Source organism: Flavonifractor sp. An92 (assembly GCF_002159175.1).
Lineage (GTDB): Bacteria > Bacillota > Clostridia > Oscillospirales > Oscillospiraceae > Pseudoflavonifractor_A.
The window spans coordinates 1-42041 of record NZ_NFGZ01000026.1; the positions used below are offsets into that span (position 1 = coordinate 1).

At 64.7% G+C, this 42041-nt stretch carries 37 protein-coding genes, 1 tRNA gene and 1 riboswitch; of the genes, 25 read left to right on the plus strand and 13 right to left on the minus strand.

Annotated elements, in window-relative coordinates; genetic code table 11:
- Positions 1-316: 316 nt before the first annotated feature.
- The 3 genes from B5G43_RS13700 to B5G43_RS13710 are packed head-to-tail and all read right to left on the minus strand — an operon-like array spanning position 317 to position 2201.
- The gene (locus B5G43_RS13700; protein ID WP_087262329.1) at positions 317-961 is read right to left on the minus strand and encodes an ABC-2 transporter permease; all 645 of its coding nucleotides are present in this window, start codon (positions 959-961) and stop codon (positions 317-319) included.
- Positions 958-1824, minus strand: coding sequence for an ABC transporter ATP-binding protein (locus B5G43_RS13705; RefSeq protein WP_087262331.1), 867 nt, complete (start codon positions 1822-1824; stop codon positions 958-960). Before B5G43_RS13705 ends, B5G43_RS13700 begins: the two co-directional genes overlap by 4 nt.
- On the minus strand, positions 1821-2201 hold the full coding sequence (locus B5G43_RS13710; protein WP_087262334.1) for a GntR family transcriptional regulator: 381 nt from the start codon (positions 2199-2201) through the stop codon (positions 1821-1823). Before B5G43_RS13710 ends, B5G43_RS13705 begins: the two co-directional genes overlap by 4 nt.
- A gap of 189 nt (positions 2202-2390) precedes the next feature.
- Between B5G43_RS13710 and B5G43_RS13715 the strand changes: the two genes are divergently transcribed.
- The 13 genes from B5G43_RS13715 (at position 2391) to B5G43_RS13775 (ending at position 18096) form a co-directional block, all read left to right on the plus strand.
- Complete coding sequence (locus B5G43_RS13715) at positions 2391-3134, plus strand: response regulator (protein WP_087262336.1); 744 nt, start codon at positions 2391-2393, stop codon at positions 3132-3134.
- A gap of 98 nt (positions 3135-3232) precedes the next feature.
- Positions 3233-5869 carry a calcium-translocating P-type ATPase, PMCA-type gene (locus tag B5G43_RS13720; RefSeq protein ID WP_087262338.1) on the plus strand — a complete coding sequence of 879 codons (2637 nt, stop codon included), beginning with the start codon at positions 3233-3235 and terminating at the stop codon, positions 5867-5869.
- Positions 5870-6408: 539 nt separating this feature from the next.
- Positions 6409-7767, plus strand: a complete 1359-nt coding sequence (trkA, locus tag B5G43_RS13725) for a Trk system potassium transporter TrkA (protein WP_087262340.1) — start codon at positions 6409-6411, stop codon at positions 7765-7767.
- Positions 7768-7819: 52 nt separating this feature from the next.
- Complete coding sequence (locus B5G43_RS13730; protein WP_087262342.1) at positions 7820-9262, plus strand: TrkH family potassium uptake protein; 1443 nt, start codon at positions 7820-7822, stop codon at positions 9260-9262.
- A 35-nt stretch (positions 9263-9297) separates the two neighbouring features.
- Positions 9298-9747, plus strand: coding sequence for a DUF3842 family protein (locus tag B5G43_RS13735; RefSeq protein WP_343214425.1), 450 nt, complete (start codon positions 9298-9300; stop codon positions 9745-9747).
- Positions 9748-9894: 147 nt separating this feature from the next.
- The gene (gene larE, locus B5G43_RS13740) at positions 9895-10647 is read left to right on the plus strand and encodes an ATP-dependent sacrificial sulfur transferase LarE (RefSeq protein ID WP_087262344.1); all 753 of its coding nucleotides are present in this window, start codon (positions 9895-9897) and stop codon (positions 10645-10647) included.
- A gap of 3 nt (positions 10648-10650) precedes the next feature.
- Positions 10651-11427 carry a nickel pincer cofactor biosynthesis protein LarB gene (larB, locus tag B5G43_RS13745; protein ID WP_087262346.1) on the plus strand — a complete coding sequence of 259 codons (777 nt, stop codon included), beginning with the start codon at positions 10651-10653 and terminating at the stop codon, positions 11425-11427.
- Complete coding sequence (larC, locus tag B5G43_RS13750; protein ID WP_087262348.1) at positions 11424-12734, plus strand: nickel pincer cofactor biosynthesis protein LarC; 1311 nt, start codon at positions 11424-11426, stop codon at positions 12732-12734. Before larB ends, larC begins: the two co-directional genes overlap by 4 nt.
- Entirely contained in the window at positions 12731-14290 is a 1560-nt protein-coding gene (locus tag B5G43_RS13755; RefSeq protein WP_087262350.1) for an ABC transporter substrate-binding protein, read from the plus strand. The genes larC and B5G43_RS13755 overlap by 4 nt, the downstream gene beginning before the upstream one ends.
- A 440-nt stretch (positions 14291-14730) precedes the next feature.
- The gene (locus B5G43_RS13760; RefSeq protein WP_204244488.1) at positions 14731-15723 is read left to right on the plus strand and encodes an ABC transporter permease; all 993 of its coding nucleotides are present in this window, start codon (positions 14731-14733) and stop codon (positions 15721-15723) included.
- Positions 15720-16541 carry an ABC transporter permease gene (locus B5G43_RS13765; RefSeq protein WP_087262352.1) on the plus strand — a complete coding sequence of 274 codons (822 nt, stop codon included), beginning with the start codon at positions 15720-15722 and terminating at the stop codon, positions 16539-16541. Before B5G43_RS13760 ends, B5G43_RS13765 begins: the two co-directional genes overlap by 4 nt.
- A 14-nt stretch (positions 16542-16555) precedes the next feature.
- A complete protein-coding gene (locus tag B5G43_RS13770) occupies positions 16556-17494 on the plus strand; it encodes an ABC transporter ATP-binding protein (protein WP_087262354.1) in 939 nt (312 codons plus the stop codon).
- Positions 17491-18096, plus strand: a complete 606-nt coding sequence (locus B5G43_RS13775; RefSeq protein ID WP_087262356.1) for an ATP-binding cassette domain-containing protein — start codon at positions 17491-17493, stop codon at positions 18094-18096. Before B5G43_RS13770 ends, B5G43_RS13775 begins: the two co-directional genes overlap by 4 nt.
- Before the next feature lie 438 nt (positions 18097-18534).
- Here the strand turns inward: B5G43_RS13775 and B5G43_RS13780 are convergent.
- The 3 genes from B5G43_RS13780 to selA all read right to left on the minus strand — a co-directional run bounded on the left by B5G43_RS13780 (position 18535) and on the right by selA (position 22042).
- A tRNA-Sec gene (locus B5G43_RS13780) sits at positions 18535-18630 on the minus strand.
- Positions 18631-18727: 97 nt separating this feature from the next.
- Entirely contained in the window at positions 18728-20632 is a 1905-nt protein-coding gene (gene selB, locus B5G43_RS13785) for a selenocysteine-specific translation elongation factor (protein WP_087262358.1), read from the minus strand.
- Positions 20633-20647: 15 nt separating this feature from the next.
- Complete coding sequence (selA, locus tag B5G43_RS13790; RefSeq protein WP_087262360.1) at positions 20648-22042, minus strand: L-seryl-tRNA(Sec) selenium transferase; 1395 nt, start codon at positions 22040-22042, stop codon at positions 20648-20650.
- Positions 22043-22234: 192 nt separating this feature from the next.
- Here selA and B5G43_RS13795 point away from each other — a divergent pair, with 192 nt between their 5' ends.
- Positions 22235-23251, plus strand: a complete 1017-nt coding sequence (locus B5G43_RS13795; protein ID WP_087262362.1) for a transglutaminase domain-containing protein — start codon at positions 22235-22237, stop codon at positions 23249-23251.
- Positions 23252-23622: 371 nt separating this feature from the next.
- On the opposite strand, the gene B5G43_RS13800 is transcribed toward B5G43_RS13795, so the two are convergent.
- The 7 genes from B5G43_RS13800 to ulaG form a co-directional block, all read right to left on the minus strand.
- Positions 23623-25881: a 5'-nucleotidase C-terminal domain-containing protein gene (locus B5G43_RS13800; protein WP_087262363.1), complete on the minus strand. Its 2259-nt coding sequence runs from the start codon at positions 25879-25881 to the stop codon at positions 23623-23625.
- A gap of 180 nt (positions 25882-26061) precedes the next feature.
- Positions 26062-27714, minus strand: a complete 1653-nt coding sequence (ptsP, locus tag B5G43_RS13805; RefSeq protein WP_087262365.1) for a phosphoenolpyruvate--protein phosphotransferase — start codon at positions 27712-27714, stop codon at positions 26062-26064.
- A 90-nt stretch (positions 27715-27804) separates the two neighbouring features.
- A complete protein-coding gene (locus tag B5G43_RS13810) occupies positions 27805-28065 on the minus strand; it encodes an HPr family phosphocarrier protein (RefSeq protein ID WP_087262367.1) in 261 nt (86 codons plus the stop codon).
- A gap of 28 nt (positions 28066-28093) precedes the next feature.
- Entirely contained in the window at positions 28094-28399 is a 306-nt protein-coding gene (locus tag B5G43_RS13815; protein ID WP_087262370.1) for a PTS sugar transporter subunit IIB, read from the minus strand.
- A 115-nt stretch (positions 28400-28514) separates the two neighbouring features.
- Entirely contained in the window at positions 28515-30023 is a 1509-nt protein-coding gene (locus B5G43_RS13820) for a PTS ascorbate transporter subunit IIC (protein WP_087262399.1), read from the minus strand.
- A 75-nt stretch (positions 30024-30098) separates the two neighbouring features.
- A complete protein-coding gene (locus tag B5G43_RS13825) occupies positions 30099-30581 on the minus strand; it encodes a PTS sugar transporter subunit IIA (protein WP_087262372.1) in 483 nt (160 codons plus the stop codon).
- Between the two features lie 100 nt (positions 30582-30681).
- On the minus strand, positions 30682-31785 hold the full coding sequence (ulaG, locus tag B5G43_RS13830; RefSeq protein WP_087262374.1) for an L-ascorbate 6-phosphate lactonase: 1104 nt from the start codon (positions 31783-31785) through the stop codon (positions 30682-30684).
- A gap of 450 nt (positions 31786-32235) precedes the next feature.
- On the opposite strand from ulaG, the gene B5G43_RS13835 reads away from it, so the two are divergent.
- The 11 genes from B5G43_RS13835 (at position 32236) to B5G43_RS13885 (ending at position 42008) form a co-directional block, all read left to right on the plus strand.
- On the plus strand, positions 32236-33078 hold the full coding sequence (locus tag B5G43_RS13835; protein ID WP_087262376.1) for an L-ribulose-5-phosphate 3-epimerase: 843 nt from the start codon (positions 32236-32238) through the stop codon (positions 33076-33078).
- 17 nt (positions 33079-33095) lie between these two features.
- Entirely contained in the window at positions 33096-34160 is a 1065-nt protein-coding gene (locus tag B5G43_RS13840) for a hypothetical protein (protein WP_087262377.1), read from the plus strand.
- 23 nt (positions 34161-34183) lie between these two features.
- Positions 34184-35023 (plus strand): Cof-type HAD-IIB family hydrolase, encoded by an 840-nt coding sequence (locus tag B5G43_RS13845; RefSeq protein ID WP_087262379.1) that lies wholly within the window; start codon positions 34184-34186, stop codon positions 35021-35023.
- Between the two features lie 66 nt (positions 35024-35089).
- Positions 35090-35791 (plus strand): L-ribulose-5-phosphate 4-epimerase, encoded by a 702-nt coding sequence (locus B5G43_RS13850; RefSeq protein ID WP_087262381.1) that lies wholly within the window; start codon positions 35090-35092, stop codon positions 35789-35791.
- 39 nt (positions 35792-35830) lie between these two features.
- The gene (locus B5G43_RS13855; protein ID WP_087262383.1) at positions 35831-36679 is read left to right on the plus strand and encodes a transketolase; all 849 of its coding nucleotides are present in this window, start codon (positions 35831-35833) and stop codon (positions 36677-36679) included.
- 2 nt (positions 36680-36681) lie between these two features.
- Entirely contained in the window at positions 36682-37626 is a 945-nt protein-coding gene (locus B5G43_RS13860) for a transketolase family protein (RefSeq protein ID WP_087262385.1), read from the plus strand.
- Between the two features lie 20 nt (positions 37627-37646).
- On the plus strand, positions 37647-38303 hold the full coding sequence (gene rpe / locus B5G43_RS13865; RefSeq protein WP_087262387.1) for a ribulose-phosphate 3-epimerase: 657 nt from the start codon (positions 37647-37649) through the stop codon (positions 38301-38303).
- Positions 38304-38381: 78 nt separating this feature from the next.
- Positions 38382-38933, plus strand: coding sequence for a YcxB family protein (locus B5G43_RS13870; RefSeq protein ID WP_087262389.1), 552 nt, complete (start codon positions 38382-38384; stop codon positions 38931-38933).
- A 41-nt stretch (positions 38934-38974) separates the two neighbouring features.
- On the plus strand, positions 38975-39673 hold the full coding sequence (locus tag B5G43_RS13875; protein WP_087262390.1) for an HAD-IA family hydrolase: 699 nt from the start codon (positions 38975-38977) through the stop codon (positions 39671-39673).
- 22 nt (positions 39674-39695) lie between these two features.
- Positions 39696-40478, plus strand: a complete 783-nt coding sequence (locus tag B5G43_RS13880) for a DeoR/GlpR family DNA-binding transcription regulator (protein ID WP_087262391.1) — start codon at positions 39696-39698, stop codon at positions 40476-40478.
- Positions 40479-40564: 86 nt separating this feature from the next.
- Positions 40565-40662: riboswitch (purine riboswitch) on the plus strand.
- A 71-nt stretch (positions 40663-40733) separates the two neighbouring features.
- Positions 40734-42008 (plus strand): amidohydrolase family protein, encoded by a 1275-nt coding sequence (locus B5G43_RS13885; protein WP_087262393.1) that lies wholly within the window; start codon positions 40734-40736, stop codon positions 42006-42008.
- Positions 42009-42041: the final 33 nt, after the last annotated feature.

A 42041-nucleotide genomic window follows, 5' to 3' on the forward strand; every position in this document is an offset into this window, starting at 1 on the left:
CCCGATTTCTTTTCTCGAAAAGAAATCGGGGAAAGAAAAGAAGGAGAGGGGAACTTCTCGTTCCCCTCTCCACTCCCCTCCAAAAGGGCGGCCTTTTATGGGGCCGCCCCGATTGCCAGGGTACAACGCTTTCCGGATAGGCAGAAAGCCCGGAATTGGCCACGCCATGCTTTGGAAATACCGCCGCAGAAGAATGAAAGCCGGGATGCGTTTTGGGGGAGTCCAGAGGGGGGTATCCCCCCTCTGGGCTTTCTTTCCCACCGTGCAGGCGGCCCGTGCGGCGAGCACAAAAGCCCGGACGGGCACTCTGTCCTCATTACCACTCTTTTTTGAGGTAAATGGCCCGGGACACCCGGTAGGACCCATAGAGGCCCACCACCACCAGCGCGGCAAAGCTCACCACTCCGATGGTCACCGCAGCAGTAGTGTTGAGATTGTCGGGAAGCGAACCCTCCATCAGCCCGGCAGCGCCGATGATCCCCACAAAGATGCAGACGAATACCAGCGTCATGATGACTCTCCCCCGCTCGATGCCGAATTTATAGCACAGCGGCAGGGTAACGGCGGCCATCAGCAGGCCCACGGTCCCGGAGGACAGATTGCCCAGCAGCAGCGCTGCCAAGCTTTCTTTCAGCAGGCCCAGGGCCCACAGCGCCGCCGACAGCACACAGCACAGCAGGACTGCGGCCGCCCAGATGGTGAGGGTACACAGATACCGTCCGGCCACCGCGCCCCGACCTCCGTCCGGAAGCGAACAGGCGTAGCCGTCCCACCGGGTAGCCTGGTCAAAGGAAAAGGCGGTGAGGGGGCACATCAGGGTCACCAAGGCCACCATGGCCGCAATGAGGTTGGTACCCCACACGCCGCTGATGCTCAGAAGAGCATACACCGCTAAAATAAATGCATAGGTCCGCATCTGCTTGCGCAGAACGAAAAGGTCCTTTTTCCAAAAGCCGATCATGCCTGCTCCCCCCTCACGGTAAACACCATAATGTCCTCCAGGTCCACCGGGTCCACCGCCAGCTCGGGATAGAGCCGCTTGAACTCTCCCCGGCGGCGAATCAGGGCCTCACACTGGAACTGGCTCTTCCGTACCCCGGCCAGGAAGGCCGGGTCCACCCGGTCCAGCTCCGCCCGGGTGCAGACCAGGCGGCCAAACTCGGAGAGCAGCACGTCCTTCTCTCCCTGGAGGAGGAGCTTTCCCTTGTGGAGGTAGGCTACATAGTCCGCCGCCTTCTCCAGGTCGCTGGTGATGTGGCTGGAGAGGAGGACCGCCCGCTCCCCGTCGGAAACGAAGTCCATGAGCTTTTCCAGGATGGTATCCCGGGCCACCGGGTCCAGGCCGCTGGTGGCCTCGTCCAGCAGCAGCACCTGGGGATTGCGGGCCAGGGCGGCGGCAATGGACAGCTTCATTTTCATGCCCCGCGAAAACTCCTTCACCGTCTTTTTCTCGGGGAGCTCGAACTCTTTCACCAGGGCGGCGTAGCGCTTTTCGTTCCAGTCCGGGCACACTCCGGCCAGGATCTGCCCCACCATGGCGGCGGTCAGATTCTCGTGGAAGGGGCACTCGTCAAAGACCACCGCCGTGCGGGCCTTGACCTCCCGCTCCTGTTGGAGGTTGTCCAGTCCCATCACCCGGATCTCGCCTCTGTCCCGGCGGATCAGGTTCAGGATGCACTTGATGGTGGTGGACTTGCCCGCCCCGTTCTCGCCGATGAGGCCCAGAATGGTCCCCTTCGGCACCTCCAGGCTCACATCCTCCAGACAGAAGGAACCATAGTCCTTGGTGAGATGTCTGATCTCAATGGCATTATCATAACTCATAATGAATCCTCTCCGTATAGGATCGTCAGGGTCTCTTTCAGCTCTTCCAGGGAGATGGACGCGGTCTGGGCCACCTCCACCGCTGCCGAGAGGTGTTCCTCCACCCGGCGCAGGGCGTCCTCCCGCACCAGCTCCAGGTTCCGGGGGGCCACAAAGCACCCCTTGCCCGGCACGGTGGTGATGAACCCCTCCCGCTCCAGCTCTTCATAGGCCCGCTTGGTGGTGATGACCGAAATGCGCAGGTCCCGCGCCAGCAGGCGCATGGAGGGCAGGGCCTCGCCCTCCTTCAGCTCTCCCCGCAGGATGAGGCCCTTCACCTGGCGGGTGATCTGTTCGTAAATGGGTGTGTCTCCGGTATTGCGGATGATGATCTCCATGGTGCACCTCGTTTTACTGTGTATACTCAGCATGTACAGTATAGACACAGTGAACCCCACTTGTCAAGGGGGTGCGGGAAAAAAGCCGCCGGTGGTTTTTTGCTTTACCATAGTAGGTCGATAATGGTATACTGATGGTACATTTTTCGCCCGGCTCCGGCCGGAGGGTTTTGCAAAGGAGTGGCTGGCATGGGTGGCGAACGGGTGCTGCGGGTACTGCTGGTGGAGGACGATCCGGCGGCCCGCCGGCTGCTGCGGGACCATCTTCTGGGCAGTGAGCTGCCCGTCCAGGTGGAGGAGGCCGAGGACGGCGAGGAGGGCCTGGCCTTGATCGCCGGGCTGGAGCCCGATCTGGTGATCCTGGATCTGGTCATGCCCCGGGTCAGCGGGCTGGGGGTGCTGCTGGCTCTCCAGGAGCGGCCGCCGGAGCAGCGGCCCCGCATCCTGGTGGTCAGCCAAGTCAGCAGTGTGGCCCTGGCCGACCGGGTGCTGGATCTGGGCGCCGACTTTTTCTTTCAGAAGCCGGTGCGCTTGGGGGAACTGCTCACCGCCATCCAGGCCCTTTGTCCCTGCCAGGAGGAGGTCCCCTGTCAGCCTCTGCGCCGGGGTCAGGCCGACCGCCTGCTGGAAGAGATGGGCGCACCGGAGCGGCTCCAGGGCCGCCGGTGGCTGGCGGTGGCGGCAGAGACCATGGCCGCTGCGGGACGCCCCATCCTGCTCAAGGAGGCCTACTATCCCGCCGTACACCTGAGCGCCTCCACCTACGCCGCAGTGGACAAAAACATCCGTGACGTCATCCGGCGCATCCACGACACCGGCTCCCCCGCCTACTACGCGGTCATGGGCGGCGTCCCGGACCGCTGTCCCTCCAACGGCGTCTTTCTCCGGTGCCTGGCCCATGAGCTCCGCCGCCGGGCCGACAGTGCCGGCTGAGCGCCACATTTCCCTTGAAATCCCACCAGAGCGAAGTCTATACTGGGCTTCGGATAACTGGAAAAACATGGATTTTCAAAGGGAAAGGGGCGCGTTATATGGGCGGATGGCACACCAAGAGCAGCAAGGAAGTGCTGCGGGAGCTGGAGAGCGAGGAAAAGCGGGGGCTCTCCCCCGGACAGATCCCCCGGCGGCGGGCCCAATACGGGCCCAATACGCTGGCCAGCCACAAGCCGCCCAGCCTGCCCGCCCGGCTGCTGGCGCAGCTGAAGGACCCCATGGTGTTGGTGCTGCTGGGGGCGGCGGGGCTGTCTCTGGCGGCCAGCGGCGGAAGCGACTGGCTGGACGCGGCCATCATCCTCCTCATCGTGGTGGTCAACGCCTGTATTTCCCTCTCCCAGGAGGACAACGCCCGCCGGGCGCTGGAGGCCCTGCGGCAGCTCTCCGCCCCCCTGGCCCGGGTGGTGCGGGGCGGTGAGGAGCTACGGGTGGAGGCCTCCGAGCTGGTGCCCGGCGACATCGTGGAGCTGGAGGCCGGGGACCTGGTCCCCGCGGACGGGCGGCTTCTGGAGAGCGCCGGGCTGCGCTGTGACGAGAGCGCCCTCACCGGCGAATCCGCCCCCGTGTCCAAGGATGCCGGGGCCATCCTGGCGGTGGATGCCCCCCTGGCGGAGCGGAAAAATCTGGTCCTCTCCTCCACCGTGGTCACCGCCGGGCGGGGCCGCTGCGTGGTGGTGGCCACCGGTATGGATACCGAGGTGGGGCGCATCGCCGGGATGCTGCTGGGGGAAGAGACCAGTGACACCCCCCTCCAGCGCCGGATGGGGGAGGTCTCCCGCACCCTCTCCTTCCTGTGCGTATGCGTGTGCGCGGTGATGTTCGGGGTGGGGCTCCTGTTCCACCGCTCCATGCTGGACATGTTCCTCACGGCGGTCTCTCTGGCGGTGGCCGCCATCCCCGAGGGGCTCCCCGCGGTGGTGACCATCGTGCTGGCCCTGGGAGTGTCCCGGATGGTGCGCCGGGGAGCCATCATCAAGCGCCTCCCCGCCGTGGAGACCCTGGGCTGCGCCGGGGTCATCTGCTCGGACAAGACCGGCACCCTCACCCAGAACCGCATGACGGTCACCCAGGTCTGGACCCCCCGGTCCGATGTGCGGCGGGAGCTCCTTACCGCCGCGGCTCTGTGCACCGACGCCGCCCTGCGCTACGACGCCCACGGCGCGGCGGTGTGCACCGGCGACCCCACCGAGGTGGCCCTGGTAGAGCTGGCCGCCCGGGAGGGATTCGACAAGAACCGCCTGGAGCAGGACTTCCCCCGGCGGGGGGAACTCCCCTTCGACTCCCAGCGCAAGCGGATGAGCACCCTCCACCCCCGGAAGGGCGGCGGCTACCGCCTGGTGGTGAAGGGCGCCCCCGACGTGCTTCTCAGCCGCTGCCGGGTGGACGGCGAGACCCGGCAGGCCGCCCTGGCCGCCAACGCCGCCATGGCCGAGCAGGCCCTGCGGGTGCTGGGAGTGGCCTACCGGGACCTGGAATTTCTCCCCCGGACGCTGGAGCCGGAGACGGTGGAGCGGGACCTCACCTTCCTGGGCCTGCTGGGCATGATGGACCCGCCCCGGCCCCAGGTGCGGGGGGCGGTGGAGCAGTGCTACGCCGCTGGCATCCGTCCGGTGATGATCACCGGCGACCACAAGCTCACCGCCCTGGCGGTGGCCAAGGAGCTGGACATCTTCCGGCCCGGGGACCTGGCCATCACCGGAGAGGACCTGGACTTCATGCCCCAGGAGGTACTGGAACAGGACGTGGAGCGCTTTTCGGTCTACGCCCGGGTGAGCCCCGAGCACAAAATGCGCATCGTCCGGGCCTGGCAGGCCCGGGGCAAGGTGGTGGCCATGACTGGCGACGGAGTCAACGACGCCCCCGCCCTCAAGGCCGCTGACATCGGCTGCGCCATGGGCCGCTCGGGCACCGACGTGGCCAAGGAGGCCGCCGACATGATCCTCACCGACGACGACTTCTCCACCATCGTCCACGCCGTGGAGGAGGGCCGGGGCATTTATGCCAACATCCGCAAGGCCATCCACTACTTACTCTCCTGCAACATCGGGGAGATCCTGGCGGTGTTCCTGGGGACGCTGCTGGACCTGCGCCCGGCCCCCCTGGTGCCGGTGCAGCTCCTGTGGCTCAACCTGGTCACCGACTCCCTCCCCGCTCTGGCCCTGGGGGTGGAGCCGGTGGAGGACGGGGTGATGACCCGCCCGCCCCGCAGCGCCCACGCTCCCCTCTTCTACCGTGCCTTCTCCCTGCGCCTTCTCTGGCAGGGGGCTCTCATCGGCCTGGCCGCTCTGGGGGCCTACACCCTGGGCTGCTCCGCCCTCCTCTCCCCCCTGGGCCGGGAGGCCGGGAGCACCATGGCCTTTGCCACCCTCACCCTGGCCCAGCTCTTCCACGCCTACGACGTGCGCAGCGGGGAGCACACCCTGCTGCGGCTGGGCGTGCTGTCTAACCGCTCCATGAACCGGGCCTTTCTGGCCGGGACCGCCCTCCAGCTGGCGGTGCTGTGTCTGCCGCCCCTTCAGACCGTGTTCCGCACCGTCCCGCTGACCGTGGAGCAGTGGCTGGCGGTGGCGGGGCTGGCGCTGGCTCCGGCCCTGGTGTGCGAGGCGGTGAAGGCAGTCTCGCCCAGGGAAATCACCAGCACTGGGAGGGAAAAAGCCGGGACGGCGGTGCGGTAGGTCTCCGGACGGCCCGGAGGGGGTGCGCTCGCCGCGCGGGCGTCCTACCCGGACAGGGCACCGCTTTCTTTGCAAAGAAAGCGGTGGGAAAGAAAGCTCAGAGGGGGGATACCCCCCTCTGGACTCCCCCAAAGCGCATCCCGGCGTATCTTCTGCTGCGGAGGGATTTTCTTCCCCTGGTGGAACAAAAACCAGGCCTGGTGCCTATGAATAACCTGTTGTACCCCGGCAATTGGGGCGGCCCCCTAAAAGGCCGCCCTTTTGGAGGGGAGTGGAGAGGGGAACGAGAAGTTCCCCTCTCCGCCTTTTCTTTCCCCCATTTCTTTTCGCGAAAAGAAATGGGGCTCCCGCCGAGTAGGCGCGTTCCCTGCGCGGCGAGCGCAAACATACCGGCCTTCCCGGAATCATACCGTCCCAAAATCCGCAATAGCCATTGCAAAATCCCGTAAAGGTGATATGATGGTAATACTTGCTCGCTGGCCCCATGGACGCGGAGTGCCGGCGGCTCACAATGTGTATGGAATAAAGGCGGGACGGATATGCAGATCATCATCGTGGGCTGCGGCAAGGTGGGCCACACCCTGACGGAACAGCTCAGCGCGGAGGGCCACAATGTAGTGGTGGTGGACCTGAACCCCCAGCTCATCCGGGAGGTCACAGACGATCTGGACGTGATGGGCGTGGTGGGCAACGGCGCCAGCGTGAATGTACTGAAAGAGGCGGGCATCGACAAGACCGACCTCATCATCGCGGTCACCGAGTCGGACGAGCTGAACCTGCTGTGCTGCATCATCGGCAAGCGGGCCTCCGGCGGCTGTCTCACCATCGCCCGGGTGCGTGACCCCCTGTACAACAAGGAGATCGGCTTCATCAAGGAGCAGATGGGCATTTCCATGGTCATCAACCCGGAGCTCACCACCGCCATGGAGATCGCGCGGCTGCTACGCTTCCCCTCGGCCATCAAGATCGATACCTTCGCCAAGGGCCGGGCGGAGCTCCTTACCATCAAGCTGCGCAGCTCCTTCGGCCTGGGCGGCCGCACCGTGCAGCAGATCGTAGGGGATCTGCACAGTAAAATCCTCATCTGCGCCGTCGAGCGCGGGAACGACGTGTTCATCCCCAACGGCAGCTTTGTCCTCCAGGACGGGGACAGCGTGTCCATCATGGCCACCCCCCAGGAGGCGGCCTCCTTCTTCCGCAAGATCGGCCTGGGCACCCGCCGGGTGAACAGCACCCTCATCGTGGGCGGCGGCACCATCGCGGTGTATCTGGCCCGGCAACTGCTGGAGATGGGCATCGACGTGCACATCATCGAGGTCAGCCCCGAGCGCTGCCGGGAGCTGTGCGAGGAGCTGCCCCAGGCCACCATCCTCCACGGCAACGGCAGCGACCAGCAGATGCTGCTGGAGGCCGGACTGGAGACCACCGAGTCCTTTGTGGCCATCACCAACATGGACGAGGAAAACCTGCTCCTGGCCCTCTATGCCAAGCAGCACTCCAAGGCCAAGCTGGTGGCCAAGGTCAACCGCATCACCTTCTATGATGTCATCGAGAGCCTGGACCTGGGCAGCGTCATTTATCCCAAATACCTCACCGCCGACTACATCATCCAGTACGTCCGGGCCACCCAGAACTCCATCGGCAGCAACGTGGAGACCCTGTACAACATTCTGGACAGCCGTGCCGAGGCCCTGGAGTTCTATGTCCGCAAGGAGTCGGAGATCACCGCCCACTCCCTGGCGGAGCTGGACCTGAAGAGCAACCTGCTCATCGGCTGCATCAACCGCCGGGGCAAGGTCATCTTCCCCCGCGGCCAGGACCGCATCCAGGTGGGTGACTCGGTCATCGTGGTCACCACCAACAAGGGCTTCCACGACATCCGGGATATTCTGCGCTGATGTCCCGGACCCCGCTTGAGAATACGCAAGGCGATAGGAGAGAGAGTACGACATGAATCGGGAAGCGATTCGCTTTATTCTGGGCTGGATCCTGAACGTGGAGGGGGCCCTGCTGCTCCTGCCCACCCTGGTGGCGGCCATTTACCGGGAGAGCTGCGGCTGGACCTTTGCGGCCACGGTGCTGCTGTGTCTGGCCATCGGCATCCCCTGCACCTGGGGCGGCCTGCGGCAGAAGGTGTTCCATACCCGGGAGGGTCTGGTCATCGTGGCCCTGAGCTGGCTGGTGCTCAGTATCGTGGGCGCCATCCCCTTCGTCCTGAGCGGCGCGATCCCGCACCCGGTGGACGCCCTCTTTGAGACGGTGTCCGGCTTCACCACCACCGGCGCCAGTATCCTCACCGATGTGGAGAGCCTGCCCCGCAGCATCCTCTTCTGGCGCAGCTTCACCCACTGGATCGGCGGCATGGGCATCCTGGTGTTTATCCTGTCCATCCTGCCCCTGTCCGGCGGGTACCACATGCACCTGATGAAGGCTGAGAGCCCCGGCCCCGAGGTCAGCAAGCTGGCCCCCCGGGTCCAGTCCACCGCCAAGATCCTCTACGGCATCTATCTGGTGCTCACGGCGGTGGAGGTGGTCCTGCTCCTGCTGGGGAATATGCCCCTCTTCGACGCCCTGACCACCACCTTCGGCACGGCCGGTACCGGCGGTTTCGGCATCAAAAATGACAGCATCACCAGCTACTCTCCCTATATTCAGTATGTGGTGACCATTTTCATGATCCTCTTCGGGGTCAACTTCAACGCCTATTTCCTCATCCTCATGGGCCGGGCCAAGCAGCTGCGGTATGCCGAAGAGGTCTGGACCTACCTGGGCATCATCGCCGCGTCGGTGGCGGTCATCGCGTTCAACACCTACCGCATCTATCAGAATGTGGAGGAGACCTTCCGCCACGCCGCCTTCCAGGTAGCCTCCATCATCACCACCACCGGCTTTGCCACCACCGACTTCGACCAGTGGCCCCAGCTTTCCCGCACCATCCTGGTGATCCTCATGTTCATCGGCGCCTGCGCCGGCAGCACCGGCGGCGGCATCAAGGTCTCCCGCCTCCTGATTTTGGTCAAGAGCATCCGCATGGAGTTCCACTACTTCCTCCACCCCCGCGAGGTGCGCTGCCTGCGGCTGGAGGGCCACGCGGTGAGCAGTGACACCATCCGCTCGGTGAACGTGTTCCTCATCACCTATATGATGGTCTTTGTGGTCTCCACCCTTCTCGTCAGCCTGGACAATCAGGATCTGGTGACCAATTTCACCGCCGTGGCCGCTACCCTCAACAACATTGGCCCCGGCCTGGCCGCCGTGGGCCCCACCCAGAATTTCAGCCACTTCTCGGTGTTCTCCAAGCTCGTCCTCACCTTCGACATGCTGGCCGGACGGCTGGAGCTCTTCCCGGTGCTGCTGATCTTCTTCCCCCGGACCTGGAAGCGGTTCAGCTAAAAAGAACTTGACTGGACCCGGTCCCGGGTGAGATAATGACTTTCAGCACAGAAACGGAGGAGGGAGAGGCCCTGAACATTCTCGTTGTGGACGGACAGGGCGGCGGCCTGGGCCGCCAGCTGGTGTCCGCTCTGCGCCAGGCCTGTCCCACCGCCCACCTCACCGCGGTGGGCACCAATTCCCTGGCCACTGGCGTCATGCTCAAGGCGGGCGCCCATCAGGCCGCCACCGGCGAGAACGCCGTGGTCGTCGCCTGCCGTCGGGCCGATGTGATCGTGGGCCCGGTGGGCATCGCCATCGCTGACTCCCTGCTGGGGGAGATCACCCCGGCCATGGCCCTGGCGGTCGGCCAGAGTATGGCCAAACGGGTCCTCATCCCGGTCAATCTCTGTGACAATTTCATCGTCGGCGTTCCGGACCAGTCTATGGGAAAGCTGGTGCAGAGCGCCGTGGCCGCGGTAGCGGCTCTGGACCAGCCGGTCTGACGCTCCGACAGGAAGTTGGAGCGGGCGGCACAACGCCGCCCTTCGGTCCCATCCGGCGCGGTTCCCCCATTTCATTGGATGTCAGGAAGGCATCTGTCCCTTGCAGGGGACAGGTGCCTTCTTTTTCGGTCAAAAAGGAGTGCTGTTATGACGCTTTCGGACTTTTTTACCCAAAATCCCCGGGCCGCCGTGGCCTTCTCCGGCGGGGTGGACTCGGCCTTTCTGCTGTGGGCCGCTCGGCACTACGGCTGCGACGTGGGGGCCTACTATGTGAAAACCCCCTTCCAGCCCGCCTTTGAGCTCTCCGACGCCCGGCGGCTCACCGAGGAGCTGGGCATTCCCCTCCATGTAGTGGAGGTGGACGTGCTGGCCGTGCCCGAGGCAGCGGCCAACGGCCCGGAGCGGTGCTACTGCTGCAAGCACGCCCTCTTCTCCGCCCTGTGGGCGGCGGTGAAGGAGGACGGGCACACCCTCCTGCTGGACGGCACCAACGCCTCCGACGACGCCGGGGACCGCCCCGGCATGAAGGCCCTGCGGGAGCTGGAGGTCCGCTCTCCCCTGCGGGAGTGCGGCCTCACCAAGGCGGAGGTGCGCCGCCTCTCCCGGGAGGCGGGGCTCTTCACCTGGGACAAGCCCGCCTATGCGTGCCTGGCCACCCGGGTGCCCACCGGTACCCCCATCACAGCGGCGGATCTCCAGCGGGTGGAGCGGGGGGAAAACGCCCTCTTCCGCCTGGGCTTTCGGAACTTCCGCCTGCGCCTGCTGGGGGATCTGGCCCGGCTCCAGCTCCCGGCGGCGCAGTTTACACGGGCCGTGGAGCTGCACGACACCATCACCGCCGCCCTGGGGGCGGATTTTGCCGGGGTGCTGCTGGACCTGAACCCCCGGGGAGAGGAGTAACACATGGACAGCCGACAGGAGATTTTGAACCTGCTGCGGCAGGTGGCCGGGGGAACGGTCGCCCCGGAGGAGGCGCTGCTCTCCCTGAAAGAAAAGCCCTTTGAGGACCTGGGGTACGCCAAGGTGGACCTCCACCGGGGCGTCCGGCAGGGAGCCGCGGAAGTCATCTACGGCGTGGGCAAAACGGCGGAGCAGATCGCCGGCATCGCCGGGACGATGGGGAGCAAGGGCATTCAGAACATCCTCATCACCCGGCTGGACGGGGAGAAGGCCCGGGCGGTGGAGGGGACGGTGCCTCTGGAGTACCACCCGGAGGCCAACCTGGGCATCGCCTTTCCCGGTCCCCGCAAAGCCCTGGGCCACATCGTGGTGGCCACCGGTGGCACCAGCGACCTCCCCGTGGCGGAGGAGGCCGCCCTCACCGCCGAGGTGCTGGGCAACCGGGTCACCCGGCTCTATGACGTGGGGGTGGCGGGGCTCCACCGGCTTCTGTCCAAGCTGGATGTGCTGATGAGCGCCCGGTGCGTGGTGGCGGTGGCCGGGATGGAGGGGGCTCTGGCCTCGGTCATCGGCGGGCTGGTGGACTGCCCCGTGGTGGCCGTCCCCACCAGCGTGGGCTATGGGGCCAGCTTCGGGGGGCTGTCCGCCCTGCTCTCCATGCTCAACTCCTGCGCCAGCGGGTGCAGCGTGGTCAACATCGACAACGGCTTCGGCGCCGGTTTTCTGGCCAGCCGCATCAATCAGATGGAAGGTCTCGACACAAAGGAGGATTTTTCGTGAAAACCCTATACATCGAATGTGCCATGGGCGCGGCGGGAGACATGCTCCTGGGCGCGCTGTACGAACTGCTGGAGGACAAGGAAGGCTTCCTCCGCACCATGAACGGCCTGGGACTACCCGGGGTCCATCTGGAGGCCGAGCAGGCGGTGACCTGCGGCATCTCCGGCACCCACATGAAGGTGACGGTCCACGGCCTGGAGGAGGACGACCACAACCACGAGCACCCTCATGACCATGAACACGAGCATACCCATGAGCATGAACACCACCACCATGACCACGAACACGGGCATGACCACCACCATGCGCATGAACATGAGCACGAGCACGACCATGCGCACCACCATCACCACCACGCCACGCCGGACCACATCGCCGGTCTCATCGAAGGTCTCGCCCTCCCCACCGAGGTGAAGGCCGCCGCCCGGGGGGTGTACGACGCCATCGCCCAGGCCGAGGCCAAGGCCCACGGCTGTCCGGTGGGTGAGGTCCACTACCACGAGGTGGGGGCCCTGGACGCGGTGGCCGACGTCACCGGTGTGTGCTACGCCCTGTCCCTCCTGAAGCCGGAGAAAATCGTGGTCTCCCCCATCCATGTGGGCTGCGGCACGGTGCGCTGTGCCCACGGTGTGATGCCGGTGCCCGCCCCCGCCACGGCCAACCTCCTCTCCGGCGTGCCCATCTACGGCGGCGAGGTTTTTGGTGAGCTGTGTACCCCCACCGGCGCGGCGCTGCTCACCCACTTTGCCGCGTCCTTCGGCCCCATGCCCGCCATGGCCACGGAAAAGGTGGGTTACGGCGTGGGCAGCCGGGTCTTTGACCGGCCCAACTGCGTGCGGGTCTTTTTGGGAGAGAGCGCGGACGAGAACCAGGGCGAGATCGTGGAGCTGGTGTGCAACATCGACGACATGACCCCCGAGGCCCTGGCCTTCGCTTCTGCCTGCCTTCTGGAGCGGGGTGCTCTGGACGTGTATACCACCCCCGGCACCATGAAGAAGGGCCGCCCCGGCCACGTGCTCACCGTCCTCTGTCCGCCGGAGCGGGAGGAGGATGTGGCCAAAGCCGTCCTCAGCGAGACCACCACCAACGGCCTGCGGGTGCGCCGGTGCGGGAAATACTTCCTTACCCCCGGCGTGGGCGAGGTGGAGACCCCCTGGGGCAAGGTGCGCCTCAAAACTGCCCGGGGCTTTGGTATCACCCACGTCAAACCCGAGCACGAGGACGTGGCCGCTCTGGCCCGAGCCAAGGGCGTCTCCTATCAGCAGGTGTGGGACGCCGCCCGGCTGGCCGCCAAGGAGGGTGTATGAGGCGTTTTCTCCCCCTGCTGCTCCTCTTCGCGCTGCTGACCGCCTGCGGGGCGCCTGACGCTGCCTCCACCCCTGCCCAGACCGGAGCCCGGGACTCGGTGGTGATCGCCATGGGCCCCACCAGCGAGCCGGAGGCCGGTTTTGACCCCGCCTTCGGCTGGGGGTCCGGGGAGCACGTCCACGAGCCCCTCATCCAGTCCACCCTCACCGTCACCAACACCGACCTCACCATCGGCTATGATCTGGCCACCTCCATGGAGGTCAGCGACGACGGCCTCACCTGGACGGTCTCCATCCGGGACGATGTGGTCTTTACTGACGGGGAGCCCCTGACGGCGGAGGACGTGGCCTTCACCTACAACACCGTGAAGGCCACCAGCTCGGTGAACGACTTCACCATGCTGGACCGCGCCGAGGCGGTGGACAGCACCACCGTCCTCTTCCACCTGAACACCCCCTTCTCCATCTGGCCCTACACCATGGCGGTGGTGGGCATCGTGCCGGAGCACGCCTATGACAGCGCCACCTATGGCCAGAACCCCATCGGCTCGGGCCGCTACATCCTCAAGCAGTGGGACAAGGGTCAGCAGGTCATCCTGGAGGCCAACCCCGACTACTACGGCGAGGCCCCCAAGCTGAAGCAGGTGACCATCCTCTTCCTGGAGGAGGACGCGGCCTATCTGGCGGTCCAGGCCGGGCAGGTGGATCTGGCCTACACCTCCGCCACCTACGCCGACGGGGCTCCGGCAGGGTACTCCCTCCTGTCCTGCGAGAGCGTGGACAACCGCGGGATCAATCTGCCCGTCGAGGGAAATCCCGTCACCTCCGATCTGGCGGTGCGCCGGGCCATCAACATTGGCATCGACCGGGAGGAGATGATTCAGAACGTCCTCAACGGCTACGGGACCCCGGCGTACAGCGTGTGCGACAAGCTCCCCTGGTACAATTCCGCCGCCCAGGTGGAGTACGACCCCGAGGGAGCCGTGGCCCTGCTGGAGGAGGCCGGCTGGCTCCCCGGCGAGGACGGCGTGCGTGTGAAGGACGGCGTCCGGGCGGAGCTCAACATTCTCTACGCCACCGGCGACTCGGTGCGCCAGGCCCTGGCCGCCGACCTCTCCAACCAGCTGGCCGAGCTGGGCATTTCCTGCACCATCGAGGGGGTGGGCTGGGATACCGCCTACGACCGTGCCCTCTCTGAGCCCCTGGTGTGGGGCTGGGGCGCCCACACCCCCATGGAGCTCTACAACCTCTACCACACTCAGCCGGACACCGGCTCCGCCCTCTATTCCCCCTACGCCAACGAGACCGTGGACGCCTACATGGACGCCGCCCTCCAGTGCTCCGACCTGGAGGAGTCCTACACCCTCTGGCAGAAGGCCCAGTGGGACGGCACCACCGGCGTCACCCAGGACGGGGACTGCCCCTGGGTGTGGCTGGTGAACGTGAACCACCTCTACTGGGTGCGGGACGGCCTCCAGGTGGCCGATCAGAAGATCCACCCCCATGGGCACGGCTGGTCCATCGTCAACAACGTGGACCAGTGGAGCTGGGGATGATGTTTCATCCCCGGGAGCCGGGAGGATGTGTCCTCGCCGGACGGACCGCCTGCTCGGCGGGAGCACCGCTTTCTTTGCAAAGAAAGCGGTGGGAAAGAAAGCCCAGAGGTGGGATACCCCCCTCTGGACTCCCCCAAAACGCTCCCCGGCTTTCATTCTGCTGCGCCGGTATTTCCAAAGTGCGGCGTGGCCAATTCCAGACTTTCCGCCTATCCGGAAAGCGTTGTACCCTGCTGCTCGGGGCGGCCCCATAAAAGGCCGCCCTTTTGGAGGGGAGTGGAGAGGGGAACGAGAAGTTCCCCTCTCCGCCTTTTCTTTCCCCGGTTTCTTTTCCGCGAAAAGAAATCGGGCCCCCGCTGGGTAAGCGGCCCGCCCGGCGAGGGCAATTGTTCCGGTCTCCCCGGAGCTGAACCGAATCCCAAACCGAAAGAAGGAATCCCATGAAACACCGCCTGGCCTTTGCCGGAAAAAAACTCCTCCGCATGGCCCTTCTGCTGCTGGGGGTGAGTTTTGCCGCCTTCGTGCTGATGGCGGCCTCCCCCCTGGACCCCCTGCGCACCAACGTGGGCCAGGCCGCCCTGGGCACCATGAGCAGCGAGCAGATTGCCCGACTGGAGGACTACTGGGGGGTGAACACCCCGCCCCTGGAGCGCTACGGAAACTGGCTCAGTGCCGCCCTCCACGGGGATTTTGGCACTTCGCTCCTCTACCGCCAGCCGGTGACTACCGTCATCGGCCAGCGGCTCGTCGCCTCCCTGGGGTTGATGGTCTTTGCCTGGCTCCTGGCGGGAGCCCTGGGCTTTCTGCTGGGCTGCGTGGCCGGGGCCTTCCGGGATAAACTCCCGGACAAGCTCATCCGGGGCTGGTGCCTCCTCCTGTCCAGCACTCCGTCCTTCTGGCTGGCTATTTTGCTCTTATTGGTGTTCGCCGTGTGGCTGGGGTGGCTGCCCATCGGGCTGTCGGTGCCCATCGGGGCGGACGCGGCGTCGGTGACGCTGATGGACCGGCTGCGCCACGCAGTGCTCCCCGCCCTCACCCTCAGCATCACCGGGGTGCCCTCCATCGCCCTGCACACCCGCGCCAAGCTCATTGAGGTACTGGAGCAGGACTATGTTCTCTTCGCCCGGGCCCGTGGGGAGAGCTACCACTCCATCGTGCTCCGCCACGGGCTACGCAATATTGCCCTCCCCGCCCTCACCCTCCAGTTCGCCTCGGTGAGCGAGATCTTAGGCGGCTCGGTGCTGGTGGAGCAGGTCTTTTCCTACCCCGGGCTGGGGCAGGCGGCGGTGGCCGCCGGAGTGGGCGGAGATCTCCCGTTGCTGCTGGGCATCACGGTGCTCACCGCCGCGCTGGTCTTTGGGGGCAATCTGGCAGCGGACCTGCTGTACGGCGTCATTGACCCCCGCATCCGAAGGGGGGCGGCCAAGGCATGAACAGCAATTCCCGGCGCGCCACTCTGGCGCTGGCCCTGCTGGCGGCGGCGGTGCTGCTGCTGGTGACGGTGGCGGGAACAGCCCTCCACGACGCGGCTATGGTCACCGACTTCTCCCGTAAGAATTTACCGCCCTCCCTGACCTGGCTCTTCGGCACCGATTGGATGGGGCGGGACATGCTGGCCCGCACCCTGGCGGGGCTCTCCCTGAGCATCCGCATCGGCCTCCTCACCGCGGCGGTGAGCGCCGTGCTGGCCCTGGTGCTGGGGGTGGCCGCCGCCGCTCTGGGCGGCTGGGTGGACAGCGTCCTCTCCTGGGTCATCGACCTCTTTCTGGGCATCCCCCACATTTTGCTGATGATGCTCCTGTCCCTGGCCTTCGGCAAGGGCTTTGTAGGGGTAGTGGCGGCGGTATCCCTGAGCCACTGGCCCTCCCTGGCCCGGTTGCTGCGAAGTGAGGTCCTCCAGCTGAAAAACGCCCCCTACATCCGGGTGGCCGAACACCTGGGCGTGTCCCGGCTGGCCATCGCCCGGCGGCACTTTCTCCCCCACCTGCTGCCCCAGTTCCTCACCGCCCTGGTGCTCCAGTTCCCCCACGCCATCCTCCACGAGGCCTCCATCACCTTTCTGGGCTTCGGCCTGTCCTCCGAACAGCCCGCCATCGGGGTCATCCTGTCGGAGAGCATGAGCTATCTCACCACCGGGCGGTGGTGGTTGGCCCTGTTCCCCGGGCTGGCGCTGGTGGGCGTGGTGGTGCTCTTCGCCCGGCTGGGGGACAGGGTGCGGGCCCTGCTGGACCCGGCCAGCGTACACGCATAAGGAGGGAGAAACATATGAATCCGATTCTGGAAGTGGAGCACTTTAACCTCTCCTTCACCCAGTACGACCGGGGGTCCCGGCGCAGGCAGTTCACCGCCATCCGGGACCTGAATCTCACCGTCCGCGCCGGGGAGGTGGCGGCAGTGGTGGGGAGCAGCGGCTCGGGCAAGAGCCTGCTGGCCCACGCGGTGCTGGGCCTTCTGCCCTACAATGCCGCCCCATCCGGGACCATCCGTTACGCCGGCGAAGAACTTACATCCGAACGAGTAGCCGCCCTCCGGGGGCGGGAGATGGTCCTCATTCCCCAAGGGGTGTCCTGGCTGGACCCGCTGATGCAGGTGGGCCCCCAGCTCCGCCGGGGGGACCGCTCCCCCGCCGCCCGGCAGCGCTCTGCCGCCGCCCTGGGCCGCTACGGCCTGGGCCCGGAAACCGAGACTTTGTACCCCTTTGAGCTCTCCGGCGGCATGGCCCGGCGGGTGCTGATGGCCTGCGCCGTGCAGGAAAACCCCCGGCTTGTGGTGGCCGACGAGCCCACCCCCGGCCTGGACCCCACCGCCGCTGGGCGCATGTTAGGCCACTTCCGGGAGCTGGCAGAGGGGGGCGCTGGGGTGCTGTTCATCACCCACGACCTGGAGTTGGCCCTGGCGGTAGCCCACCGGGTAACGGTGTTTTACGCCGGTACTACCGTGGAGGAGGTGGCGGTGGACGCTTTTTCCTCCGGGCAGCTGGCCCACCCCTACACCCGGGCCCTGTGGGACGCCCTGCCCCAGAACGGCTTCACCCCCCTCCCTGGAGCACAGCCCGGGCCCGGGGAGGTCCTGGACGGCTGCCCCTTCGCCCCACGCTGTCCCCATTGCCGCCCGGAGTGCCGGTCCGGGGCGCTGCCCCCCTGGCGGGAAACGCCCCTGGGCCGGGTCCGCTGTCACGCCTGGGAAGGAGGAGACGCATTGTGAGCCTGGAAGGACAAAATCTCACCTTTTTCTACCCCAAGAAAAAACATTCCCCCGTGCTCCAGGGGGTCGATCTGACCCTGGAGCCGGGGGAACGGCTGGGGCTCTCCGGCCCCAGCGGCCGGGGGAAGAGCACTTTGTGTCGCCTGCTGGCCGGGTATGAGCGTCCGAAATCCGGCCAGGTATTGCTGGACGGCGCGCCCCTAACCGTGAAGCGCGGACGGCCCAACTCGGTGCAGCTTTTGTGGCAGAATCCGGAGCTGGCGGTGGACCCGCTGCTTCCCCTGGGCCGCACCCTGGCGGAGGGCGGACCGGTGGAAGAGCGGCTGCTGGAGGCCCTCCAGATCCGGCCCGAGTGGCTGAGGCGCTACCCCGCCGAGCTCTCCGGCGGCGAGCTCCAGCGCTTCTGCATCGCTAGGGCGCTGAGGCCCGCCACCCGGTACCTCCTGTGCGATGAGAGCACCGCCATGCTGGACCTCATCACTCAGGCCCAGCTCTGGGCCTTCCTACTGGAAGAGGCGGAGCGGCGGAATCTGGGGCTTCTCATCGTCAGCCATAGTGACGCTCTGCTCCGGCGGCTGTGTACCCGAATTCAGGTGCTGTGATTGCGCGCTCGCCGCGCAGGCCGCCTGCTCGGCGGGAGCACCGCTTTCTTTGCAAAGAAAGCGGTGGGAAAGAAAGCCCAGAGGGGGGATACCCCCCTCTGGACTCCCCCAAAACGCATCCCGGCCTCCATCCGGCTGCGGAGGGATTTCATTACCCTGGCGTGGCCAATTCCGGGCTTTCCGCCTATCCGGAAAGCGTTGTACTCTGGCAATATGGGGCGGCCACTAAAAGGCCGCCCTTTTGGAGGGGAGTGGAGAGGGGAACGAGAAGTTCCCCCCTCCGCCTTTTCTTTCCCCGGTTTCTTTTCGCGAAAAGAAATCGGGCCCCCGCTGGGTAAGCGGCCCGCGCGGCGAGCGCAAATCCTCCGGGCTCCCCGGGGAGAAATATATACATAAGCATAAAAAAGAACGCCCGCGCTCGATTGAGCGCGGGCGTTTTGGCGGGGACAGGTAAGAATCGAACTCACCAAGGCGGGAACGCCGCCCTCTACGGTTTTGAAGACCGCGGGGCTCACCAGATACCCTTCTATCCCCAGATACATCTGCCCCGGGTCTATGGATGACCACCCCGGACAGCAGATGTAATTATAGCGTAAAATGATAAAGTCGTCAACCGCTTTCCCGCTTTTTCTCAGGGCTTTTTCAGCAGAACGCGGCTGTCGCCCTCCTTTTTGGTAAAGCCTTCGCTGTCCCAGTACTCCAGCAGGGCCAGGGCGTACTTGCGGGAAATGCCCAGGACGTCCCGGAACTCGGCCAGGGAGAGCTGGGGCTTCTGATCGAAGAGGCCGATAAGGGCGTCGGCGGCCTGCCGGTAATAATCCTTGCGCAGCACGATCTGGGCGTTGAGGGGCACCAGATCCCCGTCGTAGAAGAGGCGCTGGACCACCTGCCGGGCGCCGTCCTGCTTCTTGCCAAAGGAGCCCACGATGTCGTCCAGATTCTCCGGCGCCAAACCCGCCTTGCCGTAGAGGTCCAGCAGCTGGTCCTTCAGGCCGGTGTAGAAGGAGTTCCATACCACCTGGAAGTCGGGCAGAGCCACGGTGGGGCCCTCGATGCGCAGGCCCCGGTGCTCGGCAAAGTAGTCGATGAGGGCGTCGATGGCCGCCGGGGAGGCGGTGGGCAGGAGTTTGCCCCGGAACTCGCCCCGGTTCATGCCGGGCTGGAGGGGCTGGGCCTTGTGGTAGTCGCCCAGGAATTTGACGCACTTCTCCCACAGGCCCTCCAGGGCCTCGTGGCTGATGTAGCGGCCCACCAGCTCCACCACCGAACCATTTTCCAGCATGGGGGTGATGGACTCGGTGAGCTCACCGTCGGTGAGACCGGCGTGCTTGGCCAGGTCGTGGTGCTTGGGCAGGCTGGTACCCGCCTGGCGCAGGGCCTCCAGCACCTGCTTCTCCGACGAGCCGGAGGCGCGGGCGGCCAGGCCCTCCAGCACCGCCAGGTCGTTGCGCTTGTGGCGGCCCGGGGCGGCATTGAGGATGACGCCGCCGCCCACCGTCACCAGGGGCGAGAAGAAGCGCACCACATAGTGGTCGCCGTTCTTCACCGCCACGTCCTCCTGGAAGCGGAGCTGGGCGTACCCGGTCTCGCCGGGCTCCATCTGGTCCTTGCCCAGCACCACACACTTGCACACCAGCTCCCGGCTGCTGTGGTGGAAGTGGAGCTGGGTGTCGTTCTTGATGGGATAGGGGGAGTCTTTCAGCACCGTGAGCTGCACGTCCATCTGCCGGGAGAGCACCATGGAGCCGGGCTTGGCGATGGTGTCGCCCCGCTTCACGTCGGCCTTATCGATGCCGGACAGGTTCACCGCCACGCGCATACCGGCGCTGGCCCGCTCCTCGGGCTGGTCGTGGTTCTGAAGGCCGCGGATGCGGGCCTTTTTCTCGCTGGGATAGATGGACACTTCCTCGCCCAGCTTCATGGAGCCCTCGATGAGGGTGCCGGTGACCACGGTGCCAAAGCCGTCCACCGAGAACACCCGGTCCACCGGCAGGCGGAAGGGCCGGTCCTGGTTGCGCTGCTCGGCGCCCTCCACCAGCTTCACGATGAGCTGCTTGAGCTCCTCAATGCCCTGGCCGGTGTAGGACGACACGGCGATGATGGGGGCGTTCTGGAGGAAGGTGCCCTGGACGGTCTCCCGGGCCTCCTCCTCGATGGCCTCCAGCCACTCCTCGTCCACCATGTCGGCCTTGGTGACCACGATGATGCCGTTCTGCACCCCCAGCAGGGACAGGATGCCCAGGTGCTCCCGGGTCTGGGGCATGAACCCCTCGTCGGCGGCGATGACCATGAGGACCACGTCCATACCCGACGCGCCCACCAGCATGTTGCGGATGAACTTCTCATGGCCGGGCACGTCGATGATGCTGGCGGTCTGGCCGTTGGGCAGGGTGAGCTGGGCAAAGCCGATCTCGATGGTGATGCCCCGCTTCTGCTCCTCCTTGAGCCGGTCGGTGTCCACCCCGGTGAGGGCCCGGGTAAGGCAGGTCTTGCCGTGGTCCACATGGCCGGCGGTACCGATGATGATATGCTTCATAGCGCAAGCGCTCCTTTATTTCAGAATGGCGTCCAGCGCCCGGACGATCTCCTCCCCGTCCTCATGGGTGAGGGTGCGGGGGTCCAGCACGTACTTTTCGTGGCGGATGCGGCCCACGATGGGGGTCTCCCAGGCCCGCAGGGCCTTTTCCAGCGCGTCCAGGGAGCAGTTCACCGGGGCGAGCTCCACCACCCAGGTGGGCAGGGGCACGCCGGGCAGACTGCCGCCGCCCACCTCGCCGGTATCGGGGGCGGTGGTGACGGTGCAGCGCGCCCCCAGCTTCTCGGTAAGCGCCGCAGCAAAGGCCTCAGCCCGCAACCGCAGCTCCTCCCGGGTGGCCCCCAGCATGGAGAGAGTGGGGATGCGCCGGGCGGCCAGGGCGTGGTCCTCGTAGAAGCGGAGGGTGGCCTCCAGCGCCGCCAGGGTCAGCTTGTCGATGCGCACCACCCGGGCGAACTGGTTCTTCTTCATGGCCTCAATGTATTCCTTCTTGCCGATGGCGATGCCCGCCTGGGGCCCGCCCAGGAGCTTGTCGCCCGAAAAGCACACCACGTCGGCTCCGGCCTTCACGCTGTCCTCCACGGTGGGGCCGTCGGGGACGCCCAGGACCTGGTCGGTGAAGAGCGCGCCGCTGCCCAGGTCGTGGAACACAGGGACGCTGTACTCCTTGCCCAGGGCCACCAGGTCCTCGGTAGAGACCTCCTCGGTGAAGCCGATGAGCTTGAAGTTGCTGGTGTGGACTTTCAGCAGGATCTCGGCCCCCTGCTCCTCGATGGCCCGGCGGTAGTCGGACAGATGGGTCTTGTTGGTGGTGCCCACCTCAATGAGGTGCGCGCCGCTGCGGGCCATGATCTCGGGCACCCGGAAGGACCCGCCGATCTCCACCAGCTCGCCCCGGGAGATGGCCACCTTCTTCCCGGCGGCCAGGGCAGAGAGCATGAGGAACACCGCCGCGGCGTTGTTGTTCACCGCCAGGGCACCCTCCGCGCCGGTGAGGGAGCAAATGAGTTTGTCCACATGGGAGAAGCGGCTGCCCCGCCGGCCCTCGTCCAGATTGTACTCCAGATTGGAGTAGCCACGGGCGGCCTCGTACACGGCCTTGGCGGCCTCCTCGCCCAGAGGGGCGCGGCCCATATTGGTGTGGAGCACCACGCCGGTGGCGTTGATGACCCGCCGCAGGTGGGGCCGGCAGGCGGCCCGGGCCTGAGTGATGGCGGCCTGGGCCAGCACGGCGGTCTCGGGGAGGGCGGTAATGCTGCCGTCCAGAATGCCCCGGCGCAGGCCGTCCAGCTGGGCGCGGGCGGCCTCCTTCAGCGCGTGGTAGGGCAGCTCGCTCTGGGCCTCCACCAGCGCGGGGCAGGTCAGAAGCACATCCATCTTGGGGAGCTGCTGAAGCAGAGCTTTGTCCATGGGGTGAACCTCCAGTTTCCGGGGCGGAGGGGTCCGCCCCGAGTCATCACAATGTATCAGACATTATATCATACCGCCCGAAGGAGGGACAAGCCAAAAGGCAAAACTTTGTGGTTCACGCCTTGTCCCCGGTTCCCTTCTGGGGTACAATGGGGAGAACGTCCCGCCGGAGCGGGAGCAAGGAGGATGGACATGGAGCTCTACTACTACCACCATATGAGCCCTCTGGAGCAGGAGGTGTACCGGGCCCTGCGGGAAGGCCTCAGTCAGGTGCGCCCCACCGTGGTCGTGCCCCGGCTGGAGGGAAAGGCGTTGGGCGATGTGCTCTTCAAGCTGCGGCTGGACCTGCCGGAGCTCTTCTATGTCACCGGGTTCTCCTACCGCTTCCACCCGGCGGGGAGCCATGTGGAGGTGCTGCCCGAGTACCTCTTCCCCAAGGCCAAGGTCCTCACCCACCAAAAGGCCATCCAGGCCCGGGTGGAGCGGCTGTGCCGTCCCTTGCAGAAAAAGTCCCCCTGGGAGCAGGCGGAGGCCATCCACGACCTTCTCTGCACCACGGTCCACTACGATAAGCTGAAAAAGCCCTACTCCCACGAGGTCATCGGTCCGCTGACCCAGGGAGTCGGGGTATGCGAGGGCATTGCCAAGTCAGTGAAGCTCCTGTGCGACACGTTGGGCATCTGGTGCATCCTGGTCCTCAGCGAGGCCGACCCGGAGCACGGCGTGAAATACCGTCACGCCTGGAACCTGGTGAAGCTGGGCGGGCAGTACTACCACCTGGACGCCACCTTCGATAACACCCTCAGCCAGGGCGGGGAGTTAAGACGGGACTACCTGTTTCTGGACGACAAACGGGCCTTCCGGGACCATTTGCCCGCCCTCTACCCGGTGCCCACCTGCACCGACAGCGGCAAATTCTACTACAAGACCGCCAAGCGCTCCTTCACCAAGCCGGAGGAGGTGGCCTCCCGGGCCCGGCAGGCCATGCGGAAGGATCAGACCCTGGTGTTCCACTGGCGGGGCGGGCCTCTCACCGCCGATGTGCTGGGAGAGCTGGTGAAACTGCTGGAGGACGTCGCCCGGGAGAAGGACCGCCACGCCCGCATCCAGGTCAACCGCCCCCAGGCGGTCTTTCAGGTGACCTTCCCCAAGGAGGAAGTCGCCGCCGCGGTGGTGGAGGAAGAGGCCAACGAGGGGGAGAGTTTGTAGGGCCCCTGCTTTCCGGGGAGCCCGGAAGATCTGCGCTCGCCGCGCGGGCGTCCTACCCGGACGGGGCACCGCTTTCTTTGCAAAGAAAGCGGTGGGAAAGAAAGCGCAGAGGGGGGATACCCCCCTCTGCACTCCCCCAAAACGCATCCCGGCTTTCATTCTGCTGCGGCGGTATTTCCAAAGTACGGCGTGGCCAATTCCAGGCTTTCCGCCTATCCGGAAAGCGTTGTACCCCGGCAAAAAGGGCGGCCCCTGAAAGGCCGCCCCTTTGGAGGGGAGTGGAGAGGGGAACGAGAAGTTCCCCTCTCCGCTTTTTCTTTCCCCCATTTCTTTTCGCAAAAAGAAATGGGGCCCTGTCCGGGTAGGACAACTTACGCCATCAGAGCGGCGATCATGGCGGCGGCCTCAGCGGCGGTGATGGTGCCCTGGGGGTTGAAGAGGTTATCCTCGCCCACAGGGATGTACTTCTGGATGATGTTCCACATGGCGCCGTCGGTCGCCCAGGAGGCAATGGAGTCGGCGTCGGCGTAGGTGATCTGGACCGCCCACATACCGGTGGGGCCCTTCTCCAGGACGGTGGCGGCGTTCATCAGCATGACCGCGGCCTGCTCCCGGGTGATGGGGGCGTTGGGGTTGAACTTGCCGGCGCCGTCGCCGGAGACAATGCCCTCGCTGGCGGCCCAGTCCACGGCGGTGCTGGTAACGTCAGAGAAGGGGGCCTTGGCAAACTCGGGGACAGGGTCAAGGCCCTGGGCTTCGAAGAGCTTCTCCACGAAGGCCTGACGGGTCACGGTGTCGGCCGCGGGCGCGGTACCGGCGTTGAGGGTCCAGTGGCTCTTGGCCTTGGGAGGCGTGATGTCCTTGCCCTCGGCGGTCATGGCCTTGATGTACTCGGCGATGACCAGGGTGACGGAGCCGCCGATGGAGCCGAACTCCTCGGAGACCGAGCCGTCCCACAGCACGGCGTCGGTGCCCATGGTGATGCCGGTGGTGGCGTACCAGCCGAACTCGTCGCCGGCGGCGTTGGCGGACAGGCGGTAGGAGTTGAGGGCCACCTTGAAGGTCTGGTCATCGGTGACGGGCTTACCCTGGTAGGTGAGGTTCACCACGCGGCTGCCCTCGGGGTTGCCCATGTAGATGTCATAGTCCATGCCGTAGAGCTGGTCGGTGCCGAAGCCGCCGCCGGTGATGGTGCCGTCTGCCTCCACGGTGTAGTCCTTGGTGCAGTCCTCCAGCCAGTCCTTGATCTGCTTGCCGGTCATCTCGATCATGTAGATGAGGTTGTTGTCATACTTGTAGAAGGAGTAGCAGTCCTTCAGGCTGATGGGGGCGCTCTCCGCGCCGTTCAGGAGCTGGCCGATGCAGAAGTCCTTGTTGGCCACGGGGGAGGCCAGGGACAAGTCCGCGCCGGTGGCCCAGAGCTGGGCCTCGTGGACCAGATTCATGGTGTCGCTCTGGACATGGAAGAGGTCGGTCTCATCGTCCCAGTCGCCGGAGAGGGTGCCGATCTGCTCGGTGATGAAGGGCAGGGTCCGGTCGTAGTAGGGCTGCATGAGCTCCTTGAGGCCGGCGTCGTTCTCATAGGTGGTGAGGTCCAGGTTCTCGCTCTGGCCGATGGTGAAGGAGCCGTCGGCCGCGATGGTGACGGTGGTCTTGGTCAGGGTGGAGGTGCCGCCGTTGACGCAGGGGACGGTCTGGCCGTCGGCGTTCTTCATCTCGGTGACGCCCACCTTGTGGTTGTGGCCGGCGATGACCATGTCGATGCCGGTGGTGTTCTCCACCAGGTGGCGGACCTGGTTCTCGGGGGAGAAGTCGGTCTTGCCGGTCTCCACGGCGTCGCCGTCACCGGCGCCCACCAGGCCGCTGTCCTCGCCGGAGTGGCTGGCCACGATGACGAAGTCGCAGCCCTCGTCCTCCCGCAGGGCCTTCTGCCAGTAGTTGACCCACTCATAGGCATAGGTCCGCTCGGTGTTGTCCTTGTGGACGAAGTCGGAGCCCTCGTAGTGAGTGGGCAGGTCCCAGTTGGGGACGTTGACGTTCTCGAAGCCCAGAATGCCCACCTTGAACTCCTGGCCGCCCACGTCGAAGGTCATGGTCTTGTAGGGCTTCAGGTTGGGCTCCTGGGTCTCGATGTTGATGTAGTTGGCGCACAGGGCGTCCACGGGGGTGCCGGGGTACTTGTCGCTGGTGTCGGCCAGCATGTCATAGAAGATCTGCTGGGTCTCCATGTCGAAGTTGAACTCATGGTTGCCGGGGACAAAGGCGTCATACCCGATGTAGCGCAGGCAGATGGCCATGGGGTTGTCCACGCCGCCCTCCATGTTCATGTTGTAGCTGATGATGGAGCTGCCCTGGATGATGTCGCCGTTGTCGATGAGGATGGTGCCGTCCATGGCCGCCCGCTCTTCCTTCATGGCGGTGGCCACCTTCAGGTAGCTGTTCTTGACTTCCTTGCCGTCGATGGGGTTGAGGTCGTAGCATTTGCCGTGCATGTCGGTGGTGGAGTAGATACCCAGCGTGAAGGTATCCTTCTCTGCCGCCAGGGCACTGACGCCCGCGCAGCTCATCAGCAGAGCGGCGGTCATAGCGCCGGCGGTCAGGCGGCGCAGGGTCCTCTTGTGGCTTGCCATAGGATCTCCTCTTTTCCTGTTTTTATTTTCCCCAGCAGGGTGAGTTCATTATAGTTCTTTTCCCCACGTGTTGCAAGAGGCGAACAGGTGTATTCCTCACCCGGTCAACAGGGGTCGAAAAAAGTCCGGCCAAAGCCGGACTTTTTCCATATCTGCCGCCCTTTTTCGGGGGGCGTGTCTTTAGTTGAGCAGATCCAGCGTACAGGTCTGGGCGATGCTCTTGCGGATCTCGGCCCGCAGGGGCAGCACGGAGGACGGGGAGACCGACAGCTCGTCGATGCCGATGGCCAGGAAGGTGGGCAGCAGCGACAGGTCCGCGCCCAGCTCGCCGCAGATGCCGATCCAGATGCCCGCCTCGTGGGCGGCGTCGGCGGCCTGCTTCAGGGCCCGCAGCACGGCGGGGTGGTGGGGGTCAAAGAACTTGCCCAGGTCGTTGCACTGGCGGTCGCAGGCCAGGGTGTACTGGGTCAGGTCGTTGGTACCCACCGAGAAGAAGTCCACCAGCTTGGCCAGATCGGGGGCCATGAACACGGAGGCGGGGGTCTCGATCATGATGCCGATCTCGGTGTCGGGGTTGAAGGGGATGCCCTCCTCGGTCAGCTCCTGCATGACCCGCTGACAGGCCCGCTTGCACTCCTTGACCTCCCAGACCGAGGTGATCATGGGGAACATGATGGCCACCTTGCCGTAGGCGGAGGCGCGGTACAGGGCCCGCAGCTGGGTACGGAACACCTCGGGCCGGTTCAGGCAGATGCGGATGGCCCGCAGGCCCATGGCGGGGTTCTCCTCCTTGGTGAGCTGGAAGTAGTCCACCTGCTTGTCGGCGCCGATGTCCAGGGTGCGGATGATGACCCGCTTGCCGTTCATGGCGGCGGCCACCGTCTTGTAGGCCTCAAACTGCTCGTCCTCGGTGGGATAGTCGCTGGCGGCCAGGTAGAGGAACTCGGAGCGGAACAGGCCGATGCCCTGGCCGTCGTTGGCCAGCACCGCCGCCACGTCCTCGGGGGAGCCGATGTTGCAGTAGAGCTTGATGTGCTTGCCGTCCAGGGTCACATCCTCCTGGCCCTTCATGGTCTGCATGAGCTCCTTCATCTCGGTCTGCTTCTGGTGCTTGTCCCGCAGGGCGGCCAGGGTGAGCTCGTCGGGGTCCAGCACCACCTGGCCGGTCTCGCCGTCGATGTAGGCCAGGCGGCCGTGGTACTCGTTCTGGAGGGCCTCCCCCGCGCCGCAGATGGCGGGGATACCCATGGTACGGGCCAGGATGGCGGTGTGGCTGTTGCCGGAGCCGCCCATGGTGACAAAGCCCAGGATCTTGCTCTTGTCCAGCTGGAGGGTCTCAGAGGGGGCCAGATCGTCGGCCGCCAGGATCACCGGCTCCTCGGAGTCGATGCCGCCCTCCACGATGCCCATGAGGTTGTTGAGGATGCGCTGGGTGACGTCCTTGATGTCGGCGGTGCGGGCCCGCAGGTAGGCATCGTCCATGGCGGCGAACATCCCGGCGAACTGCTCGCCGGCCACCTGTACGGCGTACTCGGCGTTGCACTTCTCGTTCTCCAGCATCTCCAGGATGTTGGCCACATAGTCCTCGTCCTCCACGAACATGGCGTGGGTCTCAAAGAGGACGGCGGACTCCTCTCCGGCCTCCTCCCGGCACTTGTCGGCCAGAGCTTCCAGCTGCTCCATGGACTTCTGCTGGGCCTCGGTCAGGCGGGCCTTTTCCGCCTCCACGTCGGCGTTCTCCACCTTCACCACCGTCCGGTCGGGACGCTGGAAGAAATAGAGCGTACCCTTTTCCACGCCCTTGGAAACACCTTGTCCTTGGATCAAAATCATGACGAATACCCCCTATAAAAATAGAGGGTACCTGTTATGGCGCGTATCCAAATTTGGCGCGTGTCAGAACAGGTACCCCCTTGTTTGGCTTTACAGGTTTTCCTCCAGGAACTGCTTCAGGGCGGCGGCGGCCTCTTCCTCCCGCTCGCCCTCCACGGTGACGGTGATCTCGTTGCCCTTCTTCACCGCCAGGGCCATCAGCTTCATCAGCTGGGAGGCTTTTACCGTCTTGCCCTCCTTGGTGATGGACACCACGGTGGGATCGAAGCTCTTGGCCAGCTTGGCCAGCAGGCCGGCGGGACGGGCGTGGATGCCCAGCTCGTCCTGGATGGTATAAGTGAACTGCACCATAGTCTGGTTCTCCTTCCCGGCGGTCCGCTTAGAGCAGACCGGCCTCCTGCAGGGCCTTCTCGATCTCCTGCGCGGACATCACGTTGCGCAGGGGGATGACCACGGTGCCGGCCTTCTTGGCGTCCTCAAAGTTCTTCTCAAAGGTGCGGGCGCAGAAGAGCACATCATAGCCGCGGGCGGCGGACTTGCCCTCGGACACGGGGCAGTGGCGCAGCTCGGCGGGCTTGACGCCGTACTTCTTCAGAACCTTCTCAATGGCCTTTTCCATCATCAGAGAGGAGCCGGCGCCGTTGGCGCAGCAGGCAAGCAGCTTCTTGTTGTCCAGGTTAGCCATACTTCATTCTCCTTAAATAATCTCAAATCATCCAGTTACTCGCAGCGAATCGGAAGAAGCTCCGCCGGGGACAGCCGGCCCAAACCGGCCGTCCGCCGACGTGCATTCATTTGACTTAGTACGCCTCGTCCTCGGTCTTGATGCCCTTGTACTCCTTGTAGGCCTCGTAGTCCTCGGTGATGAGGTAGTAGCCCTTCTTGTCCATCAGGTACTCGATCTGGGGGATGGCCAGCAGCGCGATGACCACGACGGCCACGCCCACATAGCCCAGGTACTTCATCACGACCGTGAAGGCAGGCCACACGGTCGCCCAGTCGAACATGCCCAGGTATCCGCCGTAATTGGCCAGGCCGACCCAGCCGGCGATGAAGGCGGAGCCAAAGACCTGGATGAGGCCGGAGATGAAGGGGATGATCAGACAGGCCTTCAGGCCGCCCTTCTCGTTGGCCACCAGACCGATGGTGGCGTTGTCGAAGAACACGGGCACGAAGCCGCAGATGATGATGGTGGGGGAACCGGTGAAGATCAGGATCGCGATGGCGATCAGCTGGCCCACCAGGCCGGCCAGGAAGCCGAAGGTCACAGCGTTGGCGTCGCCGAAGCCGTAGCAGACGGCGCAGTCCACACCGGGGATGGAGGAGGGCAGGAGCTTGTCCGCGATGCCCTGGAAGGAAGCGGTCAGCTCGGTGACGAAGGTACGGACACCCAGCTGCAGGATGGCCAGGTACACGGCGAAGTTCAGGGAGGTGGTCAGGCAGTACATCACGAAGTTGTCCGCCTCGGTGGTGGCGCCGGAGGCCACGAAGAAGTCCTTGCCGATGACGGCCATGATGGTGCCGAAGAAGGCGGTCATCAGGATGGCGGTACAGACCATGTTCTCATTGAAGATGGAGAAGAAGCCGGGCATCTCCATATCGCCCACCTTCTTGATCTCCTTCTTGCGCTTGCCGCCGTTGGTGCCGAAGAACTTGTCGGCGGCCCAGTGGCCCAGGCGGATGCCGAACATCTGCTGATGGGCAATGGCGAAGCCGGCGCCGTCGCTCAGCTCCTGCATGGGCTTGACGGTCAGGTTGGAGCCCACGGCCCAGTAGGCGCCCAGGACCACGGACATGACGATGAGCATGGGCACATCGGTGGTGTAGCCCAGCAGGCCGGGCAGCGCGAACATGATGAGCCAGTAAGCGGTGGCCGCCTGCTGCACCTGGACGTGGCCGGTGGTGAACAGGGTGCGGCACTTGGTGATCTTGTTGAAGCGAACCAGCAGAATGTTGACGATAAAGGCGATGAGCAGCAGGGTCATGGCCTGGGAGAAGCCCTTACCAAAGACTTCTTCCACGCCGGCGGTGACGGCATTCTGACCATAGTAGGGGTCGATGACGCAGGCGGTCAGATTGAAGCGCTCCCGCAGGCCGGCCAGGATGGGGCGGAAGGTATTGGACAGGCCGCTGGAACCCACATTCAGGATCAGCATGCCGATGATGGCCTTCAGGGTACCACCCAGAATATCATACCACTTTTTCCCCATCAGTGCATAGCCCAAAAGGGTCAAAAAGCCGATCATGTAGGGAGCCTGCCGCAGGATGTAGGTGGCGAAGAACTCCCAGATGGCCTTCAGGATATCCAGAACGATCACTTGAACTCCTCACTTTCTTCACTTATTGCGGAATTGCTCCGCATTCAGCGCAAGGTATGCTCTTTTTTAAAAATCCTCTTCGCAGGGGTATTTTTCTTCCGCCGCCAGGATATCCTCGGGGGTCTCAGCCTCCATCAGCGCGTCCAGGAGCGGCTCATTGGTAAAGATCCCCATCAGGGAGGCGATGTTGTCGGTGTGCTCGTCGGGGTTGCAGGAGGCCAGGGTGAAGAACAGCCGGGCGACCTTCCGCTCGCCGTCCTCGTCCACGCCGAAGTCCACATCCTCCTTGACCCGCATGAAGCCCACGGAGGTCTTGTGGACGCCGGAGGCGTCCTCCTGGGAGTGCGGCATGGCCACATAGTGGTCAAAGACCACATAGGGTCCGTACTCCTCGATGCAGGAGACGATCTGCTTGTAGTAGTCCTCGTCCACATAGCCGGTCTTGACCAGGGACTCGGTGCTCAGCTTCACCGCCTCCTGCCAGGAGGAGACGCTGTCCACGAACTTGTAATGCCCGCGTTCCACGATTTTCTGCAAGACGCTTGCCATAATCTTGTTCCCCTTTTCTCCCCGCGGACGCGGGGCATTCGATTCAGTGGCGGCGCCGGAGGCCGGAGCTTCCGGCGCCGCGGTGGGTCATGCGGTCTGCTTACAGGCAGGAGCGGTAGGGAATGTTCTGAGGATGCTCGAAGCAGTCCTCAAAGCCGCGGCGGTGGTGGTAGTAGATCTTGTCCTTGTCCTGGGGATAGACGTACTTGCCGCCCACCTGCCAGAAGAAGGGGTGGAACTTGTACTCGTTGCGGTCCTTCTTGAAATCGTACAGGAGCTTGATCTCCTCGCAGTCAGCCTGGAAGTTGGTCCACACATCCCAGTGGATGGGCACGACCACCTTGCACTGCAGGTTCTCGGCCATGCGCAGGATGTCGGTGGAGGTCATCTTGTCCTGCATACCGATGGGGTTCTCGCCGAAGGAGCCGAAGGCCACGTCGATGTCGTAGTCCTTGCCGTGCTTGGCGAAGTAGATGGAGAAGTGGGAGTCACCGGAGTGGTAGATGTTGCCGCCGGGAGTCTTGACCAGGTAGTTGACGGCCTTCTCGTCCATGTCGGTGGGGCACTTGCCGGTCAGCTCCTCCCGGTCCTCGCCGGTGGAGTCGGTGGTGACGATGCAGGTGCGGTCGAAGCTGTCCAGAGCCACGATCTCGATGTCCTTGATCTTGATGACGTCGCCGGGCTTGACGGTGATGCAGCGGTCCTCAGGCACGCCCCACTTCACCCAGGTCTCCACGGACTTCTTGGGGCCGATGAAGGGCACGGGGATGACATTGCCCTTGTCGTCGGTGGTGGTCATGCCGCTCTGCAGCACGTGGGCGGCCCACTCGGCAGACATGTGGTCCTGATGGTAGTGGGTGGCCAGGACGGCGTCCACCTGCTTGAAGGCGAACGGATCGATGACGAAGGGCACGTTGCGCAGGTTGGGCTGCATCTTGCGCCCGCCGCACATGTTGGCCATCTGATGGCCGGGCTTCATCTTGCCGTCGCCGTGGGTGCGCTTGCCGTTGCCGCACCACAGGTCGATGGTGATGTTGGCGCCGCCGGGGGTCTTGAACCAGACGCCGGTGCAGCCCAGCCACCACATGGCCACGTTGCCGGGCTGGACCACCTCGTTCTCGATGTCCTCCACCAGCCAGGTGCCCCACTCGGGGAAGGTGGACATGATCCATTTCTCGCGGGTCATCTCGGAAATCTTGCTCATGGATGCTCCTCCTTTATCGTGTTCTCTTTCGGCTCGTTTATGTTCAAACGAACGTGTTTCCTATTGCACTGTTATTATGCCAAACTGCATGATCGTTTTCAAGTGCGTTTTATGTTTGATTTTCATTTTTATGTTTATTTTGTTTTATGTTAAGTTCGTTTTGCGCAAATTGACCGCAACCTTTCCTTTGTATATATCGGTCAATCCAAGTGTTTTTTCGGCATTTTAGCATTATTATGCACGATTACCCCTGAAGTACTCCGCCCCTATCCGTCAAAACGCCAATTTTTCCGCTCCCGTGTTCTCACAAAAACCTCACTTAAAATTGTTCGTTTGTGCTTGCAAAACGAAAGTGAATCCGCTATAATCGAGCCAGACAGAACGAACAAAGCACCCTCAATAACAAACATCAAACATAAACTCAACCATTTAACAAAGGAGGCCTTTCAAATGAACGCGTACAGCATCGGGTTGTATGAGAAAGCCATGCCTGCGTCCATGACCTGGAGGGAGAAGCTGGAGTGCGCCAAGGAGTGCGGGTATGACTTCGTGGAGATCAGCATCGACGAGAAGGACGAGAAGCTGGCGCGTCTGGACTGGACCGCGGCGGAGCGGGTGGAGCTGGCCGCGCTGATGAAGGAGGTGGGGGTGCCCATCCGCAGCATGTGCCTGTCCGGTCACCGGAAGTACCCCCTGGGCGCGTCCGACCCCACGGTCCGGGCCCGGAGCATGGAGATCATGGAGAAGGCCATCCAGCTGGCCGACGATCTGGGCATTCGCATCATCCAGCTGGCCGGTTATGATGTATACTATGAGGAGAGCACCCCCGCCACCAAGGCCGCCTTTGCCGAGAACCTGCGAAAGGCCGTGGACATGGCCGCGGAAAAGGGCGTGACCCTGGGCTTTGAGACCATGGAGACCGACTTCATGAACACCACCTGGAAGTCCATGTTCTATGTGGACATGGTGAACAGCCCCTATCTGGGGGTCTACCCCGACTCGGGCAACCTGACCAACGCCGCCGTCACCTACGGCACCTCGGTGCTGGACGATCTGGAGTCCGGCCGCGGCCACATCGTGGCCCTCCACCTGAAGGAGACCGTGCCCGGCAAGTTCCGCGAGATCCCCTTCCTCACCGGACATGTGGACTTCCCCGCCGTCATCTCCAAGGCCTGGGACCTGGGGGTGCGCCGCTTCGTCACCGAGATGTGGGACGTGGGCAATCCCACCTGGAAAGAGGATATCCAGTTCGCCAATCACACCATGCGCACGCTGCTGGACCGGCAGCACTAAGAGAGGAGAGTACCATCATGAACGTGGAAAAGAAAGTCATCGGCAATCTGAACAAGTGCTACGCCACCACCACTCTGAACTACAAGGGCCGTCCCTGCTTCCTGGTGGCCGCCGAGAAGCAGGACCCCTGCTACCTCTTCTCTGAGGACGGCGAGCAGCTGGAGACCGTGTGGCAGGGCCCCGGCGGCGTCATGACCATGATCCAGGTCCCCGGCTCCGACGGGCAGTTCCTGGCCACCCGCAAGTTCTACGGCCCCAACGACGGCGCCGACGCCTCCATCGTCATCGCCACCCCCAAGGGCGAGAACGACTGGGAGATCCGCACCCTCTGCCGCGCCCCCTTCGTCCACCGCTTCGGCATCCTCAACCGGGGCGGCATCAACTACCTGATCGTCTGCTGCCTGAAGTCCGGCCATGAATACAAGAACGACTGGCGCTTCCCCGGCGAGACCTACGGCACGGTCCTGCCCGCGGACCTGTCCGCCTACAACGACGAGAATCAGCTGGAGCTCACCCTCCTCCAGGACGGGATGCTCAAGAACCACGGCTTCAGCGTGTTCCAGCACGGCGGCCACGACGCCGCCCTGGTGGGCTGCGAGGAGGGCGCTTTCATCTTCGATCCCCCCATGGTCCCCGGCGGCGAGTGGGTGGTCACCAAGGTGCTGGACATCCCCACCAGCGACGCCGTGATGGTGGACTTTGACGGCGACGGCAAGATGGAGCTGGGCGTCATCAGCGACTTCCACGGCAACTCGCTCACCATTTACCACGAGAACGAACACGGCCACTACATCCCCCAGTGGAAGTACCCCGCCCCCGAGGCCGACACCGAGATGCTCCACGCCACCTGGGCCGACACCATTCTGGGCAAGCCCACCTGGATCGTGGGCTGGCGCAAGGGCACCAAGGACACCGTGGCCATCACCTGGGACGCCGAGGCCGGCAACTACCGCGCCGACTTCCTGGACCGCAACACCGGCTGCGCCAACGCCATGCACTTTGTGAACTCCAAGGGCCAGGACGTCATCGTGGGCACCAACCGGGAGATCAACGAGATCGCTCTGTACACCGTCACCGAGTAACGAATCCGAAAGGAGGCTACGCCATGGAAGGCAACTGCAAAGCCCTGTTCCTGGACCTGGACGGCACCCTGCTCAACGACCAGAAGGAGATCACCCCCGGCAACCGCGCCGCCATTGAGAAGGCCCTGGCTGTCGGGCACCGGGTGGTCATCACCACCGGCCGTCCCCTGGTCAGCGCCATCGAGCAGGCCCGGCGGCTGGGGCTCACCGCTCCCGGTTGCTATCTCATCGCCTTCAACGGCGGTATCCTCTACGACATGGGCGCACAGAAGGTGCTCTTTAAGGAGACGGTGCCCCTGGACCTGGTCCGCCCCATCTTCGCCGAGGCGGAGCGCCGGGGGCTGCACATCCAGACCTACGACGAGGAGCGGGTGCTGGTGGAGCCCCGCTGCGACAGCGAAAATGTGCGCCGCTACTGTTCCATCATTCTGATGGAGTACGCCGTCATTCCCAGCGTGGACGCCCTGACCCGGGAGCCGGCGAAAATGCTGGTCATCGACTTTGAGCACAAGGAGCCCCTCATCGCCTTCCGGGACTGGGTGCTGGAGCACTACGGGGAGCGGCTGGACAGCTTTTTCTCCTGCGAACAGTACCTGGAGATCATCCCCCGGGGCCTGAGCAAGGGCAGCGCGCTCCTGCAGCTGGCCCAGCGGCTGGGCATCCCCCGGGAAAACACCGTCGCCGCCGGGGACGCGGCCAACGACCTGTCCATGCTCCGGGCCGCCGGCGTGGGGGTGGCCATGTGCAACGGCACCGACGAGGCCAAGGCCGCCGCCGATGCCGTGACCACCCGGGACAACAACCACGACGGCATCGCCGAAGTCATCGAGAAATATCTGTTCGATTTGTGTGAGATGTGTTAAAATAGTCTGTGCGGGGCCGTCCGCGCGCCGGGCGGCCTTCAAACGGCAATCATGGAGGGTTCATCTATGCTGGAAGAACTGAAGCAGAAGGTATATGAGGCCAATATGGAGCTGCCCCGCCGGGGCCTTGTGACCTACACCTGGGGCAACGTCAGCGGCATCGACCGGGAGAAGGGGCTTTTTGTCATCAAGCCCTCCGGAGTGGAGTATGACGAGCTGCGCCCCGAGGACCTGGTGGTCATGGACCTGAAGGGCAACAAGGTGGAGGGCGACATGAACCCCTCTTCCGACACCAAGACCCATCTGGTGCTCTACAACGCCTTCCCCCAGATCGGCGGCATCGTCCACACCCACAGCCCCTACGCCGTGGGCTGGGCCCAGGCCGGCCGTGACATCCCCTGCTACGGCACCACCCACGCCGACTACTTCTACGGCCCCATCCCCTGCGCCCGCCACCTGACCCAGGAGGAGCTGGACGAGGACTACGAGATGAACACCGGCAACATCATTGTCGAGGAGTTCAAGGCCCGGGGCATCGACCCGGTGGCCGTCCCCGCCGTCATCTGCCACAGCCACGGCCCCTTCACCTGGGGCAAGGACGCCGCTCAGGCCGTCTACCACGCCGTGGTGCTGGAAGAGGTGGCCAAGATGGCCATGTTCACCCGCCAGGTGGACCCCAGCGCGGCCCCCGCTCCCCAGCGCATCCAGGACAAGCACTACATGCGCAAGCACGGGCCCAACGCCTACTACGGCCAGGGCAAGCACTAAGCATCCCACCCCATCATGTTACATAGAGGAGGAAATCGCATGACTTCTGCGGAAGAAAAATCCCTGAAACTCACCGCCGTCAGCGTGCGGGAGGGCGTGCTCACCAGCACCCACGGCGCCAAGGCCGGCCATCCCGGCGGCTCTCTCTCGGCGGCCGACATGTTCACCTATCTCTACTTCAAGGAGATGCGCGTGGACCCCAAGAACCCCAAGTGGGAGGACCGTGATCGCTTTGTCCTCTCCAAGGGCCACACCGCTCCCGGCCTGTACAGCGCGCTGGCGCTGAAGGGCTACTTCCCCGTGGAGGACCTGCCCACCCTGCGCCACATCGACAGCTACCTCCAGGGCCACCCCAACATGAACACCGTCCCCGGCGTTGACATGTCCACCGGTTCTCTGGGCCAGGGCCTCTCCGCCGCTGCCGGCATGGCCAAGGGCGCCAAGTTCCTGAACAAGGACGTCAACGTCTACTGCCTGGTGGGCGACGGCGAGCTGGCCGAGGGTCAGATCTGGGAGGCCACCATGTTCGCCGCCCACTACAAGCTGGATAACCTGTGCATCATCGTGGACCTGAACGGCCTGCAGATCGACGGCCGCACCTGCGACGTCATGAACACCGAGCCCGTGGACAAGAAGTTCGAGTCCTTCGGCTGCGACGTGGTCAAGATCAACGGCCACGACTTCCAGGACATCGAGTCCGCTTTCGCCAAGTTCCACGCCAACAAGGGCACCGGCAAGCCCACCGCCATCCTCATGAAGACCACCAAGGGCAAGGGCGTCTCCTACATGGAGGACAAGGCCGGCTGGCACGGCAAGGCCCCCAACGATGAGGAGTACGCGCAGGGTATGGCAGAACTGGCGGCCGCTCGCGCCGCACTGGAGGTGTAATCATGGCAGAAGTGAAAAAAGTCGCGACCCGTGACAGCTACGGCAACGCTCTGAAGGAGCTGGGCGCCGTGGCCCCCAACCTGGTGGTGCTGGACGCCGACCTGGCCGGCGCCACCAAGACCGCCACCTTCCAGAAGGCCTTCCCCGAGCGGCACTTCGACTGCGGCATCGCCGAGGCCAACATGGTCAACGTGGCCGCGGGCCTGTCCACCATGGGCCTGGTCCCCTTCGCCGCCACCTTCGCCATGTTCGCCGCCGGCCGCGCCTATGAGCAGGTGCGCAACACCATCGGCTACCCCCACCTGAACGTGAAGATCGGTGCCACCCACGGCGGCATCTCCGTGGGCGAGGACGGCGCTTCCCACCAGTGCTGTGAGGACTTCGCCCTCATGCGCACCATCCCCGGCATGACCGTCATGTGCCCCGCCGACGACGTGGAGGCCCGCAAGATGGTCAAGGCCGCCTACGAGATGGAGGGCCCCGTCTACATGCGCTTCGGCCGCGCCGCCACCCCCGTGTTCCACGACGAGGACTATGACTTCCAGATCGGCAAGGGCGAGGTGCTCCAGGACGGCACCGACATCGCCATCATCGCCACCGGCATCATGGTGCCCGAGGCCATTGAGGCCGGCAAGGCCCTGGCCGAGGCCGGCATCTCCGCCCGGGTCATCAACATGGCCACCATCAAGCCCCTGGACGAGGAGCTGGTGCTGAAGGCCGCCAAGGAGTGCGGCAAGATCGTCACCGTGGAGGAGCACTCCATCATCGGCGGTCTGGGCGAGGCTGTGTGCGGCCTGCTGAGCGAGCAGCTGCCCACCCCCGTCAAGCGCATCGGCGTCAACGACGAGTTCGGCCACTCCGGCCCCGCCGCCGCTCTGCTCAAGCAGTTCGGTCTGTGCGCCGACCACATCGTGGAAGTGGCCAAGGAGATGACCTCCAAGGGTTAATCGCGAAAGGAGCCGACAGCATGGTACTGGTATGTCCCTCCGTTCTCTCCGCCGACTTCGCCCGGCTGGGCGAGGAGTGCACCCGGGTGCTGGAGGCCGGGGCCGACTGGATCCATTTTGACGTGATGGACGGCCGGTTTGTGGATAACATCAGCTTCGGGCTGCCGGTGCTGGAGTCCCTCCACCGCGCTCTGCCCGAGGCGGTGATGGATGTGCACCTGATGATCGCCCATCCCCTGCGCTTCGTCCGCCGCTTCGCGGAGGCCGGAGCCAACTACCTCACCGTCCACGTGGAGACCACCGACGCCCTCCCCGCCACTCTGCCCGCCATCCACGCCTGCGGGTGCAAGGCGGGCCTGTCCCTCAATCCGGGTACCCCGGTGGAGGCGGTGTTCCCCTACCTGGACCAGCTGGAGCTGGTACTGGTGATGGGCGTGGAGCCCGGCCACGGCGGACAGCCCTTTGACCGCCGGGCCCTGGGCAAGCTCTCCGCCCTGCGGGACGAGTGCGCCCGCCGGGGCCTCTCCCCCGTCCTCTCGGTGGACGGCGGCGTGAAGCCCGGCACCACCGCGCCCGAGTGCGTGGCCGCCGGCGCCACCGCCCTGGTGGCGGGCAGCGCTGTCTTCAACGCCAAGGACGTCCCCGCCGCGGTGCGGCAGCTGAAAGAGTCAACCTGATCCGGCGCGGGCGGCACACGATCCCGTGTGCCGCCCGCTGTTTGCCCCTATCCGACCACCGACCAATGGAGGATCACCATGGACCACAGTCAGACATCGCCGTCCGCCTTTCGCGCTGAATTTACCTACACCGACCCCATCCTCTCGGATTTCGAGGCGCTGTACGGGAAAAAGGGCACCGTCTCCCTCCCCGCGCGCATCCTGTGCGGGGTGCTGGGCACGGTGGGCGCGGTCTATTTCGGCGTAGAGCTCTATACCCAGGGCCTGAGCATCGCTCGGGTGGGCTATCTGATCCTCTGCTCGCTGATGATCCTGGTGGCACTCTCCAGCCGGAAGCGCAGCGGGTCGGACGAGACGCTGAAAAAATACCGCAAGCACTACCTGAATCAGAAGGTGTCCTTCCGCATCGACGAGAACGGCGTGGAGATGAAGCTGCAGGGGCAGAAGAATTTCGCCCGCAGCAAGTTCAGCCAGATCTACAGCCTGCTGGAGACGGAGCGGTGCTTCTACTTCGTCATCAAGGGCAAGGCCTACTACATTCTCTCCAAGGACGCCCTGGCCGACCCTGACGGCCTGCGCCGGTACATGGAGCGGCAGTGCCGGAAGAAGTTCCAGTCCTTCCAGCTCTGAGCCGTCTCCCGGCTATCCTGTGAGAGAATCTGGTGATACTTATGATACGGACCGTCATCTTTGACATCGACAATACGCTCTACGACTACGACGCCGCCCACGCCGCGGGCTTCGCCGCCCTCACCGGGTACGCCCAGCGGGAGCTGGGGGTGGCGCTGGAGGACTTCCCCGCCCTCCACCACGCGGCCAACGAGGTCCTCAAGGCCCACGCCGGGGCCAACTGCGCCGCCACCCACAACCGCCTCATCCGCTATCAGCTTCTGCTGGAGCAGCTGGGAAAGCCCCTCACCCACGCCCCGGTCATGGAGCGGCTCTACTGGAACACACTGGTGGACGCCGCCGTCCCCAGCCCCGGCGTGGAGGACTGCCTGCGGGCGCTGAAGGCGGCCGGGGTGCGCCTGGGCATCGGCACCGACATGACCGCCGACTGGCAGTATGTGAAGCTGGAGCGCCTGGGGCTGCTGCCCTGGTTCGACTTCGTGGTCACCAGTGAGGAGGCCTCCGACGAAAAGCCGGGGGAGCACTTCTTTGCCCTGTGCCTGGAGAAGGCCGGGTGCCCGGCGGAGGCGTGCGCCTTTGTGGGGGACAACCCCAAAAAGGACGTGGCCGGGGCCCTGCGGGCGGGGATGCGCCCCGTCTGGTTCTGCCCCGGGTCGGAGGCCGAAGCCCCCGCCGGGGTCCTGCGGGTGGACCGGCTGGACCGGCTGCCCGGGCTCCTTCTGGAGGGGCCCACACCATAACCATGGAAAAAGAGGATGTATTATGAAACGCGATCGCCAGTCGGTCAATGACCGCCATACAAAGATCCTCTCCCTGCTGCGGGAGCGCAGGGAGATCAAGGTCGAGGAGCTGGCGCAGATCTTCGACGTCTCTCCCATGACCATCCGCCGGGATCTGCAGCATCTGGAGGATCGCGGCCTGGTCAGCCGATTTTACGGCGGCGCGGTGGCGGAGCAGCGCCTCCCCTCGCCCGCGGAGGCCGACCAGGTCAAGCTGTACCGTGACCTCATCAGCCGCTATGCCGCCACGCTGGTCTCGGAGGAGGACCACATCTTCATCAACGGCAGCAAAACCGCCCTGGGTCTGCTGGACTACCTGGAGCAGAAGCAGGTCCGGGTGTTCACCAACAACGGCCTGGTCTGCGCCAAAAAGTACCCCTCCAACCTGCGCATCACCCTGTCGGGCGGCGATGTCCGGGGGCAGAACGCCATTCTCACCGGCGACTGCACCATGCGCAACCTCCTGATGGAACAGGCCGGAAAGGCCTTCATCGGCTGCACCGGCATCTCCCCCAACGGCGAGCTGCTGTGCGGCATCCCCACGGAGCTGGCCATCAATGAGACCATGCTGAGCCACTCCAACCAGTACTATATCCTGGCCGACCACACCAAGATCGGCGTCATGGGGACGTATGCCAGTCTGCACCTGGAGAAAATGGGGACCGTCATCACTGACGAGAAGGCCCCCGCCGCCGTGCTGGACCAGCTGCGCTTCATCGGGATGGGGGTCATCCAGGTCAAGCAGAGCGATTTTGACCTGGACTGACCAGGGTCCCAGCCTCAGATGCCAGCCGGACGCGCTGCTCCCAGTGCGCCCGGCTTTTTCTTGACGGAGTGTCTGAAAGCGGGTATAATAAAGACAGAATGAAGACTCATATAGGCCCATAATCGGTTGGGCGTTTCTACCGGCTGCCGTAAACAGCCGCCCTATCAGTCTCCCGTTCCGGAATGGGGACCGTATGGGCGCAGCTACGGCGGCTTTTTTCGTCCCCACCGACCTTGTGAGAAAGGGTGCATCTATATGAAAAATTCCTTCGTACTCCGGGGCGACGTGGCGTACAGCCTGAGCCCCAAAGAATGGCGTACCGTGCCCGGCGGGTATCTGGTGTGCGTGGAGGGCCGCAGCGCCGGCGTCTTTGAGACGCTGCCGGAGCAATATACCTCCCTCCCGGTGCTGGACTTTTCCGGCAAGCTCATCGTTCCCGGCCTGATCGACCTGCACGCCCACGCCCCCCAGTACACCTACCGGGCCCTGGGCATGGACCTGGAGCTGCTGGACTGGCTGAACATCCACACCTTCCCCGCCGAGGCCCGCTATGCTGACCTGGACTTCGCCGGGGCGGCCTATGACCGCTTTGTGGAGGACCTGCGGCGCAGCCCCACCACCCGGGCCTGCCTCTTCGCCACCTCCCACACCGACGCCACTCTGCTGCTGATGGAGAAGCTGGAACGCAGCGGCCTCATCACCCAGGTGGGCAAGGTCAACATGGACCGCAACTGCGACTCCCCCGCCCGGGAGGCCGACGCCCGGACCTCCCTCTCGGAGACGGTGCGCTGGCTGGACGGGTGCGGCTCGTTCCACCGCACCACCCCCATCCTCACCCCCCGGTTCATCCCCTCCTGCACCGACGAGCTGATGGAGGGCCTGGGGAAGCTCCAGCGGGAGCGGGGCCTCCCGGTCCAGAGCCACCTGTCGGAAAACTTTGGTGAGATCGCCTGGGTCCAGGAGCTGTGCCCCTGGTCCTCCTGCTACGGCGACGCCTATGACCACTTTGGCCTCTTCGGCGGGGAGAACTGCCCCACCGTCATGGCCCACTGCGTCCACTCCGGGGCCGAGGAGCGCGCCCTGATGAAGGAGCGGGGGGTGTTCATTGCCCACTGCCCTGAGTCCAACACCAACCTGTCCTCCGGCATCGCGCCGGTGCGTGCCTTCCTGACCGAGGGCCTGCGGGTGGGCCTGGGCAGCGACGTGGCCGGCGGCGCACAGCTCTCGATCTTCAAGGCCATGGCCCTGGCGGTACAGGTGTCCAAGCTCCGCTGGCGCCTGACGGATCAGGAGCTGGCCCCCCTCACCGCCGCCGAGGCCTTCTGGCTGGGCACGGCGGGCGGCGGCGCCTTCTTCGGCAAGGTGGGCTCCTTCGAGCCCGGGTATGAGCTGGATGCCCTGGTGCTGGATGACACCCGCCTCTCCGGCCCCCATAACCACACCGTGTCGAAGCGGCTGGAGCAGATGATCTATCTGTCCGAGTCGGCCGACGTGACGGCCAAATTCGTGGCCGGACAGCGGCTCTTCTAAAAAAGACGCCCGGGCCGCCGCGCATCTGCGCGG

Excerpts from the sequence above, each read along its gene's own strand:
- B5G43_RS13800 (WP_087262363.1), bottom strand. The coding sequence starts at position 25,881 with ATGGCAAGCCACAAGAGGACCCTGCGCCGCCTGACCGCCGGCGCTATG.
- B5G43_RS13860 (WP_087262385.1), top strand. The coding sequence starts at position 36,682 with ATGGCAGAAGTGAAAAAAGTCGCGACCCGTGACAGCTACGGCAACGCT.
- B5G43_RS13735 (WP_343214425.1), top strand. The coding sequence starts at position 9,298 with ATGACTTTCAGCACAGAAACGGAGGAGGGAGAGGCCCTGAACATTCTC.
- B5G43_RS13760 (WP_204244488.1), top strand. The coding sequence starts at position 14,731 with ATGAAACACCGCCTGGCCTTTGCCGGAAAAAAACTCCTCCGCATGGCC.
- larE (WP_087262344.1), top strand. The coding sequence starts at position 9,895 with ATGACGCTTTCGGACTTTTTTACCCAAAATCCCCGGGCCGCCGTGGCC.
- B5G43_RS13835 (WP_087262376.1), top strand. The coding sequence starts at position 32,236 with ATGAACGCGTACAGCATCGGGTTGTATGAGAAAGCCATGCCTGCGTCC.
- B5G43_RS13730 (WP_087262342.1), top strand. The coding sequence starts at position 7,820 with ATGAATCGGGAAGCGATTCGCTTTATTCTGGGCTGGATCCTGAACGTG.
- B5G43_RS13880 (WP_087262391.1), top strand. The coding sequence starts at position 39,696 with ATGAAACGCGATCGCCAGTCGGTCAATGACCGCCATACAAAGATCCTC.
- B5G43_RS13715 (WP_087262336.1), top strand. The coding sequence starts at position 2,391 with ATGGGTGGCGAACGGGTGCTGCGGGTACTGCTGGTGGAGGACGATCCG.
- selA (WP_087262360.1), bottom strand. The coding sequence starts at position 22,042 with ATGGACAAAGCTCTGCTTCAGCAGCTCCCCAAGATGGATGTGCTTCTG.
- B5G43_RS13845 (WP_087262379.1), top strand. The coding sequence starts at position 34,184 with ATGGAAGGCAACTGCAAAGCCCTGTTCCTGGACCTGGACGGCACCCTG.
- ptsP (WP_087262365.1), bottom strand. The coding sequence starts at position 27,714 with ATGATTTTGATCCAAGGACAAGGTGTTTCCAAGGGCGTGGAAAAGGGT.
- B5G43_RS13705 (WP_087262331.1), bottom strand. The coding sequence starts at position 1,824 with ATGAGTTATGATAATGCCATTGAGATCAGACATCTCACCAAGGACTAT.
- B5G43_RS13875 (WP_087262390.1), top strand. The coding sequence starts at position 38,975 with ATGATACGGACCGTCATCTTTGACATCGACAATACGCTCTACGACTAC.
- B5G43_RS13840 (WP_087262377.1), top strand. The coding sequence starts at position 33,096 with ATGAACGTGGAAAAGAAAGTCATCGGCAATCTGAACAAGTGCTACGCC.
- B5G43_RS13815 (WP_087262370.1), bottom strand. The coding sequence starts at position 28,399 with ATGGCTAACCTGGACAACAAGAAGCTGCTTGCCTGCTGCGCCAACGGC.
- B5G43_RS13850 (WP_087262381.1), top strand. The coding sequence starts at position 35,090 with ATGCTGGAAGAACTGAAGCAGAAGGTATATGAGGCCAATATGGAGCTG.
- B5G43_RS13825 (WP_087262372.1), bottom strand. The coding sequence starts at position 30,581 with ATGGCAAGCGTCTTGCAGAAAATCGTGGAACGCGGGCATTACAAGTTC.
- B5G43_RS13795 (WP_087262362.1), top strand. The coding sequence starts at position 22,235 with ATGGAGCTCTACTACTACCACCATATGAGCCCTCTGGAGCAGGAGGTG.
- rpe (WP_087262387.1), top strand. The coding sequence starts at position 37,647 with ATGGTACTGGTATGTCCCTCCGTTCTCTCCGCCGACTTCGCCCGGCTG.
- B5G43_RS13885 (WP_087262393.1), top strand. The coding sequence starts at position 40,734 with ATGAAAAATTCCTTCGTACTCCGGGGCGACGTGGCGTACAGCCTGAGC.
- trkA (WP_087262340.1), top strand. The coding sequence starts at position 6,409 with ATGCAGATCATCATCGTGGGCTGCGGCAAGGTGGGCCACACCCTGACG.
- B5G43_RS13855 (WP_087262383.1), top strand. The coding sequence starts at position 35,831 with ATGACTTCTGCGGAAGAAAAATCCCTGAAACTCACCGCCGTCAGCGTG.
- selB (WP_087262358.1), bottom strand. The coding sequence starts at position 20,632 with ATGAAGCATATCATCATCGGTACCGCCGGCCATGTGGACCACGGCAAG.
- B5G43_RS13700 (WP_087262329.1), bottom strand. The coding sequence starts at position 961 with ATGATCGGCTTTTGGAAAAAGGACCTTTTCGTTCTGCGCAAGCAGATG.
- B5G43_RS13770 (WP_087262354.1), top strand. The coding sequence starts at position 16,556 with ATGAATCCGATTCTGGAAGTGGAGCACTTTAACCTCTCCTTCACCCAG.
- B5G43_RS13810 (WP_087262367.1), bottom strand. The coding sequence starts at position 28,065 with ATGGTGCAGTTCACTTATACCATCCAGGACGAGCTGGGCATCCACGCC.
- larB (WP_087262346.1), top strand. The coding sequence starts at position 10,651 with ATGGACAGCCGACAGGAGATTTTGAACCTGCTGCGGCAGGTGGCCGGG.
- ulaG (WP_087262374.1), bottom strand. The coding sequence starts at position 31,785 with ATGAGCAAGATTTCCGAGATGACCCGCGAGAAATGGATCATGTCCACC.
- B5G43_RS13720 (WP_087262338.1), top strand. The coding sequence starts at position 3,233 with ATGGGCGGATGGCACACCAAGAGCAGCAAGGAAGTGCTGCGGGAGCTG.
- B5G43_RS13710 (WP_087262334.1), bottom strand. The coding sequence starts at position 2,201 with ATGGAGATCATCATCCGCAATACCGGAGACACACCCATTTACGAACAG.
- B5G43_RS13765 (WP_087262352.1), top strand. The coding sequence starts at position 15,720 with ATGAACAGCAATTCCCGGCGCGCCACTCTGGCGCTGGCCCTGCTGGCG.
- B5G43_RS13755 (WP_087262350.1), top strand. The coding sequence starts at position 12,731 with ATGAGGCGTTTTCTCCCCCTGCTGCTCCTCTTCGCGCTGCTGACCGCC.
- B5G43_RS13870 (WP_087262389.1), top strand. The coding sequence starts at position 38,382 with ATGGACCACAGTCAGACATCGCCGTCCGCCTTTCGCGCTGAATTTACC.